Source organism: Microbacterium proteolyticum (assembly GCF_029639405.1).
Lineage (GTDB): Bacteria > Actinomycetota > Actinomycetes > Actinomycetales > Microbacteriaceae > Microbacterium.
Genome location: NZ_CP121274.1, coordinates 1 through 57,671, shown reverse-complemented (window position 1 = coordinate 57,671; position 57,671 = coordinate 1). Strand labels below are relative to the sequence as shown.

The window sequence follows — 57,671 nt, the reverse complement described above, 5'->3', positions numbered from 1 at the left end:
CGTTCCTGGCGTACACGACGCCGCAGTGGGCGCGCAACGCCCTGCGCATGCGGTACCTGATGCTCCCCGCGGCACGTAAGCGCGCGCACCAGCTCAACGAGGCCGGCGCCCTGTTCCCGTGGCGCACGATCAACGGCGAGGAGGCCTCGGCCTACTACGCCGCGGGCACCGCGCAGTACCACATCAACGCCGACGTCTCCTTCGCGCTGGCGAAGTACGTGCGCGCCACCGGCGACGAGGAGTTCCTCGCGCGCGAGGGCGTGGACATCGCGGTCGACACCGCCCGGCTGTGGTCGACGCTCGGGTTCTGGCGATCGAGCGACGGCGACGGCGACGGGGAGGACTCCTTCCACATCCACGGTGTCACGGGGCCCGACGAGTACACCACGGTCGTCAACGACAACCTCTTCACCAACGTCATGGCGCGCTTCAACCTCCGGTTCGCGGCGCGCACGGTGCGCGACCTCTTCGACAACGACCCCGAGGCGTACGGCCGCATGGCCGACCGCATGAACCTCGACCCCTCCGAGCCCGACCGCTGGGAGAAGGCCGCCGAGGCCATGCACATCCCCTTCAGCCCGGCCCTCGGCATCCATCCCCAGGACGCCGTGTTCCTCGAGCGCGAGATCTGGGATCTCGAGAACACCCCGCCGGACCAGCGGCCGCTGCTGCTGCACTTCCACCCGCTGGTCATCTACCGCTACCAGGTGCTCAAGCAGGCCGACGTGGTGCTCGCGCTGTTCCTGCAGGGCAATCACTTCACGGATGCCGAGAAGCTCGCCGACTTCGAGTACTACGACCCGCTCACCACCGGCGACTCGACGCTGTCGGCGGTCGTCCAGTCGATCCTCGCGGCCGAGGTCGGCTACCAGGACCTCGCTCTGGAGTACTTCCGCCAGGCGGCGTTCGTCGACCTCGGCGACCTCCACCACAACGCCGCCGACGGGGTGCACGTGGCCTCCGCGGGCGGGGTGTGGACGGCGCTGGTCAGCGGCTTCGGCGGCATGCGCGACCACTTCGGCCGGTTGACGTTCGACCCCCGTCTGCCCGCGGACTGGCCCGAGCTGGCGTACGTGCTGCACTGGCACGGCACGCGCCTGAACGTCACGCTCACGGCCACCGCCTTGACCCTCCACGCCGGCGACGAGGGTGGTCCGGTCGACTTCGCGGTGCGCGGCGTCGACTACACCGTCGCGCCCGGCGAGAGCGTGCGGGTCGCGCTGCACGGGCAGGGTCCTCTGATCCCCGGACGCCCGTCGATCCGGCAGCTCGAGGGTTCGGTGCGCGAGGACGGCACCCTGCTTTCGGCATCCGTGCCGATCGTCACCGCGACGATCCCGCTGGTCTCGAGCGACGACGAGCCCGTGTCCGTCGGTCTCGACGCCTGACCCGCTGTCCTGACGCGGCGGCGCCCTTCGGGGCGCCGCCGCGTTCGGCGTTTCCGGGGGCTGCGGGCAGCCGGGGCGGGGGAGGAGATTCGGCGGGGGGAGGATGCCGGAGGCCGGTGCGGTCCTCCCTTCGCGGAATCTCCTCCGCTCAGGGTGCGGGGCGCGGGCGGATGCCGGAGCGGAGCGAAGCGGGGCGCGCGGGGCGGGGGAGAGGGCCGGACGCGATGTCGGTGGCACGCCGTAGGCTGGAGGAGTGACGACAGCCCTGTACCGCCGCTACCGCCCGCAGGCATTCGGCGAGATGATCGGGCAGTCGCAGGTGACCGAGCCGCTGATGACGGCCCTCCGTAGTGACCGGGTGGGGCACGCCTACCTCTTCTCGGGGCCGCGCGGCTGCGGCAAGACGACGTCCGCGCGCATCCTCGCCCGCTGCCTCAACTGCGCGGAGGGCCCCACCGACACTCCGTGCGGCGTGTGCGACAGCTGCGTCGAACTCGGTCGCGGTGGCGGAGGGTCGCTCGACGTGGTCGAGATCGACGCCGCCAGCCACAACGGCGTCGACGACGCCCGCGACCTGCGCGAACGCGCGATCTTCGCCCCGGCGCGCGACCGGTTCAAGATCTTCATCCTCGACGAGGCGCACATGGTGACGCAGCAGGGATTCAACGCCCTGCTGAAGCTCGTCGAAGAGCCCCCCGCGCACGTGAAGTTCATCTTCGCCACGACCGAGCCCGAGAAGGTGCTCGGCACGATCCGTTCCCGCACGCACCACTACCCGTTCCGCCTGGTGCCGCCCGCCGCGATGCTCGAGTACGTGCAAGAGCTCTGCGAGACCGAGGGCGTGTCGGTCGAGGCGGGCGTGCTCCCGCTGGTCGTCCGTGCCGGCGGCGGCTCGCCGCGCGACACCCTCTCGCTGCTCGACCAGCTCATCGCCGGTTCGGATCGGGATGCCGACGGCCACGTGCTCGTGAACTACGAGCGCGCGGTGGCGCTGCTGGGCTACACGCACTCGGAGCTCCTCGACGAGGTCGTCGACGCGTTCGCGGCGCTCGACGGCGCCGGCGCTTTCGCCGCAGTCGACCGTGTCGTGCAGACCGGACAGGATCCCCGTCGCTTCGTCGATGATCTGCTCGAGCGCCTGCGCGACCTCATCGTCGTCGCGGCCACCGGTGCCGGGGCTTCCGCGGTCCTCCGCGGTGTCCCCGACGACGAACTCGAGCGCATGGCCCGCCAGGCCACGGCGTTCGGCGTCGCCCGTCTGTCGCGCACGGCCGACCTCGTGGTGGCCGCACTCGACGAGATGACCGGGGCCACCTCGCCCCGTCTGCAGCTGGAGCTCCTCGTCGCCCGGGTACTGACTCACGCGGGTGTGTCGCAGGGCGTCTCGCCCGCGTCCGCCTCGGCGCACGCCGCCGAGCACGGCGCCGCCGCTCCCGCCCGCACGCCGGCTCCCGCGGCGGCCGCCCCCGCCGTCGCTGCTCCGGCCGTGGCGTCGCCGGGTGTGGCGGCTCCGGCCGTGGCTCCCGCGGTGGCGTCGCCGGGTGTCGCAGCTCCGACCGCGGCTCCCGCGGTGGCGTCGCCGGGCGTGGCGGCACCGGTCGTGGCGTCGCCGGGGGCCTCGAACCCCCGCCCGGGCGTCGCTGCGCCGGGTCGTGCCGCGTCTCCCGTGGTGGCGCCCGCACCGACCGCGGAGCCAGCAGCCGCGCCGGAGACCCCCGCACCGACCGCGGAGCCGGCAGCCGCCGTCGCCCCGGCCGAGCGTCCCGCGAGCCCGTCCGCAGCCACGGCCGGGCCCGCCGCGTCCCGACCGGCGCACGCGACGACCGAGCCCACCGCGCCGTCCGACGACGACGCCCCGCCGCCCCTCGACGACGAAGACGCCCCGCCGCCCTTCGACGATGCCGAGCCCGGCGCGACGGGTCCCGCGACGCGAGCGCCCGAAGCGGCGGCGCGCCCCGACGCCGCGTCACCGGCCTCGGCGGCCCCGTCGCCGACCGCTCCGCACCCGTTCGACACCGCCCCGACGCCCGACGGCGATGCCGCCCCCGCCGACGCGGCGGCGAGCGGCGGCGCGGCTGCGACCGACGACTCCTCTCCGCTCGAACACGCGGCGCCGACGCCCCCGGTCGTCCCGCTCGGTCCGATCGAGCTGTCCCACGTGCGCGACGCGTGGCCCGAGGTGCTCGGTCAGCTCGAGGCACTCAGCCGCGCGTCGTGGCTCGTCGTGTCCACCTCGTCCGTCCTCGCCTTCGACGACGACGTCCTCACCCTGGGCTTCCGCACGGGCGCCGACCTGACCGCGTTCAAGACCCGCACGGCGGACGGCGGCGCGAGCGAAGACCTCCGCCGTGCCATCCAGTCGGTCCTCGGCGTCCGGGTGAAGTACCTCGCCCGCCTCGAGGGCGACGGCGGCCCCGGCGGTTCCGACGGCGCGCCGCCGCGCGGCCCGGGCGCGGGCCCCGGCGGTGAGGCGCGAGCCACCTCCCCGACCCCGCCGCAACGCTCGTCGGCGTCGTACGCGTCGGCCTCCGTCACCGACTGGGCCGTCGCTCCCATCCCCGGCGCGCCCGCGGGCCCGGCGCCCGTCGCCGCGGCACCCGCTCCGACGGCGCCACCCCGCGCATCCGCACCCGCCGCCGCCCGCTCGGCGTCCTCCCCGTCGCCCGCGCCCGCGTCGCCGGCCTCCGCGCCGGCGGCCCCCGCGGTGGGGACGGCGACCGCCTCGGCATCCACCGCCGGAACCGCCCTCGCGGTCGACGATGAGCCCGAAGAGGCCGCTGTCCGGCCGGCCCCGCGCATCGCTCCGCCGCCCTTCGAGGGCGCCGTGCTTCCCTCATCCGATGTCGCCCGCTCGGTGCCCGCGCCCGAGGAGGTCGACGATGACGACGTCATTCCTCCGCTCGACGACGCGGCGGACCTCCCCGTCCCGCCGGTGATCGTGCCGCGCATGGCGCCGCTGCGCGGGGGAGTGCAGCGCTACGGCGAGGCCGTAGTCCGCCAGATGCTCGGCGCGAACTACGTCCGCGACGAACCCTACGAGCCCCCGACGAGGTTCAACTGATGTACGACGGCATCGTTCAGGACCTCATCGACGAATTCGGTCGGCTGCCCGGCATCGGCCCGAAATCCGCTCAGCGCATCGCGTTCCACATCCTGCAGTCGCCGAGTTTCGACGTCTCCCGCCTGTCGCAACTCCTCGGGGAAGTGCGCGAGAAGGTGCGTTTCTGCGAGATCTGCGGCAACGTCTCCGAGCAGGACCGCTGCTCCATCTGCCGCGATCCGCGCCGCAACCCGGCGCTCATCTGCGTCGTCGAAGACGCCAAGGACGTGGCCGCGATCGAGCGCACGCGCGAGTTCCGCGGGCTGTACCACGTCCTCGGCGGCGCCATCAGCCCCATCGCGGGCATCGGTCCCGACGACCTGCGCATCACGCAGCTCATGCAGCGGCTCGCCGACGGCTCGGTGCAGGAAGTGATCCTCGCGACCAACCCCAACCTCGAGGGCGAAGCCACGGCGACCTACCTCAGCCGGCTGCTGCACACGCTCGAGATCCGTGTCACGCGCCTGGCATCCGGTCTTCCCGTCGGCGGCGACCTCGAGTACGCCGACGAAGTCACCCTCGGCCGCGCCTTCGAGGGACGCCGCACCCTGTGACGCGTCGCCGCACCCGCTGACGCGTCCTCGCGCGCCCTGACGCCCCGCGCGGCCCGACGCCCCGCCCGCAGCGGGTGAGAACTCTCCGACGTGCGGGTGATCTCCGAGCGTTGAACCCCCGTGTACCGCCTGTTCATCCCCCGATGGACCTACGGAAACCGGGCGCGGCCATTTTCTTGCCTACGGACTGCAGCACGGGTGCCCGACCCACGAGCTCTGCGGCCGTCAGACAGGGGTGCCCGTGAGCGAGACGCTCTCCGATCGCGCAACGCGGCGCGCACGGATCGTGTTCGACACGTTCCGTTCGATCCACGACCCCCGCCTGGCAGCGTGGCTGCTGTTCCGCTCGCATCTGCTCCCGGAGTGGTCGATCACCGCCGGCAGCCTCAGCGAGACCACCCCGGACGGAGCCCTCACCCCGCTCGGAGTGTTCGGCGTCTGGCGTCTGCTCGCGACCAACAACCGCGAGCTCGCGCGCTGCGCCCGCATCTTCGTCTCCCCCCGGGCCGCATTCGACGCGGTCGTCGCCGAGCAGTCCCGCGTCGACGAGATGACCGTCACCGCCGTCCGCGGCCCGCAGTCGACCACGCACGGGTGGGTCATCCGCCGGGGCGACCGGCCGGTCCTCACCGCCGCGCGCTGGTACGAATCGGCGAGCGAGGCCGCCGCCGCGGGGCGCGCCGCCAGCACGGCGCTCGCCACCGCGACCGTGGCGCAGGGCGTGAGCATCGGTACCGCGTCGGGACGCCGCGCCCGGGTCGGCATGAACGCTCCGTGACCACGGCATCCGGACTCATCGCCGGTCGGTTCCGCCTCGAGGGACTGCTGGGCTCCGGGGGTACGGCATCGGTGTTCTCGGCGACCGACACGGTCCTGGATCGCCCCGTGGCGATCAAGATGCTCCATCCCCACCTCTCCGAGAGCGAGGCGGTGCGCGCGGCGTTCCTGGACGAAGCCCGGCGCACGGCCGCGGTCGCGCACCCCGGCATCGTCGAGGTCGTCGACATGGGGACGTTCCAGGACGGCGCCGTCACGATCGCCTGGATCGCCCAGGAACTGCTCGAGGGGACGACCCTCGCCGAGCACGTCCTCGCCCACGGTCCCCTCGGCGCCGCGGCGACGCGCCGCATCGGCGACATGATCCTCGGAGCCCTCGAGGCCGCGCACGCGGGCGGGCTCGTCCACCGCGACGTGTCTCCCGCGAACGTCCTCGTCCGCTTCGAGGGGACGACGCCGGCACGCGCGACTCTGCTCGACTTCGGGCTGGCGGATGCCGCGGGCCGGACGACCCGCGGCGACGACGTGCTGCGCAGCACCGCCTCGGCCACGGCCGGCGTCGTCGGCAACGCGCAGTACGCCTCGCCGGAACAGCTGCGCGGCGAGCCGGTGGGGGTCGCCGGCGACCTCTACCAGGTCGGCGGGCTGCTGTACTTCGCGCTCACCGGCCGCGCGCCCTTCGAAGGCGGAGACCGGGATGCCGTGGTCCGGGCGCAGCTGCACGCCCCACCCCCGGTGGCTTCGGTGCGGGCCCGCGGGGTGTCGCCCGCGCTCGACCGCGTGCTCGTGCGGGCGCTGCTCAAGGACCCGGCGGACCGCTTCGCCGACGCCGCCGAGATGCGCGCGGCGCTGCAGGCCGCGGCCCCCGCCCCGGCTCCGGTCGCGGCGACGCGGGTCCTGCGTCCCACGCCGAGGGTCACCGCGACGGTCGTGGAGGACCCCGCTCCGGAACCGGCCGGTGCCCCCGGACGGTTCCGGGACTCGGGTCCCGGCTGGGTGACCGCGATCGTCATCGTGGCCGTCCTCGCGCTCGTCGCCGTCGCCGTGCCGCTCATGGCCTCCGCCGGTCGGCCCGAGCCGGGGGCCGCCCCCACCGCGGCGGCGACCCCCGTGCCCAGCAGTGATCCGGGAGCCGATTCCAGCCCGAGCGCGACGCCGACCGCGGAGGTCGCGGTCGTCCCCGACCTCGGCTCGCTGCAGGACACACTCTCCGCCATCGAGGCCGCGGGGCTCGTCGCCGGCCCCGTGATCTCTCAGAACTCGGCGCTCGCCGCGGGATCGGTGCTCTCGTCGGATCCCGCCGCCGGCACGACCGTGCCCCGCGGCTCGACGGTGCGCCTGGTCGTGGCATCCGGGACGAACACCGTCCCCCCGATCGACGGGTGGGCGACCGGCGACGCCGATGCCGCGGTGCGCGCGGCGGGGTTCGTCCCCGAGGAGGTCGCGACCGTCTCGGACCGCCCCGCGGGGACCGTCATCGGCTCGACGCCGGCCCCCGGTGCGTCGGCGCAGGTCGGGTCCACGATCCGCCTGCTCGTGTCCAGCGGCCGCGCCGCGGTGCCCACGCCGACCCCGACCCCGACGACCACGGCGGGCCCGACGCCGACGGCCACGCCCACCCCGAGTCCGGGCGCGCCGTGAGCCGTCTCCGGCCGGTCGGGGCTCGGCATCCCTCGTTCACCTCCCGGCCAGGCGGCGTGGGCGGTCGCTCCCGGCGGCGTTCACGACCCGGATCTAGCGTCGCCAGTGCCGGCCTCCCGAGCCGGTACGAGGGACAACGGGCGCCTCGCGTCGCCGGTCGTCCGGACACCGCCGCGAGGCCGGACCCGCCCCGCGGGACACCGTCGCGGTGCCTCTGCACGACCTGCCCGACGCGACCGACGGAGAGCGCATGACGGACACCACCACGGAGGTTCTTCCTCCTCGATCCGAGCAGCAGGCTCCGGTCCGCCGCTCGCTGAAGAGCCGTCCGGTGCAGGCGGACCGGGTCTTCCGCGGGGCCGCCTACTCCGCGGGCTCGATCACCGTGGCGATCATGCTCGCGGTCGGCATCTTCCTCAGCATCCGCGCGGGTGACGCGCTCAGCGTCGCGGGGCCGTCGTTCCTCACCACGCAGGAGTGGTCGCCCGAGACCGGCAGCTTCGGCGTTGCGGCGGTGCTGTTCGGAACGGTCACGATCGCGCTCATCGCGATGGCGGTCTCCGTGCCGCTCGCGATGGGGACGGCCCTCCTCATCAGCGAGATCGTGCCGGTGCGGGCCCGGTCGCTCCTCATCACGATGGTCGACCTCATGGCCGCGGTCCCCAGCGTCGTGTTCGGCCTGTGGGGCGTGTTCTTCCTGCAGTCGGGCGTGATCCCGGTCGCGCAGTGGATCTCCACCTACTTCGCCTGGATCCCGATCTTCGCGGTCACCGACCCGTCGGGTGCGCGTCTGACCGAGGCCGGCGCCTTCACGTCCTCGGCCTTCATCGCCGGCATCGTGGTGGCGCTCATGGTCGTGCCGACGCAGACCTCGGTCATGCGCGAGGCGTTCTCGCAGGCTCCGCTCGGCGAGCGCGAAGGCGCGCTCGCGCTCGGTTCCACGCGGTGGGGCATGATCACCTCCGTCGTGCTGCCGTTCGGCCGCGGCGGCATCATCGGCGGCACGATGCTCGGCCTCGGCCGCGCCCTGGGCGAGACCATCGCCGTCGTGATGATCATCTCGCCGATCTTCACGATCAACCCGCAGGTGCTGAAGACCGGCACGAACTCGGTGTCCGCCCTCATCGCGCTCCGCTACGGCGAGGCGAGCCAGTTCGGCCTCTCGGCGCTCATGGCCGCGGGTCTCGTGCTGTTCATCATCACGCTCATCGTCAACTTCACGGCATCCACCATCGTCGCGCGGAGCCGGTCCGGAGCGGAGAGCAACTGATGGCCATCCTCACCACCGAAGCGCCGCCGTCCACGCCCGACGACGACGAGTCGAGCCGCTCCCGGACTTCCATCCCGGTGCGGCTCGGGACCGTCGGCGAACGGCGAGACGTGCGGACGGTGCCCTTCGGCGACCGGTTCGATCTGATCGGCAGTGCGGCGGCGGGCATCGCGCTGTCCAGCCTCATGTTCGGCTGGCTCACGCCGATGACGGGTGTCGTCGGGTGGATCGTGCTGTCGTTCATCGGGTTCCTCGGCATTTACGCCGTCATGACGGCGATGCGCGCGGACCGGTTGGCGATCAGCGAACGCATCATGACGGCGCTGTTCTACTCGGCGGGCGTGGTCCTCCTCGGTGCTCTCGCGTTCGTCGTCTTCTTCACGCTCGTGCGCGGGTCATCGGCGCTGGTCCACTTCAACTTCTTCGCCGAGACGATGAAGCTGGCCGGACCCCTCGACCCCCTCACGATGGGCGGCATCGCCCACGCGATCGTGGGAACCCTCATCCAGATCAGCATCGCGCTGATCATCACGATCCCGCTCGGGGTGACCACCGCGGTCTTCCTCAACGAGATCGGCGGCCCGTTCGCCCGGTTCGTCCGGACGATCTCGGATGCCATGACGGCGCTGCCCTCGATTGTGGCCGGCCTCTTCGTCTACGCCGCCGTGGTGACCCTCATCACCAATCAGCGCTCCGGATTCGCGGCATCCCTGGCCATCAGCGTGATGATGCTGCCCATCATCATCCGGGCCTCCGACGTCGTCCTGAGGCTCGTGCCGAACAACCTGCGCGAGGCCTCGTACGCGTTGGGGACGAGCCGGTGGAAGACCGTGTGGAGCGTCGTCCTACCGACTTCGCGCTCGGGCCTGGTGACCGCCGTGATCCTCGGCACGGCCCGCGGGATCGGGGAGACCTCGCCCGTGCTGCTGACCTCCGGCGTGACGGCCGAGATGAACCTGAACCCCTTCTCGGGTCCGATGATCTCGCTGCCGCTGCAGGTGTTCGACTTCGTCAAGTCGCCCGAACCGAACATGATCGCGCGCGGCTTCGGCGCGGCCGCCACCCTCGTCCTGCTCGTGCTGACCCTGTTCATCATCGCCCGCCTGATCGGCGGCCGCGGACCCGGGCAGCTCTCCGATCGCCAGCGCCGCGCCGCGGCCGTCGCGTCGGCGCGTGACCTGCAGCGCATCAGCGGGGGCTCGGACACCCCGCCCACGACGCGTGCCGCGCGCAAGGTCCGTCCCCCCAAGGGGAAGCCCCCCGTCGATCTCGAGTGGCGCCTCGCCGAGCGCGCCCTCACCAAACGAACCGCCCCACCCTCCGAGGAGAACCCGTCGTGAAATCCCGTCCCCGCTGGGCCCGCCTCGCCGCGGTGCTCGCGGCCGTCTCCCTCGTCGCGCTCATCCCGGCGCCCGCGCACGCCGACGGGTACGTCCCGATCTCCGGTTCCGGCTCGACGTGGTCGCAGAACGCGCTCGACCAGTGGCGCAAGAACGTCGCGAGCAACTACGGCATGACGGTGAACTACTCCGGCACCGGATCCAGCGCTGGTCGCACCGACTTCCGCAACAGCACGGTCGACTTCGCGATCAGCGAGATCCCGTTCCAGGACAACCCCGAGGACGGCTCGGCGCCCGAGACGACGTTCAGCGACGGCACGCCGCTGCAGGGCAGGTTCGCGTACATGCCGATCGTCGCCGGTGGTACGTCCCTGATGTACAACCTCAAGATCGGCGGCAAGCGCGTCACCAACCTCCGCCTCTCCGGCGAGGTGATCGCGAAGATCTTCAGCGGGCAGATCTCCAAGTGGAACGATCCCGCGATCCAGGCCGACAACCCCGCCCTCGCGATGCCCGACCGCGGCATCACGCCGGTCTACCGCTCCGACGGTTCCGGCACGAGCGCGCAGTTCACCCTCTGGATGTCGAAGCAGTTCGGCAACATCTGGACGCAGGGCATGCGGTCGCAGTTCCCGCAGATCAACGCCTCGTTCAAGGGTCAGAACGGCTCGCTCGGCGTCGCGGGATACGTCAGCCAGGACTACGGCGAGGGGGCCATCACCTACGTCGAGTACTCCTACGCGATGAAGTCGGGCTTCCCGGTGGTGAAGGTGCTCAACAAGGCCGGGTACTACGTCGAGCCGACGTACCAGTCGGTCGCCGTGGCGCTGATGTCGGCGGCGATCAACCCCGACCTCACGCAGAACCTCGACGGCGTGTACAACAGCACGGATCCGCGCGCGTACCCGATGTCGAGCTACTCGTACATGATCGTCCCGACGCAGACGAACAAGCTCTTCACGACGGAGAAGGGCAAGACCCTCAGCCGGTTCGCGAACTACATGCTGTGCGAGGGTCAGCAGCAGGCCTCGGCGCTGGGCTATTCGCCCCTGCCGATGAACCTGGTGCAGGCGGGCTCCGAGGTGCTCAAGGCCATTCCCGGCACCGAGGGACCGGTCGACTTCAACAAGTGCAACAACCCCACCTTCAAGCCGGGCGACTCACCCGCGAACAACCAGCTCGCCGCTTCGGCGCCCAATCCGCCGGACTGCGACAAGCAGGGCGCGACGCAGTGCGTCGAGGGAACCGGTGGAGCCCAGGAGGCCACGCCCGCGACCGGTTCGGGTGGAGTGTCGGGGGGCGCGAACAGCGCCGACGCGGCGGCGGCCGCGGGCGGGGCGGCAGCAGCTTCGGGCGCGGCTGCGGGGACCGCTGACGCGGCGGCCGGGACCGCGTCCGACCCGGTGTACGACGCGAACGGCGTCCTGGTCTCCGGGGGAGGGGCCGCGGCGAACGCGGCCGTGTCGTCACCGTTCACGCTGGCCGACGACGTGTGGGGCCCGCCGCAGTACATGATGCTCGTCGCCGCTCTCTTCGTGGTCGCCGCGATCGTCATCCCGCCCGTGGTCTCGCGGCGCTCCGGCGCGCGCTCGAACCGTCGGTGACGCAGCCGTCGGCTTCCGGCCCGCCGCCGGAAGCGTTCGCGTCTGGAGCACACCGCATCGGTATCTCGTTGTGGGCACGTTCATCCGGACGTCACCCGCGCGCTTTTAGCTCGACGAGGGTGTCCAGCCACCCGCAGAACCAAAGGACTTCACCCGTGTCTGACTCCCGTGAGCGCAGCGATGCCGAGGCCCCCGCGACCCCGTCGCGCCGCCGCCTCCGGATCCGCCGCGCGCACGCCGATGCGGCGAACCGGGGCGCGCGGCGCACCGTCCTGCCCCTGGCCGCGGGCCTCGTCGCCGGGGTCACCGTGTTCGCGCTGGTGTCCGGCGGTGTCGTGACCGACGGGCAGTCCGCCGCCGCCGCGTCCTCGTCCGCGGTGACCGTGACCGCCAAGCAGCAGGATGCCGCGGTCGACACGGCCCCGATGCCGGATCTGTCGGTCACGGTGTCGCAGACCCGTGGTCTGGTCGCGCAGGGCATCCGTCTGGACTGGACGGGCGGCAAGAAGTCCACCGCACCGTCGGCCGGCGGCAACGGCGGCGAGAACTTCCTCCAGGTGTTCATGTGCTGGGGCGACGATCCTTCGAACACGCAGCGACCGGACCGCACGACCTGCCAGTACGGCGGGGCGGGCAGCATCGGAGCGACCCGCGACGCCTACCGCAACTACGCCTCCATCGACGAGGTGCCCGAGGCCGACGTCGAGTACACCGCGCCCGGCTCCTTCATCTTCCCGCCCTACACGTCGATCCCGTTCATCGCCCGCGACGGCACCCGGGTCGACTCGATCAAACGCGACGCGACGACCGGCAAGAAGACGATCGACTCGTCCGTCGACGTCAACGCCAACCAGTTCTTCACCTCCTACACGACCAACGAGATCCCCTGGGTCGGATCGGGCGACGACGGAAAGGGGTCCGTCACGTTCGAGGTGCAGACCGCCGTCCAGTCCAACGGCCTGGGATGCGGAAACCCCGTCACGACCTCGGGTGTCACCGTCGGCGCGTCCTGCTGGCTCGTCGTCCTCCCGCGCGGAACCTCGGACAACGGCTCCACCAACATCACCCAGTCCGGTCTGTTCGCCGACTCCTGGCAGCACGCGCTGTCGGTGAAGCTGGACTTCGCCCCGGTCGGAACGGGATGCGCGATCGGTCAGACCGAGCGGCAGGTGGCCGGCAGCGAGCTCGCCGCCCTCGCGGTCGCGTCGTGGCAGCCGGTCGTCTGCAACCAGACGGGCGGATCCGTTTACTCCCTCATCACCAGCGCCGAGTCCGACGCTCTCCTCTCGGCATCCAAGAACGACCAGGCGCCCCTCGCGCTCACCAGCTACGCGCTCTCGACCGAGGGCAAGGACCCGCTGACGTACGCCCCCGTCGCCCTGAGCGGGGTGGCCATCTCGGTCGCGATCGACCGACTGCCCAACCCGAACGACAAGACCGTCCCGCAGGAGTGGAAGGACAAGGCGCGCACCCCGTTCAGCAGCGTGAACCTCACGCCCCGGCTGCTCGCGAAGCTCCTCAGCTACTCGTACCGCTCGTCGATCCCGACCGGGGCGGACCAGACCTACCTGACCGGGACCAACGAGTACAACATCACGCGGGATCCGGACTTCCTCGCCGTGAACGACCCGGAATGGCAGGCCCAGGACCTCCAGGGCGCCGCCATCGCTGACGTCATCGTCCCGCAGGGCCGATCGGATGCCGCCCGCGCGGTCTGGAAGTACATCTCCTCCGACAAGGACGCGATGGACTTCCTCGCGAGCAAGCCCGACCCGTGGGGCATGATCGTGAACCCCTGGTACTCCACGGACGCGGACGTCAACCCGACGAAGGTGCCCTTCTCGCTCGACCGCGACGATTTCCCCAAGGCCGACCCTGTCGAGGTCGTGCCCGCGAATCAGGCCCCCATCAACCTCGTGACGTGGCGCCCCTACGCCAACGACCTCTCCGCCATCGCCTATCTGACGCTCCGCGGCGACGGTCAGGGCCCCGGCCAGTGGGACCCGAACTCCATCCCGCCCAAGTACGGCAAGAACCCCCGCATGCTCCCGGGGAGCCAGCGTCTGCTCGGCCTGACCAGCGCCGCCGCCGCCGCGCGCTTCCAGGTCGTCACGGCGTCGTTGCGGAACCCCGCCGGCACGTTCACCGCTCCGTCGAGCACCGCGATGCGGGCCGCCGCCGACGTCATGACGCCGGCGGGCGCGGGGGACCGCGTCGTCGCGTTCGACCCCACCTCGTCGGTGGCCGCCGGCGCGCGGGACGCGTACCCGCTCACCATGCCGGTGTACGCGGCGACCAACGCCACCCTGACCGATCCCACGCTGCGCGCGGCCTACGCGAACCTCGTCCGGTTCGCGGTGGGCACCCAGGCCCAGACCCCGGGGACCGGGGTGGGGGAGCTGCCCGACGGCTACGTCGCACTTCCGGCGGCGTGGATCGAACAGGCGAAGGAAGCCGCGGACGTGATGCAGAACGGACCCAAGGCGACGGCATCCCCCGCGCCGTCGTCCGGGGGCTCCTACATCCCTTCGCAGCAGGCCGCGGCCTCGACGGGCGTCGTCTCGTCGGGCTCCTCGGGTGCCGCCTCGGCTCCGGTCGCTCCCGCGGCGACCGAATCCACCCCCGCCGCCGCGACCGGAGCGTCCAGCGGTGCCCTCGCCGGGGGCAAGACCCCCGACGATCCCGACGGCGGTGCCATCGGCGCCGCCCTGCCCATCAGCGTGCTGGCCGGTCTGGTCAGTGCCGTCGGTGTGCCCCTGATCACCCGTCTGAGAAGACGGGTCACCTGAAGCCTGCACCAGCCGGCTTCTTCGCAGCACCCACCCTCTGCACCCGAAAAGACAGGAAGAAATGAAGCTCAAGCGAATCGTCGCGTTCGGCGCGGCTGTTGGTGTCGCCCTTGCCGGCGCCGGCATGGCGTCGGCGGCCAACGCCGACCCGATCACCGACGGTTACTCGATCGTCGGTTCCGACACCCTGCAGGACGCCGTCAGCGCCCTCGCCAACGGCACCACCATCTCCGGCGCGTCGGTGAAGGTGTCCGGCAACGGCAAGTCGCTGGCATCCTGGGATGCCTTCACGCTCGGCGTCGCCGGCGGTGTCGGCAGCATCCAGACGAAGGCCTTCGGCCCCGTCTTCGACCGCCCCAACGGCTCGGGCGCCGGTCGTAACGCCCTCATCGCCTCCATCGGTGGTGTGAGCGGCTCGGCCTTCACCTACAACAGCGTCAACGTGAAGGACCAGGTCGACTTCGCCCGCAGCTCGTCGGTCGGCGGCACGGCCGGAACGCTCCTGACGTACGTTCCGTTCGGCCAGGACGCCATCGGTTACGCCTTCAAGCTCGGCAACGCCACCGGCGGCGCCAACGCGGCGGCGGCGACCAACGCGATCAACGACCTGACGAAGGACCAGCTGACCAGCATCTACTCGGCGACGTCGGGCTCGTCCGCGAGCTCGGTCCTCTCCGGGACCGGCTTCACGCTCAAGCCGCTCGGCCTCCAGTCGAGCTCGGGAACGTGGACCACCTTCCTCGGCAAGATCGGCCTCAGCACCACCACCCTCGGTGCCGCAGTCGACACGCGCAGCAACTCGATCCCCGAGAACGACGGTCGTGTCCTCACGCCCGCCGACAACGAGATCCAGATCATCCCGCTCTCCGTCGCCAACTACATCGGTCAGTCCAACGGCGCCGCTCGCATCAACACCTTCTCGGGTGTCTCGGTGGGCGCCATCGGTGGCGTGGCCGCCTTCACGGGTACCGCTCCGTCCCTCGTCCCCAGCACGAGCTACTACAACAGCGCCGACTGGGGTCGCACGGTCTACATCGTGGTCCCGACCGCCAAGATCACCTCCGACAACACGGCGTACGACGCCGGTGTCGCCGCTCTGGTCAACTCCTCCTCCACCTCGAGCCTCACCTACTGGGGCGCCTCGGGTTCGCCGACCACGACCAAGGCCGTCAAGGCCAAGTTCGGCTTCGGCGCTCCCACCGGCACCGTCGTCACCCGCAACAACTGATCCTGACAAACGAGAAAGAGACACGAACTCACATGAAGATCTCGCTCGCGAAGCGCGGCATCCTCGGCTTCGGTGCCGTGGTGACCGCCGCCGCGCTGTCGATCGTCCCCGCCGCCACGGCGTCGGCTGCGATCGTCCCGACGGTGGGCTCCGCTCACCCGGTCTACCTGCTCTCGGACCTCGACGGCACCCAGATCCCCGCCGGCACCGTGCTCGGCTGGAACGACTCGGCGCTGTTCTCGCCGGAGCCCAGCGATGAGGACTACAACAGCGTCTTCACGGTTCCCGAGAACACCGGCCAGGTCCGCAAGTTCCTCTCGCCGCGTGGCCAGGAGGCCAACGTCAACGCGTGGAACGCCTACGGCCCCCTGGGTCTGACGCCCAGCGGCATCCTGCTCCCGAACGCCATGCCCAGCGGCAACACCAGCGCCGGCCTCGGCTCGCCCTCGGGCAGCTCCGCGGTCGCGCAGGCCGGTGGCGACTACTCGCTCGGTATCGCGTTCTTCAACGGCAACCAGGTGCTCGAGGTGGACTTCGTCTACATCACGGTCACGGCCAACCAGCGGCCCGAGCTGGCGACCTGGACCTTCGCGACGCCGACGGCGCCCGCGACGGCTCCGACGGTCACCACGGCGGCGCTCAACGCCGCGACGGTCGGCACCGCCTTCTCGCAGACCCTCACCGCTGACGGCACCGCGCCGATCACGTGGGCGGTCAAGTCGGGCACGGCGCTCCCCGCCGGTCTCGCCCTCGACGGCACCACCGGTGTCATCTCGGGCACGCCCACCACGGCCGGTGCCTACAACGTGACGCTCGTCGCCACGAACACCGCCGGCTCCGCGGAGAAGGCCTTCTCGGGCACCGTCTCGGCTCCGGCCCCGACCGCCCCGACCAAGCCGGCCGGCTCGGACGCCAACCAGGTCACGATCACGGCGCCCGCCAAGGGCGACACGACCGTCACGGTGCCCGCCGGCATCGCCAACGCCAACAAGACGCTGACGGCGTGGGCCTGGTCCGACCCGACCAACCTCGGCAACGTCACGACCGACGCCAACGGCAACGCCATCGTCGACATCTCGGGCCTCCCCGCCGGTGACCACACCGTCGCCCTCACCCTCCCGGGTGACGGCACGTTCGCCGTCCAGGCGTGGGGCACGTTCTCGAAGGTCTCGGCCGCCGGTGACACCCTCACCGACACGGTCGACCTGACCGCTGCCGTGACCGCGAGCGACCTGTGGTCGCTCAACGCCGAGGCCACCGCGGTCGACTTCGGCAACGTCGCGCGCAACGCCAGCGTCAGCAAGAAGCTCGGCAAGGTCACCGTGGTCGACGACCGCAACGTCCTCAAGGGCTGGAACCTCACCGCTGCGGTGAGCGACTTCACGAACGCCGCGAACGACGTCATCCCGTCCTCCGCCCTCACCGTGGTGCCCGGCTTCTACGCCGGTTACACCCCGCTGGCCGGCATCACGACGGGCACCGGCTCGCAGCTGGCGACCTCGACGGCCGTCTCGACGCTCACCAGCGGTGCGCTCTTCGACGCCGACCTCACCTTCCAGGCTCCCAAGGACGCCCAGACCGGTGACTACAAGTCGACCCTGACCATCACGCTCGCCTCCAAGTGAGCTGACGGTCTGTTCGACCCGCAGTAAACCCGTGTGGGGGGATCGGTTCCGATCTCCCCACACGGTGCGTCCGGCCCCGGGTCTGGCCGATACGCCTCCGATCCCCTCGGATCAGCCCTCGTTCACCCGCGCGACATACCTACGTCGCCGCAGTCTGCGGAGATATACCGTGCTCTCCTTCACCTCGCGTCGCCGCCTCCCGGCTCTGGGCGTCGCACTGCTGGCCCTGGCGGCGACGCTGGCCCTCCTTCCTCCCACGGCCCCCGCGCGGGCCGATGACGGCGATGCCGCCGCCACCCCCGCCACCGTCGGTGTCGCCACCCGTCCCGCCGGCGAAGACGGTCGCCCCGATGGCCGGTCGCGCTTCACCTACACCGCGGACCCGGGGCAGACGGTCACCGATCGCGTGCTCGTCGGCAACACCGGCACCGCGCGCCAGGACTTCACGGTGTACGCCACGGATGCCTTCAACGGGGGCGACGGCGCGTTCTCGCTCCTGGCGACCGCCGACACCCCGACCGCGGTCGGTGCGTGGCTGCGCTTCGACGACGGCAGCGACCGCGTCAAGTTCTCGCTCGAGCCCGACGAGGTCCGGCTCCTGTCCTTCACGATCGCGTTCCCCGCGGACGCGACCCCCGGTGATCACGTCGGTGGCCTCGTGGCATCCGTCGTCGAGGAGGGGCAGCAGGTCAGCGTCGACCGCCGCGTCGCCACGTCGATCTTCGCCCGGGTGTCCGGCGACCTCCAGCCGGCGCTGAGCATCACGAGCTACGACGCGTCCTACGAGGGCGACTGGTGGAACCCGTTCAGCGGCAGCGTGAAGCTGCACTACACCGTCTCGAACCCGGGCAACGTGGCGCTCGCCGCGAACCTCACCTCGGGGGTCGCGACCTGGTTCGGCATCCCCGCGACGGGCCTGCAGGGCGGCAGCATCCCGATGCTGCTCCCCGGCAACACCGCGACGTACGAGTTCACCGTCGGCGGGGTCGGGCAGTGGCTGTACCTCAACCCGTCCACCGTGCTGAACCCGTTCGTCGACTCGCCCGACAGCTCCCAGCAGCTCACGGTCTCACCGATCACCCGTGACACCGTGACCTTCGGGGTGCCGTGGATGCTGCTGATCCTGCTCGCCCTGGCCGCGGTGATCTTCCTGCTGCTGCGGTGGCGCCGCCGCCGCGACGAAGAGCGTGCGCGTGAGTGGGTCGACTACATGGAGCGGGCGACGGCCGCCGAAGCCGAGGGCCTCGCGGGCGCCGCGAAGTCGGGATCGTCGTGAGACCCAGCCGTTCGGTCGCACCGCGTCTCGTCGTCGCCGCCGTGCTGCTCGCCTCGGTGGTGGGCGCGGCGGCCCCGGCGGTCGCAGCCGACGATCAGGAGGCCGGGACCCCGCTGTCCGTGACGATCACCGACGGATCCACGCCGACGCCGACGGCGAGCACGTCGACGGGACCCACCGGTTCGAGCTCGGGCTCGGGGTCATCGGGCACCGGGTCGTCGGTCGGGGGGTCGTCGGGCGGGACCACGTCCGGCTCCAGCGGCAGCGCGGGCGGGACGGGCGGCGGGACGACGCAGCCGCAGACCAACACCGCGGGGGAGGTGAGCGTGGCCGGGATGCTCTACGTCGGAGGCCTGAACGGGTCCACGGCTCCGTCCGTGAATCCCGCCGACGGGACCGTCGACCTCTGGTTCACCGTGCGCAACGCCTCGACGTCCGTCATCGACGCGACGGCGGAGTTCTCCGTCGACGGGGCCCTGTTCTCCAACCGCCTCGACACCACCAGTGACGTGGCGATCACGGCGCTCCAGCCCGGCGAGACCCGCGTCGTGTCCGCGTCGTTGCACGGGGCCGGGCAGTGGACGCTGCTCACGGGGCACGTGACGTTGACCCCGCCGGAGTCCGTCGACGGCACCGCGCTGTCGCCGGTCACGCGCGACGGATTCTTCCTGCTCTTCCCGTGGCTGATCCTCGCGATCCTGGTCATCGTCGCGATCGCGTGGGTGACGGTGCGGGTCGTCCGCGATGCCCTGCCCCCGGTCCCCGTGGCGGCCACGACATGACCCTTCAGGAAGACCGCGCCGCCGAGGCGCCGACGCGCCCCCTCCCGCCGCGCCCGCCGAAGCCTCCGCGTCGCCCCCCGCGGCGCCGTCCCCAGTACGCGCCGCTGACACCGGTGCAGGTGTTCCTGCGCGGGACGTTGGTGTCGATCTCGGTGCTGATCCTGGTGTTCCTCGGCAACGTGCTGCTGGTGAGCCACATCACGCATTTCGCGTCGCAGCAGGAGTTGCGCGACACCTTCCGGGCACAGCTGTCGGCGGGAACCGCGCCGGTCAGCGAGGGCGACTTCGAGGATCACCTGCTCGACGACGGTGCGCCCGTCGCCCTGCTCTCGATCCCGCAGCTCGGCATCGACGAGGTGGTGGCGGAGGGGACGACCTCGGGCGTCCTCATGGGGGGTCCCGGTCACCGTCGCGACACCGTGCTGCCCGGGCAGGCGGGAGTCAGCGTCATCATGGGCCGGACCGCCGCGTTCGGCGGGCCGTTCCGCAGCATCCAGACCCTGCAACCGGGCGAGGACTTCACCGTGCGCACAGGGCAGGGCGAGCAGACGTTCGAAGTGCTGGGCGTGCGCTACGCGGGCGATCCGACTCCTCCCGCGCCGGTGCGCGGCGAGAGCCGTCTGATCCTCATGGCCGCGCGCGGGGCCCCGTACCTGCCGACCGGCGTCGTCTACGTGGATGCCAAGGCCACCGGTGACGCGAAGGCGACCGGTGCCCGTCAGACGACATCCATGTCGCTGCCCCCGCAGGCCAAGGCGATGGCGACGGACGTCACCACGGTGTGGGCGCTCGTCTTCGCCCTGCAGTTCCTCGTCGTCGCCGAGCTCCTGGCCGTCTGGGCGTACCGCCGCGTCGGGTGGCAGAAGACGTGGATCGTCTTCGCCCCCGTCCTGCTGCTGGCGAGCGTGTTCGTCTCGGACCAGCTGATCCGACTCCTCCCGAACCTCCTCTGACCCGAAAGCCGAACATGACCGACCGCCGCGATCCCGATCTCGAGGGCGCCGCCGCTCCCTCGGGCGATGACACCGCCGACCCGTTCATGACCGACGTGCTGAGCGCCGACGACGTCGCCGTTCTGCAGGACCTGGAGTCCGCTTCGGCGGGCGAGGTCACGACGGTCGCCCCCGTCGCGGAGCCGACCCCGGATGCCACGCGCGCGGGCCTCGGCATCTCCCACCGGCGCGCGCGCCGCGGCGCGTTCTTCGGTCGTCGCGGGGCGGAGGTCCCCGCGGCCGGCGCCGACGATGTCACGAGCGTCATCCCCGCCCCCGGTGCGCCCGACCCCGCGTCGCCGACCGCCGGTGCGTACGCCACGACGTCGGCGGGCTACACGGTGTCGGGGGCATCGGTGCGGGCGTCGTCGGTGTCGCTGCTGGGCGGGGCGTCGGCGACGGCCGAGCGCCTCGCCGAGGCCGAGCGCCTCCTGGCGGACGCCCCCGACCTGTCCGAGCTCGACGCCCGCTCCATCTCGGCGTGGTTCGGCGACCACCAGGTGCTCCTCGATGTCTCGCTGACGATGCCCGCCGGCCAGGTCACCGCGCTGATCGGCCCCTCCGGTTGCGGCAAGTCGACGTTCCTGCGCATCCTCAACCGCATGCACGAGCTGGTGCCGTCGGCCTCCCTCGCCGGCGAGGTGCGGCTGGACGGCGACGACATCTACGACTCGGGGCACCGCCTGATCGACGCGCGCAAGCACATCGGCATGGTGTTCCAGAAGCCGAACCCGTTCCCGGCCATGTCGATCTACGACAACGTCATCGCGGGACTGAAGCTCACCGGCATGCGCGCCTCGCGCGACGAGAAGGACTACCTCGTCGAGCGCTCGCTCACCTCGGCGGGCCTGTGGAAAGAGGTGAAGGACCGCCTGCGAGCGCCCGGCGGCGGTCTCTCCGGCGGACAGCAGCAGCGTCTGTGCATCGCCCGGTCGCTCGCGATCAAGCCCAAGGTGCTGCTGATGGACGAGCCGTGCTCCGCGCTCGACCCGACCTCGACGCGCGTGATCGAGGAGACGATGGGGGAGCTGCAGAAGGAGCTGACGATCGTCATCGTCACGCACAACATGCAGCAGGCGCAGCGCGTGTCGCAGCAGTGCGCGTTCTTCCTGGCATCCCAGGGTCAGCCCGGCCACATCGTCGAGCACGGCGACACCGAGGCGATGTTCGATTCGCCGATCGACCCGCGGACCTACGATTACGTGAACGGTCGATTCGGATGATCCGCGGGGTGCGGGGGGCGCTCCTCCTGGTCACGGCAATTGTCACGGCTCTGGCGGTGCCGGCTCCCGCGCAGGCGGCCGAGTCCTTCGCCCCCCTCTCCGGTTCCGGCTCGACATGGGGGCAGAACGGTCTGGACGTGTGGCGGAGAGACGTCGCTCGGACGGACGCGATCACCGTCAACTACTCCGGCACCGGTTCCTCGGCCGGGCGGAGGGACTTCATCGCCGAGACGGTCGACTTCGCGGTCAGCGACGTCCCGTTCCAGACCGAGGCGACGGCCGAGAGCCCGACCCCCGAGGCGGGGATGCCGCCGTACGAGTACCTGCCCCTGCTCGCCGGCGGCACGGCGCTCGCGTACAACCTCTGGATCGACGGTCACCGCGTGACCGATCTGCGTCTGTCGGGCGCCGTCGTCGCCCGGATCTTCGCGGGGCGGATCACGCGGTGGAACGACCCCGAGATCCAGGCGGACAACCCGGCGCTGACGATGCCCGATCAGGCGATCACGCCGGTCGTGCGGGCGGACGGCTCCGGTTCGAGTGCTCAGCTGACCGGGTGGATGGCCGACCGGTATCCGAGCATCTGGACGTACGGGACGCGGTCGGTCTTCCCGCACATCGCCGACTCGTTCCGGACGCAGAACGGCTCCCTCGGCGTCGCCGGATACGTCTCGCAGGACTACGGCCGGGGAGCGATCACCTATGTCGAAGCGTCGTACGCGGCGAATGCCGGTCTCCCTGTCGCCAAGGTGCTCAACGACGCCGGGTACTACGTCGCACCGACTCCGGCCGCGGCGTCGATCGCGCTCCTGGCGGCGACACCGGGCCCGGACGGAACGCTCGATCTGAGGCGCGTGCACCGCAGCCTCGACCCCCGCGCGTACCCGATTTCGTCGGTGTCCTATCTGATCGCGCCGACCGCGACCAACAGGATCTTCACCGTCGAGAAGGGGCGCACCCTCTCCCGGTTCGTGCAGTACGCGGCCTGCGAGGGGCAGCAGGAGCTGCCGGGCCTGGGGTACGGCGCCCTGCCGCTGCCGCTCGCCCGGATCGTGGCGGACGGGGTCTCCCGGATCCCGGGCTCGTCCGGCACGATCGACCTGGACGGATGCCGGAACCCGACGTTCGCCCCCGGTGACACCGCGAGCGACAACCTTCTTCTGCGCACCGCGCCGATGCCGCCGGACAGCGACCGGCATCCCGGACCCGCACCCCGCGCCGACGAGGTCGACGGGGTGAATGTGTCCGCCACGGTGACGGCATCCGATCTCTTCCAACTCACCGCGCCCACCTCGACGTCGATCGATTTCGGCGACCTGGGACGCGGGGGTGGAGAGGTCGCTCGGTCCCTCGGGCGCTTCAGCGTCGTCGACGACCGCAACCGCCTCGGGGGCTGGAGCCTGCAGTTCTCGGTCAGCGACTTCGTCGGGATCGACGACGCGGCGGCGAGGGTCTCGTCGACCTTCCTGGGGATCGCGCCTCACGAGACCACGCATCAGGACGGCGTGTCGATCGCGGGCGGCCAGGAGGCGGGCCAGGCGGTCTACCCGATGATCCTCGCCACCGGCGAACCGGGCACGACCACCACGCTCGTGGGCGCGACCTTCGACGCCGATCTGAGCCTGCGGATCCCCCGGGATGCCGCGGTGGGTCGCTACCGCTCCACGGTGACGCTCACGCTCATCGGGCTCTGACCCGGACCACGGATGCAACGGAGAAGGCACGGCGCATGACCCACCTCGACCAGACCGACGTGCTGCCGCGGCCGCCGGAGACGGAGGACCCCGAACCCGCGCGCCCGCGGTGGGGGCTGCTGATCGTCGCCCTCGCCGGCCTCCTGCTGATCCTGGTGGCCTCCCTGGGCGTGATCGCGGAGACGGTCGCGCGGGCCGAGGTCCAGCGGATCGGCGTCGAGGAGGTCCGCGCCCGGCTGGACGCCCCCGCGAGCGAGCGCATCGAGGTCGACATCGCGGGATCCGTCCTGCTGCAGGAGCTCGTCGGCCGCTACGACCGCATCGGGGTCACGGTCTACAGCTTCCCCACCGGACGGGCGAACGCGGATCTGACGATGACGATCGAGGGGGCTCGGCGGGTCGACGATGCCATCTTGGCCGACAACGTCTCCGGCGCGGTCACCCTCACCGCGGCTCAGGCCACGGCGCTCCTCCTCCCGGCGGACGCGCAGGGCGAGATGAGGGTCGGCTTCTCCGATGGCGACATGGTCGTGAGCGGTTCCGTCCTGGCCGGGACGACCCCCGTGACGGTGAGTGCGGCCGTGACGCCGCATTTCGAGAACGGGAGGGTCAGCGCGGCGTTCTCCTCCCTCACGGTCGGCGACAAGACCCTGTCCCTCGACGAGGTCGCCGCGCAGGCGGGCATCGACCTCTCGACGCTGCAGCCCGCTCCCGCGTGCGTCGCCGAGACCATGCCGAGCTTCCTGCATCCCCGCGACGTGCGCGTGACCGACCAGCAGTTGCGCATGGAGTTCGACGTCGACCTGGCCGCATCCGACACCGCCGAGGGGCGCGCGCCCGGCTCCTGCCCCTGATCGCCCCGATCCCGGGGCATCGGGCCCGCTACCGCCGCGCCCGCGCCCGCGATCGCACGACCCCCGAGAGGGTCGCGCGCACCGGCTGACCGAGGTAGATGCCCAGGGAGGCGCCGACGGCGAGGGCGATGCCGATCGTCGCGGCGCCCGCGAGCGTCGTGACGCCGGTCATGAGCACCGCGGCATCCTCGCCGGATTCGACGACGCCGAGGAGTCCGCGGAACACCGCCGCTCCCGGGACCATCGGCAGGATCGCCGCGGTCGTGACGGCGACCGACGGCACGTGCAGCCGGTACGCCACCACGATGCCCACGAAGCTGCCGACGAACGCCCCCACGCCGCTGGCCGCGGCCACCTCGAAGCCGATCGCCGACGCGCCCGTGTACCCGACCCACGCGACCAGGCTGAGGCCCGCGCTCACGAGCACGATGCGCATGCCCGCGCCGTTGTAGATCGCCACCGCCACGGCGATGATCGCGGCGCCGGCGAACTGCAGGGGGAGCGGCCCGAGCGGCAGCGCCATGGACGGCGGAGACATCCCGAGCCCGAGCACCCGCACGGTCTCCAGCCCCGCCAGGATCCCGAGCACCACGCCGAGCGTCTGCGTCGTGAGCTCGAGGATGCGGCCCGTGGCGGTGAGGGCGAAGCCGTCGATGGCATCCTGAGCCGCCCCGACCACGGTGAGTCCGGCGAGCATCAGGACGATCCCGGATGCCACGATCACCGACGGGCGGATCGTCTCGGCCGCGTCGAGTCCGGTGTAGCGCAGCAGCGGGGACAGGGCGGCGACGACGGTCAGGACGAATCCGCCGGCGATCTGCGCGAAGAAGTACGGCACGCGGGCCTTCGCGAGCAGGTGCTGCGTCGACGCCGCCAGGGCCGCGGCCGTGAACGACAGCACGAGAGCGAGCCAGTTCGCCCCGAACATCACGGCGACGCCGAGCGCGAGCGTCGCCTGCGCGACGATGATGGCCGCGGGGCGGTACCGGAACGGCAGACGTCGGATCGCGCGGCACCGGGAGACCGCCGTGTCGAGGTCGAGGCCGTCGGTGATGTCCGCCACCAGCGCCTGGAGGCGCTGCAGCTTGGCGTGATCCGGGACAGACCCGCGCACCACCCGCAGGAGCGTGGTGGGATGCGCGGCGCCCGGCAGGCTGTGCGCGATCGTGACGGAGTTGTAGGTGACGTCGACGTGCACCGGGTCCAGACCGTACGCGCGGCTCACTCGCACGATCGTGGCGGTCACATCGCTCGCCGACGCACCGACGACGAGCATCGTCTCGCCGATGCGGATGGCGAGATCCAGGATGCGGGTGGCCAGCGTCGCGTCGATGACGGCGATCAGCTGGGTCTCGGGGGCGAGGGCGTCCTCGGCGTGGACCAGACGACGCAAGGAGGACAGCCATCGAGCGGGGGTGGGGGGCATCCGGGTCGCTCTCGGGGGAGGGGTGGAACGCCACGATCCTATCCGCGCCCGCCTCGGTGCCCGCCGCATGACGTCGGCGGCATGCGGGCGCCTCTAAGATGAACCCTCGGGCGTGGCATCCGAACGCCCCGTCGTGGCATCCCGACGCCCGACCCTCCCGGGAGTTCCTCTTATGGCGCTGATCGTCCAGAAGTACGGCGGTTCGTCCGTCGCCGACGCCGAGAGCATCAAGCGCGTCGCCAAGCGCATCGTCGACACCCGCCGCGCCGGCCACGAGGTCGTCGTCGCGGTGAGCGCGATGGGCGACACCACCGACGAGCTGCTCGACCTCGCAGGTCAAGTCGCTCCGATCCCCGCGCCGCGCGAGCTCGACATGCTCCTCTCCAGCGGGGAGCGCATCTCGATGGCGCTGCTGGCCATGGCGATCCACTCGATGGGCTTCGAGGCGCGGTCCTTCACCGGCAGCCAGGCGGGCATGATCACGGATGCCACCCACGGCGCGGCCCGCATCGTCGACGTCACGCCCGTGCGGCTCCGCGAAGCGCTCGACGAGGGCGCGATCGTCATCGTCGCCGGCTTCCAGGGGTTCAACCGCGACACCCGCGACATCACCACGCTCGGCCGCGGCGGCTCCGACACCACCGCCGTCGCGCTCGCCGCCGCGCTGAACGCCGACGTATGCGAGATCTATAGCGACGTCGACGGCATCTTCACCGCCGACCCGCGCGTCGTGCCGCTGGCGCGGAAGCTCGACCGCGTCGGCAGCGAGGAGATGCTGGAGCTCGCCGCCAACGGCGCGAAGGTCCTCTACATCCGCGCCGTCGAATACGCGCGCCGCCACGGGGTGCTCATCCACGCCCGGTCCACGTTCAGCTCGGGCGAGGGCACCTGGGTGCTCGACGCCTCGAAGAAGTCCCCGCTCGTCCCCGAGGGAGCCACCATGGAAGAGCCCATCGTCGCCGGCGTCGCCACCGACCTCAGCCAGGCGAAGATCACCGTCATCGGCGTGCCCGACGTCCCCGGCAAGGCCGCCGACATCTTCAAGATCGTCGCGAAGTCCGGCGCGAACGTCGACATGATCGTGCAGAACGTCTCCGCCGCCGCCACCGGCCGCACCGACATCTCCTTCACCCTGCCGAAGACCGATGCCACGACCGCGCTGAAGGCGCTCGCCGGCGAGCAGTCCGAGGTCGGGTTCGAGAGCCTCGTGCACGACGACCAGATCGGCAAGCTCTCCGTGGTCGGTGCGGGCATGCGCACGCACTCGGGCGTCTCGGCGACCCTGTTCGAGGCGCTGAGCCTGGCGGGCGTCAACATCGAGATGATCTCCACGTCCGAGATCCGCATCTCCGTCGTCGTGCGGGGAGTCGACCTCGCCGAAGCCGCGCGCCTCGTGCACACCGCGTACGGTCTCGACGGCGACGACGAGGCGACCGTCCACGCCGGCACCGGTCGCTGACCCTCCGCACTGTCAGCGCGCCCGCAGGTGCGCCCGCTACGTTTCGGCCACGGAACGGAGGGTGACATGGTCCGCTCGCGAACGGGTGGTCGGGCGCGCTGGTGGTGGATCGGCGGGGGCGCCGCCGTGGTCGCCGCCGTGATCGCGGGTCTGATCTTCCAACCCTGGCTGCTGTTCGTCGACGTGCGCGTGGACGACGCGCTCCCCGCCCCCGCCGGATCGACGGCGGAGACGGTTGCCCCCGCGCCCTCGGCAGCCTCCACCATGGAGCCTGTCGATGACGTGACGCCGGCACCTGCTCCGGGACCCGTCGATCTCCTCTCCGGCTCCTTCGTCAGCCACGAGCACGAGACGACCGGGTCGGTCCGTGTCATCCAGAACGCGGACGGATCGCGCCAGCTCGCCCTCGTCGGTCTTCAGACCTCCAACGGGCCCGACGTGCACGTGTGGTTGAGCGCCGGCCCCGTCGTCGAGGGTCGTGACGGGTGGTACACCGCCGGGGGGTACGACCACATCGATCTCGGACCGATCAAGGGCAACCTCGGCGATCAGCTGTACGACATCCCCGCGGATGTCGACCTGTCGGTGTTCCGCGCGGTGGATCTGTGGTGCGAGCGGTTCTCCGTGTCCTTCGGCGCGGCCGCGCTGGCGTGACGCGGGATCGGCGTCGATCCGACCGGCGTGTCGCGTCCCGCTAGAATCTGGATCTCACCCACGAATCACGAGGACCTCGCATGACCCGCATCTCCGATTCCGGAATCTCCCTCGCCGTCGTCGGCGCCACCGGCCAGGTCGGCACCGTCATGCTCGAGATCCTCGCGGAGCGGTCGTTCCCGATCCGGGAGCTGCGCCTGTTCGCCACGGCTCGCTCGGCGGGCACGTCGCTCGACTTCGGCGGCCACTCGGTCATCGTCGAAGACGTCGCCACCGCCGACCCCTCGGGCATCGACGTGGCCCTGTTCTCGGCCGGCGCCACCGGGTCGCGTGCGCACGCCCCGCGCTTCGCCGAGGCGGGCGCTCTGGTCATCGACAACTCCAGCGCCTGGCGCATGGACCCCGAGGTCCCGCTCGTCGTGAGCGAGGTCAACCCGCACGCGATCGCCGAGGCCCGGAAGGGCATCGTCGCGAACCCCAACTGCACCACCATGGCCGCGATGCCGGTGCTGAAGGTGCTCGACGCCGAGGCAGGCCTCGAGCGCCTCATCGTCAGCACGTACCAGGCCGTCTCGGGCTCGGGTCTCGCCGGCGCCCGGGAGCTGCTCGGTCAGGTCGAGGGCGTGCTCGCCCAGGGCGGCGTCGAGCGCCTCGTGCGCGACGGCTCGGCGCTCGACTTCCCGCAGCCCGAGAAGTACGTCGCCCCGATCGCGTTCGACGTCATCCCGTTCGCGGGCAACCTCGTCGACGACGGACTCAATGAGACCGACGAAGAGAAGAAGCTCCGCAACGAGAGCCGCAAGATCCTCGAGCTCCCCGACCTCCGCGTCGCCGGCACGTGCGTGCGCGTCCCGGTCTTCACCGGTCACTCGCTGAGCATCAACGCCGAGTTCGCTCGCGACCTCACGCCCGAGCGCGCGCGCGAGCTGCTCGCCGACGCCCCCGGCGTCCGTCTCGAAGAGGTCCCGACGCCGCTCCAGGCCGCCGGCACCGACCCGAGCTACGTCGGTCGCATCCGCGCCGACCAGTCCGCTCCCGAGGGCAAGGGGCTCGTGCTGTTCATCAGCAACGACAACCTCCGCAAGGGCGCGGCGCTCAACGCCGTGCAGATCGCCGAGCTCGTCGCGCAGGAGCTTTCCGCGCACGCCTGACCTCTCCGGCATCCGGATGCCGGGGCCCGGGGTTGTCTCGATATCGAACCGTCGAATCTCTCGATGTCGAGACACCTCGCAGCCCGCACCTAGAATCGACGGGTGACCGAAAACGTCGACGTTCTCCTCATCGGAGGCGGCATCATGTCCGCCACCCTCGGCACGATGCTGAAGGATCTCCAGCCCGACCTGAAGATCGCGGTGCTGGAGCGACTGAGCGACGTCGCGCAGGAGAGCTCGAACGCGTGGAACAACGCCGGCACCGGTCACGCGGCGCTCTGCGAGCTCAACTACATGCCCGACAATCCGAAGGGCGCGCTCGACCCGTCGAAGGCCGTCGCGATCAACGAGCAGTTCCAGCAGAGCCGCCAGTTCTGGGCGTCGCTGGTGTCCGAGGGCGTCCTCGATGAGCCCTCGACCTTCATCAACCCCACCCCGCACATGACGTTCGTGCGGGGCGAGAAGGACGTCGCGTACCTCCGCAAGCGCTACGAGGTGCTGAAGCAGCAGCCGCTGTTCGCCGGAATCGAGTACAGCGAGGACTCCCGCGTCATCAACCAGTGGGCGCCGCTGCTCATGCAGAAGCGTCGCAAGGGCGAGCCGTTCGCCGCCACGCGCGTGCCCGCGGGCACCGATGTCGACTTCGGGTCGCTCACGCGCCAGCTCTTCGCGGGGCTCCGCGAGAAGGGCGTCGAGGTCGTCACCAACCACGAGGTCAAGAAGCTGAAGAAGCGCAAGGACGGTCGGTGGGACGTGACCTACCGCCACACGATCGGCCACACCCCCGGCTCGATCACGGCGAAGTTCGTCTTCGTCGGCGCCGGCGGCTGGGCGCTCAAGCTCCTGCAGCGCTCCGGCATCGACGAGATCAAGGGCTACGGCGTGTTCCCGATCGGCGGGCAGTGGCTGAAGACCTCCAACCCCGCGATCGTCGCGCAGCACAAGGCCAAGGTGTACTCGCAGGCGTCGGTGGGCGCTCCGCCGATGTCGGTGCCGCACCTCGACACCCGTGTCGTCGACGGCGAGACCTCGCTCCTGTTCGGTCCGTTCGCGACCTTCAGCCCCAAGTTCCTCAAGAACGGGTCGATGCTCGACATCGTCACCCAGGTGCGTCCGCACAACCTGTTCCCGATGCTCAAGGTCGCCGTCGACAACCCGGGCCTGATCAAGTACCTCGTCAGCGAGCTGCTGAAGACCCACGCGAAGAAGGTCGACAGCCTCCGCGAGTTCATGCCCACGGCCCGGGCCGAGGACTGGGAGCTCCTCGACGCCGGCCAGCGCGCCCAGGTCATGAAGCGCGACAAGGACAAGGGCGGCGTGCTGCAGTTCGGCACCGAGGTCGTCACCTCCGCCGACCACTCGATCGCGGGTCTGCTCGGCGCCTCGCCGGGCGCGTCGACGGCCGTCTCGATCATGCTGGGCCTCATCAAGACCTGCTTCCCCGAGCGCATGCCCGAATGGGAGCCGCGCCTGCGGCAGCTCATCCCCAGCTACGGCGAGACGCTGAACACGCGTCCCGACGCGGCGCGCGCCGAACTGGATGCCACGGCCCAGGCGCTCGCGATCAACGCCTGACGCGTACATGGCGAAGCTGTACTTCCGCTACGGAGCGATGAACTCCGGCAAGTCGACGGCGCTGCTGCAGGCGGCGTACAACTACGAGGAGCGCGGACAGCGGGTGCTGCTCGCGAAGCCCGAGATCGACACCAAGGGCGCCGACCAGATCGACAGCCGGTTGGGGGTCAGCCGACCGGTCGACTTCCTCGTCGGACACGACGACGACCTGCGCGCCGTCTTCCACGAGGCGGCCGGGAAAGCGCCGGTCGCCTGCCTCCTCGTCGACGAGGCGCAGTTCTTCACCGCGGGCCAGGTGGACGACCTCCTGCGGATCGCGGTGCTCGACGGCATCCCGGTGCTCGCCTACGGGATCCGCACGGACTTCCGCACCGAGGCGTTCCCGGGGTCGGCGCGTCTGCTCGAGATCGCGCACAGCCTGGAGGAGCTCAAGACCATCTGCCGATGCGGGCGCAAAGCGGTGTTCAACGCCCGTCTGGTCGGCGGGCGCTTCGTCTTCGACGGCGACCAGGTGGCGATCGACGAGGCGCAGATCTCGGGTGAAGTGACGTACGAGTCGATGTGCGCGACCTGCTACCTGCGCGAGTCCGGCGGGCGGCTCGACGGTCGCTGACGCGGCGGCACCGGCGGGCCGCGGCCGATAGCCTGGACGCATGCGCGTACTTCTGGCCGGCGGTGCCGGTTACATCGGAACACACACGGCCGTCGCCCTGTTGGAGTCGGGCCACGACGTGGTCCTGCTCGACGACCTGTCGGGCACCCACGCGGTCGCCGCCGAGCGGGTCGAGAAGATCACCGGCAAGCCGGCCCCGCTCGTCGTGGGCGACGCCGCGGACGACGCGGTCGTCACCGACGTGTTCGACCAGTACGGCCCGATCGACGCGATCATCCACCTGGCCGCCTTCAAGGCCGTGGGGGAGTCCACGCAGAAGCCGCTCGAGTACTACTCCAACAACCTCGACACGACGTTCGCGCTCCTGCGGGTCGGCATCGCCCGCGGCATCCGCTCGTTCGTGTTCTCGAGCACGGGGACGGTCTACTCCGACCCGGCCGACCTGCCGTTCACGGAGGAGTCGACCACGAGCATCGACCTCTCCAACGCCTACAGCAAGTCCAAGCGCATGAACGAGGTCGTGCTCGCGGACGTCGCCCGCGTGAACCCCGATCTGAACGTCACGGTGCTGCGGTACTTCAACCCGGTGGGCGCGCACCCGTCCGGTCTCATCGGCGAAGACCCCGCCGGCATCCCGAACAACCTCATGCCGTTCGTCTCGCGCGTCGCGATCGGCACGCTCGACGAGATCGGCGTGTTCGGCGACGACTACGACACTCCCGACGGCACGGGCCTGCGGGACTACATCCACGTGGTCGACCTCGCCGAGGGGCATGTGGTCGCCCTCGAGCAGGCCCAGCCGGGTCACCAGGTCTTCAACCTCGGCACCGGGCGTCCGGTGAGCGTGCTCGAACTCGTCGCCTCGTTCGAGAAGGCGGTCGGACGCGAGCTTCCCAAGAAGATCCTCGCCCGCCGTCCCGGAGATGTCGCGGCGACGTACTGCGACCCCACGAAGGCGGCGGAGGTGCTCGGCTGGCGGACGCGACTGGGCATCGACGACGCGTGCCGCGACTACTGGAACTGGCAGACCCGCAACCCCGCAGGGTACGCGACCCCGGCCGACGCCTGAGTCCTTCCGCGTAAGGTTGTGTGGTCAGGCCACAGCGGCCTGCGGTCGTCGAGAGGGATGCCGTGCCGGATTCCGGACTGCGCGCGTGGCAGGTCGTACTCGAACGCATCGAGGCGGACCTGCGCGAAGGGCGCCTCGCCCCGGGTGATCGCCTGACCCCGGAGCGCGAGCTCGCCGCCCAGCTCGGTGTCGGCCGGTCCAGCGTCCGCGAGGCCATCCGCGTTCTGGAGGTCCTCGGCGTCGTGCGCACCGCCACGGGGTCGGGGCCCTCCTCGGGCGCGATGATCGTGACGACGCCGCGCGGTGGACTCGCCGCGTTCCTCCGCCTGCAGGTCGCGGCCAGCGGGTTCCCGCTCACCGATGTCGTGCGCACCCGCATCGTGCTGGAGTCCGACGTCGTCGAGAACCTCGCGGGGAGCGCGCCCGACCTCGCCGAGATCGTCGGCATCCTGGATGCCATGGATGCCGCCGGCCTCGACCGTCACGAGTTCCTCGCCCTGGACGCGCGCTTCCACCAGGCGCTCGCGGAGGCGTCGGGCAACGCGGTGGTCGCGGCGATGATGGCGGGGCTGCGCAGCTCGATCGAGTCGTACACGCAGGCCGGGGCCGCGCTCCTGGCCGACTGGGAGTCGACGTCGGCGCGGCTGCGCACCGAGCATCGCGGGATCGTCGCCGCCGTCGAGGCGGGTGACGGCGCCGCGGCGCGTGAACGGGTCCGGGCCCACATCGCCGGGTACTCGGCCGAGGTCGCGGACGTGTTGGGCGTCCGTCCTGAGATGAACGGAGTGGATGCCGCATGAACGACCGTCCCGCGCGGCCCCCGCGCCCCCAGCACGTGCTCGAGGTGGTCTCGACCGAGCGGCTGACGCCGCACCTGGTGCGGGTGCGCGCACGCGGCGCCGATCTGACCGCGTTCCGCGAGAGCCCGTACACCGACCGGTACGTCAAGATCACCTTCGTCAAGCCCGAGCTCGGTCTGGAGCCGCCGTACGACCTGGCGGCTCTGCGCGAGACCCTCGCTCCCGAGGATCTGCCGGTGACGCGCACGTACACCGTGCGGGAGGTCGCGGGCGACGAACTCGCGATCGACTTCGTCGTCCACGGCGACGAGGGGCTCGCGGGGCCGTGGGCGGCCCGGGCCCAGCCGGGGGACCGGCTCGTGGTCGCCTCGCCGGGCGGCGCGTACGCCCCCGACCCCGCGGCATCCTGGCACCTGTTCGCCGGAGACGAGTCGGCGCTGCCGGCCATCGCGTCGGCGCTGGAATCGTTGGCCGCGGAAGCGCGCGGTACGGCGTTCCTCGAGACGGCCGGTCCCGCCGACGAGATCGCGCTCGTCGCGCCCGACGGCGTCGAGATCGTGTGGCTGCACCGCGGCGACGCGGTGCCGGGGACGTCGCGCGTGCTGGTCGAGGCCGTCGCGGCGTGGACGGTGCCCGATGGTCGCGGACACGTCTTCGCGCACGGGGAGCGTGAGGCGATGAAGGCCCTGCGCGACGTGTTCTTCAACGCGTGGGCGCTGGACCGGTCGCAGGTGTCCCTGTCGGGCTACTGGGCGTACGGCCGCACCGAGGACCGTTTCCAGGCCGAGAAGCGCGAGCCGATCGGCAAGATCCTCTGACCCTCCGGGGTTCGCCGCCGGTCGTCGGCGCGCGGGCTACGCGCGCGTCACACCGACGGTCGCCGGCGTCAGGCGCGCTCGGGCAGGGTGGGGATGAGCGCGTCGAGGTAGTCGGCGGTGTCTTCCCAACCGTGCACCGCGTGGCACTCGACACCCATCGCGAGGACCGGGTAGTCGTTGCCGTCGGGGTCGAGACGGTCGCCGACGAACAGCATGTCGTCGAGGTCGATCCCGGTGGCCTCGGCGAGCTTCTGCATGCCGTAGGCCTTGTCGATGCCGCGGTGGGTGATGTCGACCGACGTCGATCCGCCCGAGCGCACCTCCAGGTCGGGGATGCGGGCGGCGACGGCCTCACGCAGACTGTTCTTCTTCTCGCCGGTCGGGTCCCAGGCCATCTTGGCCTCGAGCGGAGCGCTCTGACCGAGGGCGGAGAACGTGATCTGCGAGCCGCGGTCCTCGAGGATCTCGCCCCAGGGCTCGGCCTCCCACAGGCCCAGGCGCTCGGCCTCTTCGCGGACGGCGGTGAGCGCGCGCGACTTCTCGTCGTCGGTCAGCGAGTGCGCGTAGACCGTCTCGATGCCGTCGGTGCTCAGGCGGTAGTACTGCGTGCCGCACGTCGGCATGAGGTGCAGGTGCGACAGCAGCCCCGAGTCGGTTTCGGGCAGGCGCTCGACGACCTGGGACTTGAACTGCTGCAGCTGACCGCCCGAGATGATCGCCACCTCGACGCGGTCGGCGAGCGCCAGCAGCAGATCACCCATGCGCGGGTCGATCGCGGTCTTGGACGGCGCGAGGGTGTCGTCGAGGTCGAAGGCGACGAGACGGGGCGAGGTATCGGACACGAGGCTCCTGAGGGCGGGGTGAAGGCGGTATCTCGGTACACGAGAGGCTCCACCTGATGGTGGAGCCTCTCTGCGGTCGGCCTAGTTACCCTCTGTTCCCAAAATTCAGCAACAGGGGTAGACCGCGCAAGACTGGCCTCGATTCTATCGGAGCCAGAACCTCGAGCCGAGCCGAGGGGGCCGGTGGCTCGTCGCTGGAAGCGCCTCACTCCGTCCGAGCGTGTCCTCGTGGCGCAGCGCTACGAGGCAGGGGAGACGTCCATCGCTCTTGCTCGTGAGTACGGAGTCGCGAAGTCCACCATCCTCAGCATCCTGCGTGAGGCGAACGTGGTGGTTCGGCGACAACCGCTAACGCCCGAGCAGGTGTCGCAGGCCGCCGCGCTCTACGAATCTGGACGGTCGCTATCGCGGGTCGCAGCCGAGTTGTCGCTCAAGCAGGACACGATCCGGTTGGCCCTCAAGGCAGCGGGCGTCAGGCTGCGTCCTGCGACTGGTCGCTGAGACATGGGTGGGTCGCCATTACCCATGGCCCAGCCGCTTGCTTTCCTCATCGTTCGTTACCGCGGGTCAAACTGAGGTGCGAGGCCCCGGCCGCTCACCAATAGCGCCTGCGTGAGTTGCAACGCTCTCTTAGCGTGTGCCGGTACGGTCGTACGGGCCTGGTCGCCTGCGGCCGTAAACACTGGAGTCGAACGATCAAGCGAGATCCACGCTGATGCTTCGGATGTGAAGCGAGTCGTGGTGTCGCAAGGCGGCTATCACTGGCTCAATCCCCTCGTTGCGGCTTTCAGCACGAAGAATCCCGCTACCAACGCGGATGGCGGTTTCCTCACCCTCGGCTTCGAGCAGCATGAGCAGCGGTGCGCAAACTCTCATGGCCAGGGCGCCGTCGTGCGCAGCCGCGAACGCCAGAGCTTGAACAGCTTCTGCACGCACCTCTGTGTTGGACTCACGCGTCAAGGCGAGCAATGCGTTGTCATAACCTGCGCGCCCGGTCATCACTCGGATGGCGGTCCGACGCTCTTGCTCGTTGCCTGATAGTAAGTCCGTGAGCCGGCTGTCCCACTCAGGGGAAGGGTCCGCGAGCTCTAGGTATAGCCACGCAAATGCCGGACCCGGATCTCCGAAGAAACCCGCGAAGAGACTACTTGCATCGCTCCGACTCGCTGTCGTCAGATCGTGGGCAGCCAGCCGAAGTGGCTCACGGCAGAGCCGAGGTATTGCACTGTGGTGTTCGGCAAGAAATTCAACCGCTGCTGTCTTGCGCTCGTGCAGGGCATGGCGTTCAGCGATGCCGCGGGTGATCAGTTCCCACGCAGCTGCGCGGGTGGCAGTCGGACCGTAGACCGCAAGCTGAGCGGTGAAGTAGTACGGATCAAGCCCGCCTATGGCGATGCCGCTTGATCGAGTCGTATAGCCGTCCATGACTCGCGCGCACTCTGCGACTATCGCGCCGCCTTCGGCTGGGGATAGCGAGTCAACAGTGAACCCGCTTGGTAGCGTCGTGAGTTCGCCCCGCATGATTCGGTCGTGGACGTCGTTGCGGGCCGCCTCGACTGTCCGCGCGACTGTGTTGAGCAGCATCCGGCGAACCCACGACGATGACTCCATTCCTAGCGCCCGCGGGCCGCGTCCGTTTGAGTGGTGGTCTTTCGCTTCGTTGCGATGATCAGCTGTCGTTAGTTTAGGCGGCGGTGATCTCGGGGAGTATCACCGCCTCGTCGATGGTGGGGGTGGTCGCGGTGAGCTCGGTCATGGAGGCTTCGGAGAAGTAGCGGCGGTCGGCGGCTTCCCATTCGTCGTGTTGCTCGACGAGGACGGAGCCGGCCAGGCGGAGCAGGGCGGCGTTGTTCGGGAACACGCCAACGACGTCGGTGCGGCGCTTGATCTCCCGATTGAGGCGTTCCAGCGGGTTCGTGGACCAGATCTGTCGCCAATGCCGGGCGGGGAACGCTTTGAACGCGAGGATGTCGTCACGGGCGTCGGTGAGCATCACGGCGGTCTTGGGGTGGACGCGCTCGATCATGCGCACGACTTCGTCGAACTGGGCATCGATGTGCTCGGCGTCGGGTTGGGCGAAGATCGTGCGGATCACGCTGGCGACCATCTCCTGCCGGCCCTTCGGGAGGGCGGTCAGGACGTTGCGCATGAAGTGGACGCGGCAGCGCTGCCAGGCGGCGCCCTGCAACACGGTCGCTGCGGCCTTCTTCAGTCCGGCGTGGGCGTCGGAGATCACCAGCTTCACCCCGCCCAGACCTCGTGTCTTCAACGAGCGCAGGAACTGCTTCCAGAACTCCTCGGTCTCGCTGTCTCCGACATCGAAGCCCAGCACGACCCGCCGCCCGTCAGCGGCGACGCCGATCGCGACGACGACCGCCTGGGACACGACACGGTGGTCGATGCGGACCTTGCAGTAGGTCGCGTCGAGGAACACGTAGGGGTAGGCGATGTCAGACAGCGAGCGGTCGCGGAACGATGCGACCTCGGCGTCGAGCCCTTGGCAGATGCGGGACACCTCGGACTTCGAGATGCCAGTGTCAGCGCCGAGCGCTTTGACGAGGTCATCGACCTTCCGGGTTGAGACGCCGTGGAGGTAGGCCTCCATCACGACCGCGAACAAGGCTTGGTCGACCCGGCGGCGCCGCTCCAGCAGCGACGGGAAGAACGACCCCTGCCGCAACTTCGGGATCCGCAACTCCAGATCCCCAGCCGTGGTCGACAGCACCCGCGGCCGGGAACCGTTGCGGGTAGTCGTGCGCTCGCTCGTGCGCTCGTAGGGGGCGGCGCCGATGAATGCGGCTGTCTCCGCGTCGATCAGCTCCTGGTAGAGCCGCTCGGTCGCGGCTCGGATGCGGTCGGTGGTGCCGGTGAGCTTCAGTTCCCCGAGCAGCTCGAGGAGGGCAGACTGGTCAAGAGCCATCGTGCGGTGTCGTCTTTCTGTGTGAGTTCTTGGTCGTTCTCACTGACCATCGCACGATGGCTCACCCCGTCGCGGTCACGACGCCGCGGGCCCGAAAGACCACCACCCCGCGGGACTCCAGGCGCCCGCGAAACGATTGCATCGGCCCGCGATTCGATGAGACTCGAGTCCACGGAGTCGATGATTCTGTGCGCGGGTCGTTCAAGGAGTTGTGAAGTGTCTGAAGCGAGATTGAGCAGCACGTCGAGCGCCGCGACTTGCTGCGTTGGAGTCAAATGAAGTCCGAGGCCTGCCAACGCGGACATTACATCGCCGACTGGCCAGTAGCTCAGATTGAAGCGTGCCGAGAATTCTGTCGGATCGTTGACCGCACGAAGGAGGTATGGGACCCATTCCTGAGCTACGTCGGATGTCAAGTAGCTGCCGGCGATGTCGAGCGACCTGAGGTCCGCACGGACGGACGTCGGCGTCGAGTTAGCAAGGGTGACCTCGACCATGTAGTCAGTCACGACGGCAAGTGGGCCCGCGGTGCGAAAGTTGCGAACCGCCAGCTCGAGTTCATCAGGATATCCCGCACGTCGGAGAAGCGCTAGATACTGGGAAGGGCTCACGAGGGCAGCGCCGGGCGATGATAAACCCGCGATCGCGCGAAGATATCTTGCGTAACGGCTCGAGCGTTGGTTGCCTACGAGCCGGGCCGACCATTCGGCGCTAACGAGTTCGTTGTGTGTGACGTCGCTGCCACCGATGATCCTAGATCGATCGTTTCCCCACCGGTTGAACCCCCGTCGGAGGTAATCGTTCAGCGCTGCCTCAAACTGCTGCGCACGCCACCACGAAAGAGTCGTATCGAAAGCCTGAACTGCAGCGGCGAGATCGCCGGAATCGGGAGCCAGGTCGAAGAGGGCAAGTATTCCCGCAGACCTGATTGCAGAGTTGATGGGCCCTGACGCGAACGAGTCGTGCATGGCGAGGCTGGCCGCGAACTGTTGGCGGGCTTCTGTTATACCCCCGTTGTCATAGAGTGCCCAGCCGAGCTGGATCGCTACCCACGCCTGTTCGAGGGAGGTCTCCGAGTTCCTGACACTTCGGAGCAGTTCGATTGCGCCGGACCTATCGTCCGCGTCCAGACGGATCAACGAGAGACATACAGCTCGTGCAACGGCGATGTGGTCAGGAAGCTGTTCAGCGACGAGAGACTCCAGCCGTGTTGTATCTCCGTTCATCAATTGATAAACGGCGGACGCGAATTGCCATCCCGGATCTGTTGAATCCGCCGCCGCGTTCGGTGTCATGATCTCGGCGTTCCGCGCAGACGCCTCACGCCAGTAATGAGGTGTAGCTTGCAGACAGAGAGCCACCGCTTCAGGCCACAGCAACTGATTGCCGATCCCCTGATTCGGGTGGGGAGCCACGATACGCGAAGCGATCAACGCGTATCTCGCCCACTCTTCCTCGGGCACGTCGCGGATGCTGAACTTCCATCGAGCACCCTCGAGTGAGTACGTCTCCCGAGCGCTTGCAGCCAGCCTCGTCCACTCGGCCGCGGCCCCGTCACCGAGCTGCTGGTCATCGGGCACGAACACGCGTAGCCCCTTCTTCGTGCGCCGGATGGTCGTGCGATCCAGGCGAGCCCACAATCGTCGTTGGCGAGTGGAGTCCTGCATGACGAGGAGGTGCGGGATGTGATGGTTCGCCCAATATGCCTCATGGGCGCGGTCACTCTCTCGGAACCACCACCCCGCTTGCCGTCGACCATCGTCGGGTAGCGAAACCAGCTATCTCCTGTCTTCACCTGAACGCCAAGAAGTGTGCCCAGGTCGACAAGGTCGGGTGCCCTGACCTGAACGAAAAGGTCGGTGCCGAGGTCGTGCTTGCCGGTCGGGAGCGGTCCCCAGCCCAGGTCGTTGAAGAAGAGCATCACTGCGTTCTGGCCTGCTTCACCGATTTGGTCACGAGCCGGCTGTTTCATAGAACTTCCAATACGAACATGAGGACAGTGTGTCAAGCAACGCCGGGTTCAGATGCATACGGGCGATTTACGGCGTTCGAGTGCCACGCTTCCTCATGCAGCTGTTCTTTGAGGTCTCGGGCCATCCAGCGTCTTCCGCTCGGCTCCTGACCACAGTGCATCCTGCGACCGATCGCTGGCTTCCCGGCGAGCTGTTGTCGAGCGCAGGTCTCGGTCCCGCTAGGTTCATGTCGTGAACTCATACGTTGACGCAGCGGTCCTTGGGCTGGTCGGCGTAGGTGTTGGCGCGCTCGTCTCCCTGATTGGGACAGTCATCGTGCCGTGGGTGCGTGACTCTATCGATCGTAGGAGGGATGCCCGCGAACGCCTCGACGATGAACGGCGGCAGAACCTGCTGTTAGCTATGGACGCCCTGTTGGAGATGCGACAAGCAAGACCTGGCGAACCGGACCGCGCCGCAGCACTAACGCGCTTTGCTGCTGCGCGGAATCGGCTGATGGTGAGGCTCACGGCGGATGAAGAACCGGTCTCGCAGGTGCTGATGCTGATGTTCGCCATGGTTCAAGGGAATCCAAGTCTGGCCGTCGAGAATATGCTCGGTCAGGCGATGGAGGTGCTGACCTTGTGGGCTCGGGGCGATGTAGCAACGACGGCGATCATCTCAGAAGTCGAGGCGCGAACCGGGATTCAGTTCTCAGAGGACCTGGTGACTGTGGCGTCCAATATCGCGTAGTCCACACCTGCGTCTGCGCAAATTGCGCGCGACGCGGTATTGAATAGAATCTCAGAGCGATTCGGAAAAGTATGACTCCACGTCGGGCACAACGACCTCAAGGCCCACCGGATGTACCTGCCCCGGATTCCTCGCCGGTCGACGAAAGTGAATACACCGCGACGCCGCCCAGCAAACAAGGGATCCCTGATATCGGCAAGGGGTTTCGCTGGTACGATCTTCCCTACCTAGCACTTCGGGCACTGCAGCGCGCTCGCATGGATCGGTGGATTCCCGGTCGCTGGCGAGTGAAGCTTCGCGAAGTGAACAACTTTTTGTTTCAGACGCACCACACACGCGAGCGGCGCCATGGTCAAGACCTGTATCGGTTCGACAAGATCGAAATTCCGAACGGCGAAGGCGTGGCGATGCCATATGTCTGGGTTGTGGAGTACTTCACGGCGAGCGGTATCGAAAAACTCTACCGTCGAATTCGACGGTATGGATGGGACGGTGCTCGCTTTCTGGGCAATGATCCGGGCGGCACAGAATCTGTCATCTCATCGCGCCGCGGGGATGGTCGTACGTGGTGGAGGATGGCGGAATTGACCTCGTGGTCCGCTGCGTACGCGTCGATCGAAGCCCACCGGACTAGGTTGCCGAGTGGGGTCAAGAGTATCAGCTTGATCGGGGTTTCTGTCGGCAAGGGGCTCACTGCTGTCGTGGCGGGGTTCTCGCTCGAAGAGGCGGTATCTGAGGGACTCAATGATCAACTGAATAAGCCGCATCGGTTTGAAGTCATCCGGCGGAATGGGCAGATGGCAGTGTCGCAGGGGCCCAAAGCTGTGGTTCATTACCGGGTTCAGCGCGCCCGGCACAAAGTGCATCGGGGGCTTCGGCGATGGATGAGCCGTTCGTTGCCGGGCGCCTTTGCGCGCGCCCACCATCCTCACCCGCTCTTCGAGGTCATCTTCTTCAATGTCGCCGATCCTGCTGTTACCGAGACGAGCGATCATCGGGTGGAGAACGACGCGCTGCGCGCGGTGGGGGTGGCAGAGCATTCGGTATATCGCGTAACGAGCGACGAACTCCCAGGTCTCCACCTGGAGCTCCCGGGGCGCGGGGACTGGGCGCCGGATATCTCCGAGAACGTGTGGTCGTTCTGGGGCAATCGCCGCGCAATTTCACTCCTCACATCGAAAACTGGGCATAGCGGTGTGAACGCCGCAGGGTACTTCGTGGGTTCGTACACGACAGATTTCATGGCCCGGTTTGGTCTCACGGCGCTGCTGCGACTCCTACGAAGCAACGCGTCAACTGCTCACGATAACGCTCGTCGCTTACACGGTGGCACGACAAGCCGCGACCTCAAACGTCTGCGCCTCCGCACCCTCACCACGAGCCTTGACCTGGCGACACTCGAGGCCGACATTAAGAGCTACAACACACGGCGTTGGAGGGACCGGGAGCCTGACTTCTATCTCGACTACTCGGCTTGGTTGAAGAAGCGGGACGAACAAGCTGGTCGCAAGCGATTCCGGCCCGTCAATTTGAATAGGGAAGAAAGAAAGCTTCAAAAACGTCTGGCCCGGGAGCTGGTCGAGTTTGATGCGGAATACCGCGAGGTGCTCAGCACCGTTGCCTCGTTAGGCGCATCTCTCGATTCGCGCCGTGTTCAGCGCGTCGCGATCTGGGTATCTGCTGCATCGCTTGTCGTGGCGCTGGTGACGTTGTGGGCGACGCAAAACCCACCGCCAGACCTGATCGTAGGTGGATGCTCGTTCCTGGGCATGCTGGGCTGGAGCCTGTGTTAGCGCTTGAATGAGCCCAGTTGTCTGCACCTCACACGAGGTTGACGTGCTCGAATGACGGGCGAACCTGGTATGCACATCTGCCGTAAATGCGCCACAATTCATTCGTCATCGCGATTGTAACCGGACGTACGACAGTCGGGTCCTGTTGCGCTCAGCGCTTCAGTGCAGCAGTCTCGGGTGGCACGGATACCTTCGGCCTCGCTTGAGTCGCCGCGCGTTCTGAACCGCGCAGAGAAGTCAGATCCCTTACGGGCTGTAAACTCCTCGTCCGCGGCCCCACCAGAGGCGCCCGGAAATGAGGATCAGTTTGAGACGTCGATTCGACAGCGGCGAGCGTCGGGAGGCGGCCGAACTTTCGGGCCTTGTACGAGCCGTTGTGACGCAGATTCACCCGAGGGTGCTGGCGACACAGGTGCTGGGCCGCGATAGCTACATCATGCGCAGCACGCTTTACTACCCGGCACAGAAGATGTATCCCATCCCACCGTTGCGTGACTGCGTGATCGAGGATACTTGCGCAAACTGCCTCGACTATCGCACATGGCGTAATGGCTACGAAGTGTGGGCGCAAGAGCACAGCGTGGAGGTGCTGCCGGAGATGGTTTCTCCAGCCCGGATCGAGCTCGACGATCTTGCGCTGGTGCCGCGATCCACCGATCCGATCAGCTCGTGGTTGGGATTCGTCGGCGCGATGATCGAGCTTGCACGCTGACGAGTGTGTGGTCGCTGCGTTGCTTGCCCCGAAGCTGATGGTGACGGCACCGTTCGGTGGGGGCTCGCCGTTGCCAGACGGCGCCAGATCGTCCTTTTGGTGTTCGATGCTGGAACACGATATCGGCTCACGTCTGCAGCCCCAGCAGGCGATATCGGCGCGCAGGATGGTCGGTCTGGGACTCGACGCGACGGTATTGGCCAGGCCTGCCCGAACGCCTTGAGAGCCTTCGCTAGCCAAGGCTTTCGCGCTCCCGGCGGAGTCAGCGGGATCAGGCGGCGAGTGAGTCGCTGTTCATCGGGCTGGTGCGGTCCGACCGAGGCTACGCTCAGAGCGAGATGGTCGTTGCCTCAGGGTAGAGGCCGTCCCGGTATTGTCACCCGTTCCGCCAGCGTGTCCGCTCGCGGTCAAGACTTGAGTTGGCCCATGGGCGGCTGTTGACCCTCACGATCCGGTGCGGGTCGAGTGGAGAGGATCGATCGCATGGGCATTGAGTCGTTCCGTCGAGCGGCAGGTCGCGGCAATCGCGAGCCGCGATTCGAGTGGTTCGGTGACCAGCTCGAGCCGACGTTGCTTCTCCGCCAGCGACTCAGCTATCGCCTCGACATGATTGCCTCTCTGCGGAGGCACCTTGGGGAAGGGATCTCTGGCCTTGCGTCCGTCGACTCGGATATGCGCGCGGATGATGAGGTCTTGCAGCCGTTCCAGGTATCGCATCTAGCGGGGCACTCCATTGCCATGGCCCTCGACGCACTTGGCACCCTTGAATTGATTCTTCGGGACCCATCCGGCAGCTTGCGTATCCCGCTCTTCGGTGTGTATCCGGTTGCGCGGCAGGCTCTCGAGGCTTCGGCGATGGGCCTGTGGGTTGTCGGGCCGGCGAGCCCTGCGGTGCGACGGACCCGCGCTCTGCGAGCGCAGATCCAAGAAGCCCGAGAGGAATCAAGGCTGGTTGCTGCATTCCTGGAGGACCGCCCGAAGGATATGCCGGAGAAACGCAAGTACAAGGCTCGCCAGCGGCAGGAGCAAGCGACCAAATCCGAACGGGTCGACCGCATCGTCGACGTGGCAAAGGTGGCGCAACTCGACGTGAAGGAGGTGAGGAACGGCGTCCAATCAATGCGTGCTTTGCTCGACGAGGTCGACGAGCTGCACCCCACACCCGAGGCATCCCTTCGAGCCGTTTGGCAGTACCTCTCTGGCCTGGCCCATCCGTCGCAGCTTCGGGCAATCCAAGCATCGGATCTCCAGCTCACCGATACGTCGGAACCGGGCATCTCCCATGCGCGGATGACTGCGAAGGAGGAAATTGTCCTACTATCTCTCGATGTTGCGCTGACTCTGATGGGTGATCTGCTCGATGTAGTCGCAAAGCGCGCGCTAAACCCCGCAGTCAGGTGGATGCGTGCGGACCTCGGGACCCCACCCGGCTGGCGCCTGAGCCAATAGACGCAGTTCAGCACGTACTCGCTGACGATGGAGCGGGCCCCTACTCCGCCATCATCCTCACCAGCAGCGCGATCATGACGTCCTTTTCCTTCGGGTCGCTCATGGCGATGAGCAGCGTGGTAGCTGCTAACGCGTTGTTGGACACGCGCGGGGTGCCGTCAGCGTTATTGAGGATGCCGTTTCGGGCGAGGAAGGCGACGAAGAGGGCCGCAGCGGTGCGTTTGTTGCCGTCGGATAGCGGGTGGTCCTTGACGACGAGGTATAGCAGGTTAGCTGCCTTCTCCTCGACGGTCGGGTATAGCTCCCGGCCCCCAAAGCTCTGGTACAGCGCTGCGATGATTCCCGCGAGGCCCTCGCCACGTTCCCGACCGAACAGCGCATCGTTGGGAAACTCAACGCGGAGTTGCTCAATGACGCTGCGCGCCTCTGCGTGGGTCAGTTCCCAGCCAGGAGCGACTGAGGGACGGGCTTCTATGTGTCCTTCGTCGTAGTCGCGGAGGAGAGTAAGTCCGGGGAGGTAGCTCTGGAGCACGTCGGCCACACCGGCGACAAGCTCGTCGCTGGAGCGGCCGAGGATATGCACGATCGTGCCGAGTTGCTTCAGGCGTTGCTCGTTGAGCGCGTAACCACGCACGAGGTAGTCGCGGAGTTTCGCGGTGGCCCAGATGCGGAACTGGGTGGCTGTGGTGCTCTTGACGCGGTAGCCGACCGAGAGGATGGCATCCAGGTTGTAATGTGCAACGGCTCGACGAACGGAGCGCGAGCCTTCGACGCGAACCTGTAAGAAATCCTTACTCGTTGCTCCGCGGTCGAGTTCTCCCTCGCTGTAGACGTTGCGCAGGTGCATGGTGATGTTCTCGCGGGTGGTCTGGAATAGTTCCGCGATCTGCTGTTGGCTCAGCCAGACTGTCTCGGCTTCGAGTCGGACGTCGAGGGCCGGGGCGCCGTCTTCGCGCGTGTAGAGGATCACCTCGCCGGATGGCCGGGGGTCGCTCATGCCGCGTTCGTCCGATCCTGCATATTCCCATCCTGCCCCGGGATTTCCCAGTAGTCCGGGATCATGGAGATGCGGTAGCTGAGGTTCCGGACGAAGTTCGGGTCGTGGAAGTCCTCCATCGCGTTACGAATCTGCATCGCCAGGAGCATGCCGTGCTGCTGCGGGGGAGTGGGGCAGGCGAAAGAGGAAGCATTCATCTGCCCCTGAGTATGCGAAACTATGTTCGATAAGTCAATCAGTAACCTGGCCACGGCTGCGGGCATCCACAGCAAGTGGGCGCATTCGCGGTACGGATCCCGCCGTCGGACTGACGCCGTCGTGGTGTTCCGAATGTGCTGGCGCCAATGACGGCGCCGTCGGCCAAGCTGAACCTATGAATCTGCGGACGCGAGGTGCTGTGATCAACGACGACCCGATTGTCGGGGATGACGTCCAGGCCGACCAGCTGGGACGCCGTGACTTCGCGAGGTCCGCAGCCCAGGTGCTTGACGATCTGCGACACTCGGGCGTCTCGTCCGTCGTCGGACTCGTCGGTCCATGGGGTGGCGGGAAGACGAGCGTGCTCAACATGATCAAGTCGACGCTCGAAGCGGAGAACGCAAGCGACGGCGACTGGCTCATTTCTACATTCAACCCGTGGCTCTATCAGGACATGGCCACATTGCAGATGGCGTTCTTCCGCGAACTTGCTTCGGCGCTGCCGGGGCACGGCAAGGGCAAGAATGCCCGCAAGTTGCTCGCGAAGTTCGGTAACGCGGTCGCACCGCTTGGTTCCCTTGCCGCGCTGCTGGGCGGCCCTGACCTCTCCAAGCCGGTGCAGGCGATCAGCAGTCTGATTTCCCCAGACGAGAGCGCGACGAAGATCCAGGCTCAGCTCGAGAAGACACTGCATGAACTCGGGCGCCCGGTGCTCATGGTGTTGGATGACTTGGATCGACTGGCCCCTGATGAATTGCTTCTGACGCTCAAGCTCATTCGCCTCATCGGACGCTTGCCGAACGTGTACTACATCGTGGCCTACGACGAGGAGACGTTGCTCGACTGCCTGAGCCGGACCGGGCTCGTCGGAGATGACCCGCGGCGGGGCGTGGACTACTTGGAGAAAATCATCCAGGTTCGACTCGATGTTCCTCCCGTCCGACAGCACCAACTCGACGAATGGGTGGAACGTTCGCTACTCAACCTCCAGGAGCGGTATGAGCTCGATTTTGCAGGCGATGCGCAACGTCGTCTGCAACACGCGTTCTACGGGCATATCCGAGAGAGGCTTACAACTCCCCGTGCGATGAAGCGCTACTTCGGGCAAGTCGACGCGTTCCTTGGCGACGTGCACGAAGAGATCGACGCCGTCGACATTCTTGTCCTGACCTGGTTCCGGACCGCTGAGCCACTCGTCTACGACATGATCGAGCGAGAGCGCTCAGCACTCCTCGGTGAGATCAAGAACATTGAGACCGCTGACCTTTTCGGCAAACCGGACAAGGATCGCCTTCGCGAGTTCTGGGCCCTCCGTCTCGAGGGCGCGCGCGTGTCTAGGCTGCACATGGAGGGTGTAGCCGATCTCATCGGTCTGCTTTTTCCGCGGTTCCACGCTCACTGGAACCGAGAGGACATGAACCAACCGTCGAGCCCACCCCCGGCCCGCCGCCTCCAAAACTCCGACTACTTCGACCGCTACTTCGCATTCCGAGTACCCCCAGAGGACATCTCCGACCTAGATGCCAGGGCCGCGCTCCAGCAGATCGTGACGCACGAGGACGGGAGCGAGCGCGCACTGGTGGAGTCGAAGATCACCGAAGACACCAACAATCTCGCACTCGCCCTCGGCAAAATGACCGCCGTCTATCAAGCAGATCTCGTTGGGGGAGCTGCACTCCTTGATTGGATCGCGCGGCAAAGGGCCAAGCTCTCGACTGATGAAGACGGTATGTTCACCCCGGAGATGCGGTCTCGATGGGCTGCCCAGCGGGTGTATCTGCTTCTGCCGGTCAAGGACCTCCCCGGCGCGATAGATGCGCTTGCAGCGACAGAAGGCGGACTCGAGCTTGCATCGCATCTCGTCTCAGCGGCAGCGAACGATCAGTCGGTCCGTTGGTCACCAGAACGGGCCCCGCACTTCGACAGTGCAGCACTTCGATTCGCCGCGGCGGTGCGCGCTCGATTCGACCAGTACGCAATCGTCCCTGTTCTCGACGTTCCAGTTGACACGTGGAGGCTCCTCTACTATTGGCAGATCATCGATCAAGCAGACGCCAGTGCCTGGATCAAGTCACGGATCGAATCGGGCGCATGGACACTTACCGATGTTCTGACGCGGTTCGTCTCAACGCGGAGGCTTGTAGGCGTGCCAGACGCACCCTGGACCGTCGGGGACCTTAACATCGAGCTACTCGACCGTCTGCTTGGAGTCGACGACGTAGTCGCGTCCCTTCACGACGACATCACCACTGCCGACCACATCGACCCGGATGTGCGGCGCCTGGAGGACACCTACGAGAACCGCCGGGCAGTCATGCTCTCCCAACTCGACCGAGAGCGACGACGACGCGAGCTTTCCTCCGACATCAGCGAAGCAGGACCCGAGAGCGAGTGATGGAGGAGCAGGCACAGGCGTCTCTAAAGCTTCGCCCTCCAACGGTCTACCTCGATCAGTGGGTGTGGATCCGGCTCGCGAAGGCGAACATCGGAAAGCCCCTGCAGCGAGACGACCTGCGTGTTCTCGAAGCGGTCCGGGCTGCTGCAGAGCGAGGTATCCGGTTCCCGCTCTCATCAACACACTATGAGGAGACGACCCGGATTGGATCCGCGGAGCGGCGCCGCGAACTGGCCCGCGTTATGGCGCCGATCTCGCAGATGCAGACGTTCCGAAGCCACAGCTCGTTGCTGCGCCATCAGTTCTTAGTGGCCCTGCACGAGACAGTAGGTCGACCCACGTTCCGCCCAACGCAACCGCAGGTGATCGGTATCGGCGTGTACTGGGCGTTCGCCGGTGTGCAGGCATTCTTCAAGGTCCTCGATCCGACCGGCCGAGTCATCCAGTCCGTGGATGGCGCTTGGTTGCGTCATCTCAATCAGTACGGCGAGGCTGCAGTCTTGGCGGGTCCGATGCCGGACGAGCTCCCCAGCCTGCTCGAACTGGGGTACGTCATGCCACAAGAACTAGAGAAGTGCGAAGGCAGCCGCGTGGATTACGAGGAGTGGCTCATCCAGCGGCTGACTGAGGAGCCTCGCGACCTCGATGAGCTTCGCGCGGTTGTGATGGCCCGGGAGGTCGACCATGAATACTCTCAGCTCCTCGGCGAGCTCTTTAAGGAGTACCGGGTGTCCTTTGCGACAATCGCCGGCGGCAGTACGGGCATGGCGATGCGAGCGAAGGCCATCGCGTTCACAGAACGCGTTCCCACCGCGCGAATATCTGTCGACCTCAAAGTCGAGGTGTTTCGTAACAGGAACCGACGCTGGTCCTGGAACATGTTGAGGGACATTGACGCGCTCAGCATTGCAGTGCCGTACTGTCACCTCGTGGTGGCCGATCGTGACGCGACATCACTCCTGCGTCGAACAGGAGCGGACAAGCGTCACGAGACAGCGGTGATCGCGTCGCTTGAGAAACTTCCAGATCAGCTCGATCTTCTTTCGAACAGTGCGGCCGACACATCAACGGGCTGGGATGAACTTGGACCGAACGACGGCGAGTACCATTTTGACGCCCCCGGAACCCTGATGTACGACGAGAAGCTTGCTGGGGCCAAGCTGCGCCTGATTGACGATCTCGGCCGACTGGTAATACGTCCAGTGGCAGCCGGTGGCTAAGAGCCGACCGGACGGCCGAACAGGCGTGGCTACGGGGCCACGCGGCCGATGGACGGAGCGGCGGCTTGTGCGCTACGTGATTGGGTTCGATCTGGCCGCGCGGCCCGACTTTTTCGGGACCACGATGGGCGGTAGTTGGTCTATAGCAGCTCGCAGCGCCGCATTATGTACGGCCTGCTCTGCGGGTGTCGCGGGCCAGTCCCTCAACACGGCCGTGACGATTCTCCCGCCGACCATGAGGGTCTGCACGGGCCGGCCGAGGCTCCGCGCCGCTTGTCGAGCGATCTGACGCCATAAGTCGACAGTGACGGTGAGGTCGGCGATCTCAGCATTCGCGTAACCTCGGGCAGCCAGATCAGCGGCGATCTGTTCTTGGAGTGCTGCGCCCGGCAGCTTCGGGGTATCCACAGTTCAGGGTGGATCAAGAAACCGGCCGGATTCGAGGGCTTGCGCCTTCCTGCGACATGAGCAACCGGAGATCGGGCATCTGCTCAGCTCAATGACGTCAGCAACATCCACCCCCCACCGCCGGTGCGACGAGGGAGGCTATTGACGTGAGCCACGAACGGCATGCAAGGCGTTGAATGCTGCCAGCGCCTCACTGCGCATCTCTTGCACCATCGCGAGGCGATAGGCGTCGCGGACGGCGCGGGGGAGTCGACCCTGAGTGCCTACGTGGTGTCCGTTGGTCAGCGCCCAGGCAGTCACTGCAGCACGCGAATCGTCGAGGGACTCCGCAATGGCGAGTTCCTCATCGGCCTCCAGAAAGACATCCAGGCTGTCAACACACTCCTGCATGAAATCGGTCGGGTCTGGATATCTGCGGGAGAGTTCGTCGCGAATGGCGCGGCCCAGTTCCTTGTCATTAGTCCCGATAGCATCGATGTCGTCCGCCACTTCGAGTCGGCCCGGAAAGTCCACGTATTCTGTGCCCGGGGTATATGCAGCGAGGAACCGTTCATCCAGCTCGGCGAGTCGGTCAAGGAAAATGTTGACGAGGCTAGCCAACTCCGCCGGGGAGCGCGCTATCCGCTGAGTGTCATCGAGCCGTTCGTCTTTCATGCTTTTGACTATGAGATGTTTGGGAGCGACTGGGAAGACGTAGAAATGACAACGCTTCGATGCGGCAGGGGCGGCTATCGCGCAGGTGGAGGCTCGGTTGGCGACGAATTGAAACCTGGTGGACGGGTGGGCCGAGCCGCGCCGCAGGTGCCGACGATATGGAAGAGGGCGGTGGTCGTAAGTGACCACCGCCCTTCGTCAAGGCCGGTTGCTTCCGCCCGCACTGTCTTCAACGCGCTCGACACGTACCTCTAGAGCTGGCGACATCTCCTGCAGGAGCGCCGCCCAGATCACCGTCTCGACGTAGTCGTCACGGTCGACCGGTTCCTCCTGCCAGCGACTCCCGCCGCGCTGGCGGGTCCGGACTCGATAGACGCCAGGCTCGATCAACCGCCTCCGAAGGTCCATTGGCAGCTCGGTATTCTCGCCCTCGCCGTCGGCCACTCCAACAACCGCGACATCGCCGACAAGCCGGGCGTCGCGGGCCTGCGGGACGTGGAATCGCCACAGGAACGTGGCGCGGCGGTTGAACGGCAAGTCGCGGATGAGCCCCTCGTCGTTGACGTACATCGTGACGCCGAGGTCCGGGATGTCGACCGCTTCGATCCAGCCGCCCACGGCCCGCTGGAAGTCTTGGAGCGAATCCAACGTGGCGGTCTTGAGGGGTGCGGTGTTGTCTGCCGGGATGATGATGCCCTGCACCATGGTGGTGTTCGTCCTTTGTGCGTGCGACCGGGAACCGGGATGGTTCTCGTGAAATCGCAGAGCACAAACGAGGCACTTTCATCGCTCGGGGCGAGGATGAGGCGGGCGGCCGGCGAGCAAGCGTCCTAGAGGGACGTCGCTCGAGCCGGCCGCCCGTCGAGGTGGAGCCGTCAGGTGCCCTGGGGCTTCGGTGGCGTGCGCGGGGTCTTCGGCTCGGGGCGCGAGTCGAAGATGGCGGCGATGGCGTCACGTTTGCCCGCTGCCTCGCGTTCGATCTCGTCGCGGACGTCATTCGCGCGGCGTTGGATGGCTGGGTCGGCTTTGGTTTTGTCGATCCAGGCTTCGATGGCGAGGCGGACTTCGTCGGTGACGGTCCGGTCGTTGAGCTGCGCGATGATGTCCAGTTGGGTGCGGGTCGACTCGTTGAGCCTCACCGCCAGGGGTTTGATCGGTCCGTAGCCGAGTCCATTGGCGGACGAGACCGAGGCGGGCGGGGTGTTGACGTTGGACTCGCTCATGTGGGCGGGTCACCTCCTTGACGGGTGCGGCCGAGAACTCGAATGGTTCTCTACAGACCGCGGTCCAGCAACGAGGGAGCTGTGTCGCGCTCTTCCAGTGAACGACGAATTGCGCGCCACGCCAACCGTCCGATCGGAGCGCGAGGGAGCGGCGGAACATCACCGCGCAGAGAGCATCACTTCACACGTCGGTAACGCGGCGCCGATACGGTTCCGTTGAGCGGTGAGATGTCTCCTGCTCGCCGTCGGTCGCGGTTCTCCCCCAGCAACTGCGGCCGACGGCTCGCAGCAGTCTCGCGGGCACCCTCATCCGTTGCTAATCTCGACCGTGATACTGGTCGAGAAGCCGTTGCTGGTCAGATCGACACGTGCTTCACCAGGCTGCGCGTCGTCGGGGACGGTGACCGTTGCGGTGAATGTGCCGTTGTACAGCGGCGCGCTTCCGAGGGGCTGTGGGGTTCCCTCCTGCGAGAAACTCAGGTCGACACTCGTCCAGGCGGAGGGCGCAGAGTCGTCCGGTGTGTCGACGCACGCGGACCAATCGCTTCCCTCGATCGTGACGGAACCACCCGGTTCGATCGTTGTACGGGACAGTGTGGCGTGCGGTTCGGCGCATGCCTGCTCGGCAGGGACTCCCGGCGAGGTGGGGTTCGGACCGGGGCTGGCGCACCCCGCGAGCAGCGCGACGACCGCGATGGCGGTCGCTGCAGCCTTAGCCGCGGTGCTTGACATAAAGTCCTGCCAGGTCGCCTGCGCCGAGGCTGCGCGAGGCGGCGTTGCAGGGGGTGAGGTTGGGGCTCATGGTCAGGTCGTTGCCTCCGTACTCCGTGGCGTGGCCGAGTCCGAGGACGTGTCCGAGTTCGTGAGTGACAACGGATCGGAGGTCGTACTTGTCGCCCGCGCAGCCGGTGGTCGAGGTCACCCAGCTTCTGTTCGACGTGTCGAAGCGAACATCTGCGTACGTTGGCACACCTCCTGAATACCACGTGCATGCGATGCCAAGTAGGTTGCCCGACAGTGAGCCGAAGTCGATGACGTTGCGGCTGTCGGGCGCCGCGCAGGTGTTATCGCCGTTGATGTTGGCGTCGAACGTCCAGTTGCCGTAGCTGATCGCGCCCGGGACGTTGAGGGATCGCGACAGGCCACATGAGTTGGTGCCGCGCTTCCACACGTTCAGCGAAGCCACCGTCATGGCCTCGAACGTCGACTTGGAGACATTCCCGGGCAGCCGTTCGTTGCTGTTGAGGTACAGAGTGCCCGGGCGCCAGTTGCCCGACAGCAAGCTGTACGAATAGTCGTTGCAGCGGGAGTACGCGGCCGCGGCCGCCGCGGCCGTTGCCTGCTCGGCATTGAGTTCGACGAAGGAGCCGTCCGGGAGGATCTCGGCATACTCCATTTCCGGTTCGGTCGTCGACACGGACACTTCACCGCTGTCGTCGACGTCGACTTCAAGGTAGGAGGCATCGCCGCCATCCACCTCGCCGACGGCAGTCACCGTCATCCCTGCCTCAGGGACGGTCACGCCCACACCGTCAGCTTCGACGGTTACGCCCACGACGTCGCACGTGTCCAGGTCGAGACCGTCGACCACGTCAGGGTCAACGATCACGGTCGAGGGGTCGGGAGCGGAACACAGCGGCGCGTTTGCGAGGGCCGCATCCTCGGCGTGAGCGGAGACGACCCCCGTAGTGAGGAGCGCTGCGGACAAGATCAGGACGGCGAGGGGCTTGAACGTGGGCGCACGCATGGAGGTCTGCTTTCGTGGCAGGGACTCGGAGGTGATGCGCGGCCATTGAATCCGCTATGAGTCGCCCGCCGATAGCTTTCACGGAGAAGGTTCAGGCCGTGTTCATCCGATCGATGCCGGCCTGCGCCGGGGGTGCCAGCTTCGGGCTGGGTCAGCTCCAGCGGGATGATTGCACAAGACCCGCCCGCTACCGGTCCACGGGGAGCTGGTCGGCCTCAGACGACGTTGCTTGCTCGTCCCTGTCACAGATTCATTGCCGCGAGGTTGAGCCCGTCGGGGCCGCTGGCGGCGCGCATCATGGTTTCGAGGAGTTCGGTGTCCAGGTGTGGTCCGCGGCTTCCGTAGAACTGGAACCACAGGGGCATGGATGGGCTGAGCAAGATCCAGGTGCGTCCGCCGGTGGCGTTGCTGATCTGGACCATGAAGCTCTCGCCGCGGCGGAGCTTGTTCATCGCTACCACCCTCAGGTGTGCCAGGACGCGGTCTTCGATCTCGAAGCTCGCGGCGGCGTCGTAGCCCAGCTTTCCCATGACCGGATTGTAGGGCCGCACGCGATGCGCAGATGCGGCACGGGACCTGCGTCGATGGGGATAATGTCTGAGCATGCGGCCGACTATCGAGCGCGTGCACCTCACCGTTTCCTGGCTTTGTCAACGTCTTGTGGCCCAGGGGGGACGGCCTGATTTGGCCCATCCAAGATGGTGTCTTCTGAAGGGCTGTGTTCGTCAGGCTGGATGGTGCGCGTTGCCGGATCGAGTTTGCAGTATCGCGCGGAGGACATTGATCACGTCGTCGTGGTCCGTGTTCGTGGCGGCGGCTTCGTCGACGAGTTCGCGGATTCGCCGGATCACCGATTGAGGCAGCACTGCGGCGGAGTCTGCCACGCGCGTCCCGGCCGCGGTCCGGGTGACGACGAGTCCATCCTGCTCGAGCATCTTGTAGGCCTTCGCCGCGGTGCCCTGCGCGACTTTGAGGTCTGCGGCGGTCTGGCGCACCGTGGGAAGCCGCTCGTTCGCGCCCAATTGGCCTGAGACGATGAGCCCGCGAAGCTGCCGGTAGATGTCGATCGCTGGGTTGCTCTCTTCGGGTGTGGTGACGACGACGTGCGATGTCATCGCGTTGCCTCCAGGGTCGCCGGTGTCTCGGTCGGAGCCGATGGTTGGCGGGTCGCTGGGCGGCGTCGCAGGCCACTGCCAGCGACGAGGAGTAGCAGCACGAACCCGGTGATCTCGAGAATGGGAGCGCACCATCCCGCGGCGACGGCGAGCTCGGCGTATCGCCAGGCGGCGTCGTAGGGGTTGTCCCCGTTCTGCCCCGTGACGGTCAGGTGGGAAACCGATCCCGAGTTTGCGATGAAACGCCAGGCGCCGGCGAGTGTGAGAAGAACCGCCGCCGTTGTCACGCGTGTGACGTTGCGCGCGGCCTCTCGACGCGCAGCCCGCTCGGCGATGAGGGTCTCGGTGTGGAGGTATGGGCGCGCCGCATTGCGATCGAACGCGGACCAGGCGACGGCGAGCAGGGCACCCAGGCTGGTGAGCACCGGCAGCCCGTAGGTCCACCCGTAGAAGGGCAGACGGATCGGGTCGATCGTGCTTTCGTTGGGGATGGGAATGACGAGCCAGACGTATTGGCCCTGCACGTTGGGTGACGATGCGAGACCGGCAGCAACGGTCGTCACCACGAGGATCAGAGCCGTGAGCCCCAGGCTGATGAGCGCGAACCGGGAGCTGAAGCTCACCCAGCTTCGACGTTCGGCCGAAATCACGGGAACCTCCGCCGGGGTCGTCCCCCTCGTCACGATGAAAGCGAGGACGATGCCGAGACCGATGATGGCGCACGCGATCGGGGTGGTGAATCGCCACCAATGAAGACGATCCGCACCAGTGAGGATGTAGCCGCGGATCACGTAGTCAACGAAGAAAAAGACGAGCACCCCGGCCGCGGCCCATCCAATCGCACGCCGCTCGGGTGCGTATCGCGCTCGAACTGATCGCGGCTCTGCGGTAAGCGGCCGTGCAGCAGCAGAAGCCCGTGACGTGTAGAGACCTATACCTGCCGCAAGGACCAATGCCACGAAGAACGAGACTGCAGGTAGCGAGAACGCTCCTGCGATCAACTGGGCTGGGTCGAACATGCGCGCACCGCTCATCAACATCACTCATCCAATCTCTTGTGCCACTTGTCTATCACAAGTTGTACCAGATGAGGAGCACAAGATCTGGATGCTGGCGGCCGTCTGGACCGCTAGCGCGCTGGCGTCTTCCTGGTGTGGTTGAGTCGATATGAGTCGGTCCCGGTCTCGATGATGGTGCCGTGGAAGGTGAGTCGGTCGACGATCGCCGCGCAGAGTCTCGGGTCGGTGAATGTCTTCGTCCATCCGCTGAAGGCTTCGTTGGTCGCGATCGCCACGGATGCCTTCTCTTCTCTCTCGGTGAGGACTTGGAACAGGAGTTCGGCGCCTCTGCGATCGAGTTCCATGTAGCCGAGTTCATCGATCAAGAGCAGGTCGACGCGACCGTAGCGGGCGATGGTGCGGTTCAGTTGCATATCGTCGGCGGCTTCGACGAGCTCGTTCACGAGCCGGGTCGCGAGCGTGTATCGGACCCGGTAGCCCTTTTCGGCTGCGGCGGTGCCGAGCCCGATCAGGAGATGCGACTTGCCGGTGCCGGAGTCGCCGATGAGGCAGAGGGGTTCCCCGCGGCGGATCCAGTCGCCTTGCGCGAGGGTGTGGATGGTGGCGGGGTTGATGTTCGGGTTCGCGTCGTAGTCGAAGTCGCCCAACCATTTCTGCCGCGGGAAGCCGGCGTTCTGGACCCGGCGCGTGATGGAGCGGCGGTCCCGGTCGTCGACCTCGGCGAGGAGCAGCTCGGCGAGGTAGCCGAGGTAGGACAGTTGCTCCCGTTTCGCGGTCTGCGTCGCCTCTTCCATCACCGCCCGGATCGTCGGCAGCCGGAGCCGTCGGCAGGCGGAGTCGACGGCGGCCGCGGCGGCTTCCTCAGTCAGGCCGCGGCGGTGGCGGAGCGTGGTCGTAACGTTCGTGAGGGTCGGACTCATGCGCCGGAGGCTCCTTCACTCATGGATGCGGTAACCGCGTGTTTCGCGGCTCTCTTGGTCAGCAATGCGTCGTAGCCGGCGACGGACGGGAGGGGCCGGTTGTCTTGCGGGAGGCCGGCGATGACCGCGGCCGGGTCGGTGAGACGACGTTGCGTGAGCGACACCACCTTCGGCAACGTCGGCGCCTCGATGAGCGCGATGTCATTTTTCTCGAGCTGGGCCGCCGCGAGGCGCGCTTCCACGGCGACGACGTCGGCAGTGACCGCGCCGACGGTGAGCGCGGCACTGATTCCAGCGAGCACCGCCGGGGTCGGCATAGTGCGGTGCAGCAGGAGCACGTCGATGAGCTCTCTCGTGCCGGCTGCATCACCGTTGACCTTCCTCGATTCCGCCCAGAACCCCTCATGCAGCCCAGTGAACGCGCCCGTGTTGCGGGCGTGGGCGAGGGCGGTGGAGCCGCCGAGAGCGCCGGGCTTGTGCTGGAGCACCTCGAGGTAGTGATCGAGCTGGACGGATTGCCCGTAGCGTTCGATGACCCGCTCATGCCGGGCCACGACCTGCCGGCCGTCGAATACGACGAGCTCAGACGCGCGCAGCGAGACGCGGAGTTTGCGGCCGATGAGCCGGACCGGGACGGAGTACTTCGCCTGCCGCACCGTCACCAGCCCGGACCTGTCGACCCGCGGGTAGAGCTCCAGGCCCGGGTCGAACCGATCCCTCGGCAGCTGCGCGAGATGCTCCCGATCGGAGGAGAGGTCCTGGGCGACAGTGCTGATCTTCTGCCCGATCCGCCGTCTCTCATCCCGCAGATCCCATTCACGGATCCGGGCGTTGAGCTCGGCGAGGGACGCGACGACGGGCATGGGTGAGAGCCAGGTGCGGCGGAACCTGCCAACCTCGCCCTCGATGCCGCCCTTCTCGTGCGCCCCGTTGATCCCGGGCTCGCAGTAGAACGCGTCGAACCCGTAATGCGATCGGAACAACGCCCACCGTGTGGTCTCTACCCGCGCCCGGCCGGAGAGAACCTGCGTGACTGCGGGTGAGAGGTTGTCGTACTTGATCTGCAGCGTTGGGACACCGCCGAGTTCCTCGAACGCGTCGATATGGCCTTCCAGGAACGCCTCCAACGCCTGCGTCGGGTAGACGCGGTGCACGGCACGCCCCGAGTGGGAGAGGCGGAACGCGAACATGTAGCACTTTGTCTTCACCCCAGCGAGGATCACCCACAGCTCCCCGAAATCGACCTCCGCCTCAGCGCCGGGCGCGTGTTCCTGCGGGACCATCGCTCGCGACACCCCGCTGGTGCCAAGGATCTCCGGCCGCCGCCACCGCACGTAGTCACGCACCGTCGGGTAGCCGACATCGGCGCCGTGCTCGTCCAGGAGCCGGTGCCAGATCCGGGTCGCGGTCTGCCGCTGCTTCCGCGGCGCGTCGATGTCCTGCCGCAGCATCCCGTCGATAAGCTCCCGCACCCCATCGAGCTTCGGCGCTGCCCGGACCGGGGTCTTCCGCGCCGGCGGCTCTGCGGACTCCAACGCCTGACGGACCGTGCGTCGATGCACTCGGAACCGTTTCGCCAGCGCGTTGATCGACAACCCCTCGACCCGCGCCGCACGACGAATCTCGGCGAACTCTTCCACCCTCGACCTCAC

General features: G+C 68.1%; 49 protein-coding genes (1 of these 49 running past the window's edge). 32 read left to right on the top strand and 17 right to left on the bottom strand.

Annotation, left to right across the window (positions count from 1 at the left end; all coding sequences use genetic code 11):
• The 17 genes from P8R59_RS01065 to P8R59_RS00985 all read left to right on the top strand — a co-directional run.
• Positions 1–1,388 carry the 3' portion of a glycoside hydrolase family 65 protein gene (locus tag P8R59_RS01065; RefSeq protein ID WP_278102349.1) on the top strand. Its footprint begins 1,141 nt before the window's first position, so the window shows 1,388 of its 2,529 coding nt (coding positions 1,142–2,529); its start codon lies off the left edge, out of view; its stop codon occupies positions 1,386–1,388.
• A 253-nt stretch (positions 1,389–1,641) separates the two neighbouring features.
• A complete protein-coding gene (locus tag P8R59_RS01060) occupies positions 1,642–4,449 on the top strand; it encodes a DNA polymerase III subunit gamma and tau (protein ID WP_278102348.1) in 2,808 nt (935 codons plus the stop codon).
• Positions 4,449–5,042 carry a recombination mediator RecR gene (recR, locus tag P8R59_RS01055; RefSeq protein WP_077052169.1) on the top strand — a complete coding sequence of 198 codons (594 nt, stop codon included), beginning with the start codon at positions 4,449–4,451 and terminating at the stop codon, positions 5,040–5,042. The genes P8R59_RS01060 and recR overlap by 1 nt, the downstream gene beginning before the upstream one ends.
• A gap of 241 nt (positions 5,043–5,283) precedes the next feature.
• Complete coding sequence (locus P8R59_RS01050; protein ID WP_160897428.1) at positions 5,284–5,820, top strand: hypothetical protein; 537 nt, start codon at positions 5,284–5,286, stop codon at positions 5,818–5,820.
• Positions 5,817–7,460, top strand: a complete 1,644-nt coding sequence (locus P8R59_RS01045; RefSeq protein WP_278102347.1) for a protein kinase domain-containing protein — start codon at positions 5,817–5,819, stop codon at positions 7,458–7,460. Before P8R59_RS01050 ends, P8R59_RS01045 begins: the two co-directional genes overlap by 4 nt.
• A 250-nt stretch (positions 7,461–7,710) precedes the next feature.
• The gene (pstC, locus tag P8R59_RS01040; protein ID WP_077052701.1) at positions 7,711–8,730 is read left to right on the top strand and encodes a phosphate ABC transporter permease subunit PstC; all 1,020 of its coding nucleotides are present in this window, start codon (positions 7,711–7,713) and stop codon (positions 8,728–8,730) included.
• Positions 8,730–10,070: a phosphate ABC transporter permease PstA gene (gene pstA / locus P8R59_RS01035; RefSeq protein WP_278102346.1), complete on the top strand. Its 1,341-nt coding sequence runs from the start codon at positions 8,730–8,732 to the stop codon at positions 10,068–10,070. Before pstC ends, pstA begins: the two co-directional genes overlap by 1 nt.
• Positions 10,067–11,674 (top strand): phosphate ABC transporter substrate-binding protein PstS, encoded by a 1,608-nt coding sequence (gene pstS / locus P8R59_RS01030; protein ID WP_278102345.1) that lies wholly within the window; start codon positions 10,067–10,069, stop codon positions 11,672–11,674. The genes pstA and pstS overlap by 4 nt, the downstream gene beginning before the upstream one ends.
• A gap of 155 nt (positions 11,675–11,829) precedes the next feature.
• Positions 11,830–14,463 carry a hypothetical protein gene (locus tag P8R59_RS01025; RefSeq protein WP_278102344.1) on the top strand — a complete coding sequence of 878 codons (2,634 nt, stop codon included), beginning with the start codon at positions 11,830–11,832 and terminating at the stop codon, positions 14,461–14,463.
• Between the two features lie 61 nt (positions 14,464–14,524).
• A complete protein-coding gene (locus tag P8R59_RS01020; RefSeq protein WP_278102343.1) occupies positions 14,525–15,691 on the top strand; it encodes a hypothetical protein in 1,167 nt (388 codons plus the stop codon).
• Between the two features lie 32 nt (positions 15,692–15,723).
• Positions 15,724–17,316 carry an Ig domain-containing protein gene (locus P8R59_RS01015; RefSeq protein ID WP_278102342.1) on the top strand — a complete coding sequence of 531 codons (1,593 nt, stop codon included), beginning with the start codon at positions 15,724–15,726 and terminating at the stop codon, positions 17,314–17,316.
• Between the two features lie 169 nt (positions 17,317–17,485).
• On the top strand, positions 17,486–18,592 hold the full coding sequence (locus tag P8R59_RS01010) for a hypothetical protein (RefSeq protein WP_278102341.1): 1,107 nt from the start codon (positions 17,486–17,488) through the stop codon (positions 18,590–18,592).
• Entirely contained in the window at positions 18,589–19,374 is a 786-nt protein-coding gene (locus P8R59_RS01005; protein WP_278102340.1) for a hypothetical protein, read from the top strand. The genes P8R59_RS01010 and P8R59_RS01005 overlap by 4 nt, the downstream gene beginning before the upstream one ends.
• Positions 19,371–20,327, top strand: coding sequence for a sortase (locus tag P8R59_RS01000; protein ID WP_278102339.1), 957 nt, complete (start codon positions 19,371–19,373; stop codon positions 20,325–20,327). The genes P8R59_RS01005 and P8R59_RS01000 overlap by 4 nt, the downstream gene beginning before the upstream one ends.
• A gap of 488 nt (positions 20,328–20,815) precedes the next feature.
• Positions 20,816–21,589 (top strand): phosphate ABC transporter ATP-binding protein, encoded by a 774-nt coding sequence (locus tag P8R59_RS00995; RefSeq protein ID WP_237488701.1) that lies wholly within the window; start codon positions 20,816–20,818, stop codon positions 21,587–21,589.
• Entirely contained in the window at positions 21,586–23,283 is a 1,698-nt protein-coding gene (locus P8R59_RS00990; protein ID WP_278102338.1) for a phosphate ABC transporter substrate-binding protein PstS, read from the top strand. Before P8R59_RS00995 ends, P8R59_RS00990 begins: the two co-directional genes overlap by 4 nt.
• A 35-nt stretch (positions 23,284–23,318) precedes the next feature.
• Positions 23,319–24,137: an LmeA family phospholipid-binding protein gene (locus P8R59_RS00985; protein ID WP_278102337.1), complete on the top strand. Its 819-nt coding sequence runs from the start codon at positions 23,319–23,321 to the stop codon at positions 24,135–24,137.
• Positions 24,138–24,165: 28 nt separating this feature from the next.
• Here P8R59_RS00985 and P8R59_RS00980 read toward each other — a convergent pair whose 3' ends face one another.
• A complete protein-coding gene (locus tag P8R59_RS00980; RefSeq protein ID WP_278102336.1) occupies positions 24,166–25,563 on the bottom strand; it encodes a threonine/serine ThrE exporter family protein in 1,398 nt (465 codons plus the stop codon).
• A 172-nt stretch (positions 25,564–25,735) separates the two neighbouring features.
• Between P8R59_RS00980 and P8R59_RS00975 the strand changes: the two genes are divergently transcribed.
• The 8 genes from P8R59_RS00975 to P8R59_RS00940 all read left to right on the top strand — a co-directional run bounded on the left by P8R59_RS00975 (position 25,736) and on the right by P8R59_RS00940 (position 33,702).
• Positions 25,736–27,022 (top strand): aspartate kinase, encoded by a 1,287-nt coding sequence (locus tag P8R59_RS00975; protein ID WP_077052155.1) that lies wholly within the window; start codon positions 25,736–25,738, stop codon positions 27,020–27,022.
• A 66-nt stretch (positions 27,023–27,088) separates the two neighbouring features.
• Positions 27,089–27,676: a DM13 domain-containing protein gene (locus P8R59_RS00970; protein WP_278102335.1), complete on the top strand. Its 588-nt coding sequence runs from the start codon at positions 27,089–27,091 to the stop codon at positions 27,674–27,676.
• An 80-nt stretch (positions 27,677–27,756) separates the two neighbouring features.
• Positions 27,757–28,827: an aspartate-semialdehyde dehydrogenase gene (locus P8R59_RS00965; protein WP_278102334.1), complete on the top strand. Its 1,071-nt coding sequence runs from the start codon at positions 27,757–27,759 to the stop codon at positions 28,825–28,827.
• Positions 28,828–28,929: 102 nt separating this feature from the next.
• Complete coding sequence (locus P8R59_RS00960; protein ID WP_077052153.1) at positions 28,930–30,402, top strand: malate:quinone oxidoreductase; 1,473 nt, start codon at positions 28,930–28,932, stop codon at positions 30,400–30,402.
• A 7-nt stretch (positions 30,403–30,409) separates the two neighbouring features.
• Positions 30,410–31,015 carry a thymidine kinase gene (locus tag P8R59_RS00955; RefSeq protein WP_278102333.1) on the top strand — a complete coding sequence of 202 codons (606 nt, stop codon included), beginning with the start codon at positions 30,410–30,412 and terminating at the stop codon, positions 31,013–31,015.
• A gap of 40 nt (positions 31,016–31,055) precedes the next feature.
• A complete protein-coding gene (gene galE, locus P8R59_RS00950; protein ID WP_278102332.1) occupies positions 31,056–32,084 on the top strand; it encodes a UDP-glucose 4-epimerase GalE in 1,029 nt (342 codons plus the stop codon).
• A 62-nt stretch (positions 32,085–32,146) separates the two neighbouring features.
• Complete coding sequence (locus P8R59_RS00945) at positions 32,147–32,884, top strand: FadR/GntR family transcriptional regulator (RefSeq protein WP_278102331.1); 738 nt, start codon at positions 32,147–32,149, stop codon at positions 32,882–32,884.
• Positions 32,881–33,702, top strand: coding sequence for a siderophore-interacting protein (locus tag P8R59_RS00940; RefSeq protein ID WP_278102330.1), 822 nt, complete (start codon positions 32,881–32,883; stop codon positions 33,700–33,702). Before P8R59_RS00945 ends, P8R59_RS00940 begins: the two co-directional genes overlap by 4 nt.
• A 68-nt stretch (positions 33,703–33,770) precedes the next feature.
• Here the strand turns inward: P8R59_RS00940 and P8R59_RS00935 are convergent, their stop codons facing one another.
• A complete protein-coding gene (locus P8R59_RS00935) occupies positions 33,771–34,544 on the bottom strand; it encodes an HAD-IIB family hydrolase (RefSeq protein WP_278102329.1) in 774 nt (257 codons plus the stop codon).
• A 183-nt stretch (positions 34,545–34,727) separates the two neighbouring features.
• Between P8R59_RS00935 and P8R59_RS00930 the strand changes: the two genes are divergently transcribed.
• Positions 34,728–35,045 carry a helix-turn-helix domain-containing protein gene (locus P8R59_RS00930; RefSeq protein ID WP_278102328.1) on the top strand — a complete coding sequence of 106 codons (318 nt, stop codon included), beginning with the start codon at positions 34,728–34,730 and terminating at the stop codon, positions 35,043–35,045.
• Positions 35,046–35,240: 195 nt separating this feature from the next.
• Here P8R59_RS00930 and P8R59_RS00925 read toward each other — a convergent pair whose 3' ends face one another.
• The 3 genes from P8R59_RS00925 to P8R59_RS00915 form a co-directional block, all read right to left on the bottom strand.
• Complete coding sequence (locus tag P8R59_RS00925; RefSeq protein WP_278102327.1) at positions 35,241–36,128, bottom strand: hypothetical protein; 888 nt, start codon at positions 36,126–36,128, stop codon at positions 35,241–35,243.
• A 100-nt stretch (positions 36,129–36,228) separates the two neighbouring features.
• Positions 36,229–37,464, bottom strand: a complete 1,236-nt coding sequence (locus tag P8R59_RS00920) for an IS256 family transposase (protein WP_046746337.1) — start codon at positions 37,462–37,464, stop codon at positions 36,229–36,231.
• On the bottom strand, positions 37,419–39,242 hold the full coding sequence (locus P8R59_RS00915) for a DUF4365 domain-containing protein (RefSeq protein WP_278103861.1): 1,824 nt from the start codon (positions 39,240–39,242) through the stop codon (positions 37,419–37,421). The genes P8R59_RS00920 and P8R59_RS00915 overlap by 46 nt, the downstream gene beginning before the upstream one ends.
• A 426-nt stretch (positions 39,243–39,668) precedes the next feature.
• On the opposite strand from P8R59_RS00915, the gene P8R59_RS00910 reads away from it, so the two are divergent.
• From P8R59_RS00910 to P8R59_RS00895, 4 genes are all read left to right on the top strand, one after another.
• On the top strand, positions 39,669–40,169 hold the full coding sequence (locus P8R59_RS00910; protein ID WP_278102326.1) for a hypothetical protein: 501 nt from the start codon (positions 39,669–39,671) through the stop codon (positions 40,167–40,169).
• Between the two features lie 302 nt (positions 40,170–40,471).
• Positions 40,472–41,962, top strand: coding sequence for a hypothetical protein (locus P8R59_RS00905; RefSeq protein WP_278102325.1), 1,491 nt, complete (start codon positions 40,472–40,474; stop codon positions 41,960–41,962).
• 376 nt (positions 41,963–42,338) lie between these two features.
• On the top strand, positions 42,339–42,674 hold the full coding sequence (locus P8R59_RS00900; protein ID WP_278102324.1) for a hypothetical protein: 336 nt from the start codon (positions 42,339–42,341) through the stop codon (positions 42,672–42,674).
• Between the two features lie 483 nt (positions 42,675–43,157).
• On the top strand, positions 43,158–44,123 hold the full coding sequence (locus P8R59_RS00895; protein ID WP_278102323.1) for a hypothetical protein: 966 nt from the start codon (positions 43,158–43,160) through the stop codon (positions 44,121–44,123).
• 40 nt (positions 44,124–44,163) lie between these two features.
• Here P8R59_RS00895 and rhuM read toward each other — a convergent pair whose 3' ends face one another.
• Positions 44,164–45,120, bottom strand: a complete 957-nt coding sequence (gene rhuM / locus P8R59_RS00890; protein ID WP_278102322.1) for a RhuM family protein — start codon at positions 45,118–45,120, stop codon at positions 44,164–44,166.
• Complete coding sequence (locus P8R59_RS00885) at positions 45,117–45,317, bottom strand: hypothetical protein (RefSeq protein WP_278102321.1); 201 nt, start codon at positions 45,315–45,317, stop codon at positions 45,117–45,119. Before P8R59_RS00885 ends, rhuM begins: the two co-directional genes overlap by 4 nt.
• A gap of 200 nt (positions 45,318–45,517) precedes the next feature.
• Between P8R59_RS00885 and P8R59_RS00880 the strand changes: the two genes are divergently transcribed.
• On the top strand, positions 45,518–47,713 hold the full coding sequence (locus P8R59_RS00880) for a KAP family P-loop NTPase fold protein (RefSeq protein WP_278102320.1): 2,196 nt from the start codon (positions 45,518–45,520) through the stop codon (positions 47,711–47,713).
• Entirely contained in the window at positions 47,713–48,933 is a 1,221-nt protein-coding gene (locus P8R59_RS00875; RefSeq protein WP_278102319.1) for a hypothetical protein, read from the top strand. Before P8R59_RS00880 ends, P8R59_RS00875 begins: the two co-directional genes overlap by 1 nt.
• Before the next feature lie 546 nt (positions 48,934–49,479).
• Here the strand turns inward: P8R59_RS00875 and P8R59_RS00870 are convergent.
• From P8R59_RS00870 to istA, 10 genes are all read right to left on the bottom strand, one after another.
• A complete protein-coding gene (locus P8R59_RS00870) occupies positions 49,480–49,995 on the bottom strand; it encodes an Lsr2 family DNA-binding protein (protein WP_278102318.1) in 516 nt (171 codons plus the stop codon).
• A 198-nt stretch (positions 49,996–50,193) separates the two neighbouring features.
• Positions 50,194–50,700: a DUF3846 domain-containing protein gene (locus P8R59_RS00865; protein WP_278102317.1), complete on the bottom strand. Its 507-nt coding sequence runs from the start codon at positions 50,698–50,700 to the stop codon at positions 50,194–50,196.
• 170 nt (positions 50,701–50,870) lie between these two features.
• The gene (locus P8R59_RS00860; RefSeq protein ID WP_278102316.1) at positions 50,871–51,218 is read right to left on the bottom strand and encodes a hypothetical protein; all 348 of its coding nucleotides are present in this window, start codon (positions 51,216–51,218) and stop codon (positions 50,871–50,873) included.
• Positions 51,219–51,524: 306 nt separating this feature from the next.
• Positions 51,525–51,950, bottom strand: a complete 426-nt coding sequence (locus P8R59_RS00855) for a hypothetical protein (protein WP_278102315.1) — start codon at positions 51,948–51,950, stop codon at positions 51,525–51,527.
• Entirely contained in the window at positions 51,931–52,965 is a 1,035-nt protein-coding gene (locus tag P8R59_RS00850; RefSeq protein ID WP_278102314.1) for a matrixin family metalloprotease, read from the bottom strand. The genes P8R59_RS00855 and P8R59_RS00850 overlap by 20 nt, the downstream gene beginning before the upstream one ends.
• Before the next feature lie 242 nt (positions 52,966–53,207).
• Positions 53,208–53,495: an ATP-dependent DNA ligase gene (locus P8R59_RS00845; protein ID WP_278102313.1), complete on the bottom strand. Its 288-nt coding sequence runs from the start codon at positions 53,493–53,495 to the stop codon at positions 53,208–53,210.
• Positions 53,496–53,690: 195 nt separating this feature from the next.
• Complete coding sequence (locus P8R59_RS00840; RefSeq protein WP_278100878.1) at positions 53,691–54,080, bottom strand: GntR family transcriptional regulator; 390 nt, start codon at positions 54,078–54,080, stop codon at positions 53,691–53,693.
• A complete protein-coding gene (locus tag P8R59_RS00835; RefSeq protein WP_278100877.1) occupies positions 54,077–54,898 on the bottom strand; it encodes a hypothetical protein in 822 nt (273 codons plus the stop codon). The genes P8R59_RS00840 and P8R59_RS00835 overlap by 4 nt, the downstream gene beginning before the upstream one ends.
• 311 nt (positions 54,899–55,209) lie before the next feature.
• Positions 55,210–56,019, bottom strand: coding sequence for an IS21-like element helper ATPase IstB (gene istB, locus P8R59_RS00830; protein ID WP_278100876.1), 810 nt, complete (start codon positions 56,017–56,019; stop codon positions 55,210–55,212).
• Complete coding sequence (gene istA / locus P8R59_RS00825) at positions 56,016–57,671, bottom strand: IS21 family transposase (RefSeq protein WP_278100875.1); 1,656 nt, start codon at positions 57,669–57,671, stop codon at positions 56,016–56,018. The genes istB and istA overlap by 4 nt, the downstream gene beginning before the upstream one ends.

Coding starts and splice junctions, on each gene's coding strand:
- recR (WP_077052169.1), top strand. CDS start 4,449: ATGTACGACGGCATCGTTCAGGACCTCATCGACGAATTCGGTCGGCTG.
- pstC (WP_077052701.1), top strand. CDS start 7,711: ATGACGGACACCACCACGGAGGTTCTTCCTCCTCGATCCGAGCAGCAG.
- pstA (WP_278102346.1), top strand. CDS start 8,730: ATGGCCATCCTCACCACCGAAGCGCCGCCGTCCACGCCCGACGACGAC.
- P8R59_RS01020 (WP_278102343.1), top strand. CDS start 14,525: ATGAAGCTCAAGCGAATCGTCGCGTTCGGCGCGGCTGTTGGTGTCGCC.
- P8R59_RS01015 (WP_278102342.1), top strand. CDS start 15,724: ATGAAGATCTCGCTCGCGAAGCGCGGCATCCTCGGCTTCGGTGCCGTG.
- P8R59_RS01000 (WP_278102339.1), top strand. CDS start 19,371: ATGACCCTTCAGGAAGACCGCGCCGCCGAGGCGCCGACGCGCCCCCTC.
- P8R59_RS00990 (WP_278102338.1), top strand. CDS start 21,586: ATGATCCGCGGGGTGCGGGGGGCGCTCCTCCTGGTCACGGCAATTGTC.
- P8R59_RS00985 (WP_278102337.1), top strand. CDS start 23,319: ATGACCCACCTCGACCAGACCGACGTGCTGCCGCGGCCGCCGGAGACG.
- P8R59_RS00980 (WP_278102336.1), bottom strand. CDS start 25,563: ATGCCCCCCACCCCCGCTCGATGGCTGTCCTCCTTGCGTCGTCTGGTC.
- P8R59_RS00975 (WP_077052155.1), top strand. CDS start 25,736: ATGGCGCTGATCGTCCAGAAGTACGGCGGTTCGTCCGTCGCCGACGCC.
- P8R59_RS00970 (WP_278102335.1), top strand. CDS start 27,089: ATGGTCCGCTCGCGAACGGGTGGTCGGGCGCGCTGGTGGTGGATCGGC.
- P8R59_RS00965 (WP_278102334.1), top strand. CDS start 27,757: ATGACCCGCATCTCCGATTCCGGAATCTCCCTCGCCGTCGTCGGCGCC.
- P8R59_RS00955 (WP_278102333.1), top strand. CDS start 30,410: ATGGCGAAGCTGTACTTCCGCTACGGAGCGATGAACTCCGGCAAGTCG.
- galE (WP_278102332.1), top strand. CDS start 31,056: ATGCGCGTACTTCTGGCCGGCGGTGCCGGTTACATCGGAACACACACG.
- P8R59_RS00940 (WP_278102330.1), top strand. CDS start 32,881: ATGAACGACCGTCCCGCGCGGCCCCCGCGCCCCCAGCACGTGCTCGAG.
- P8R59_RS00925 (WP_278102327.1), bottom strand. CDS start 36,128: ATGCTGCTCAACACAGTCGCGCGGACAGTCGAGGCGGCCCGCAACGAC.
- P8R59_RS00920 (WP_046746337.1), bottom strand. CDS start 37,464: ATGGCTCTTGACCAGTCTGCCCTCCTCGAGCTGCTCGGGGAACTGAAG.
- P8R59_RS00895 (WP_278102323.1), top strand. CDS start 43,158: ATGGGCATTGAGTCGTTCCGTCGAGCGGCAGGTCGCGGCAATCGCGAG.
- rhuM (WP_278102322.1), bottom strand. CDS start 45,120: ATGAGCGACCCCCGGCCATCCGGCGAGGTGATCCTCTACACGCGCGAA.
- P8R59_RS00885 (WP_278102321.1), bottom strand. CDS start 45,317: ATGAATGCTTCCTCTTTCGCCTGCCCCACTCCCCCGCAGCAGCACGGC.
- P8R59_RS00875 (WP_278102319.1), top strand. CDS start 47,713: ATGGAGGAGCAGGCACAGGCGTCTCTAAAGCTTCGCCCTCCAACGGTC.
- P8R59_RS00870 (WP_278102318.1), bottom strand. CDS start 49,995: ATGAAAGACGAACGGCTCGATGACACTCAGCGGATAGCGCGCTCCCCG.
- P8R59_RS00865 (WP_278102317.1), bottom strand. CDS start 50,700: ATGGTGCAGGGCATCATCATCCCGGCAGACAACACCGCACCCCTCAAG.
- P8R59_RS00860 (WP_278102316.1), bottom strand. CDS start 51,218: ATGAGCGAGTCCAACGTCAACACCCCGCCCGCCTCGGTCTCGTCCGCC.
- P8R59_RS00855 (WP_278102315.1), bottom strand. CDS start 51,950: ATGTCAAGCACCGCGGCTAAGGCTGCAGCGACCGCCATCGCGGTCGTC.
- P8R59_RS00850 (WP_278102314.1), bottom strand. CDS start 52,965: ATGCGTGCGCCCACGTTCAAGCCCCTCGCCGTCCTGATCTTGTCCGCA.
- P8R59_RS00845 (WP_278102313.1), bottom strand. CDS start 53,495: ATGGGAAAGCTGGGCTACGACGCCGCCGCGAGCTTCGAGATCGAAGAC.
- P8R59_RS00840 (WP_278100878.1), bottom strand. CDS start 54,080: ATGACATCGCACGTCGTCGTCACCACACCCGAAGAGAGCAACCCAGCG.
- istB (WP_278100876.1), bottom strand. CDS start 56,019: ATGAGTCCGACCCTCACGAACGTTACGACCACGCTCCGCCACCGCCGC.